This is a genomic window from Haladaptatus sp. W1 (assembly GCF_001723155.1).
Classification (GTDB): Archaea; Halobacteriota; Halobacteria; order Halobacteriales; family Haladaptataceae; genus Haladaptatus; species Haladaptatus paucihalophilus.
Window position 1 is genome coordinate 1 of sequence record NZ_MEIH01000369.1, and the last position, 42,173, is coordinate 42,173.

Sequence of the window (42,173 nt, forward strand, 5' to 3'; positions counted from 1 at the left end):
GCGAACGCCGAGTAGACGGTGCGGTCGGAGAGCGACACGTTGAACGTCTTCAGCACCTCGCCGGAATCGTTCGCCGTCGCGGGGCGAACTTCGAGCGTGTAGTCGCCCGCCGGGACCTGCTTGTACGCGGTCGCGTTGCGGAACGAGACGTTATCGAACAGCGTGGTGTTGGTCTCCGCGACCGTCACGTCCACCGGTCCCGCGTCGGGCGAGACGTGAACGAGGCGCACCGAGGCGTTGCCCTGGTCGGGCGCGGTGAAGTTGTCCTCGTAGACGACCGGTTCGAAGGCGGTGTCGCCGCTTCCGGAAATCAGGCCGGTCGCCGCGACGGTGTAGTTCGTGTCGGCGTCGAACGTCACGTTGTCCGAGAAGACGACCGTGCTCGGGTCGTCAGCGGCCGTAATCGTGACGTTGTGTTCCCCTGCCGACAGGTTGGTATAGTCGGTGACGTTCCCGTAGGACAGGTTGGAGACTACCGTCTCGTTGTCTACGAGGACGTCAACCGGCGGCGCATCGGGCGACATGTGCGCGATGCGGACCTGTGCGTCACCGCTCTGATTTCCTTCGGCCATCGCCCCCATGCCGGCGAAGCCGACGCTGAGTGTGACCAACAGTGCGACCAATCCGACTCCGAGTGTGCGTGTTGTTTCCCTCATTCCAGTGGCATCGTCGGCTACCACGAGGATAAAGCGCCCACACCGTCCATCCGCATAATGGCGGTTTTCGAGGCCGGTAACTCCCGTTTCTGGCGAATCCGTCGTGTCGAAATCCTCGCCTAACGCGGCGGTGGCGGCGTCCGGCCCTCGACGGTCGAAGGAACGCTTATCCGACATCCCGTTCTATCCGGGGCTATGGGACTCGACGTGCCAACCCCGGACCTGCCGACGCTTCGTCCGGAGGCGGATGTGCAGGAGTACGACGACGTGTCGGTGGCGGCGGAGAACGACTACCACCGCGACGAACTGGAAGCGTTCCTCCACGAGGGCGCGTGGGAGGAGTCGTTCGACCGGTGGGCCGAGGACACGGAGTTGGACGAACGCGAGTTCGAAACCGCGGTCGATCTGGACCTGTTCGCCGAGTTCGACTTCTTCTGGGACGACTTCGCGGACCGCGTGGGCTACCACGCGCCGGGCATCCCCGAGGACTGGAAGGTCAGGGATATCCACCCGGACATCGACTCGTGGAACGCCGTCTCGTCCATCAACGCCTCCCTAACCGAACTCGGACAGGTGGTCTGTGACGTACTCGAAGCGGACTACGTGGACTGGGAAGCGGAGTTCGACGCGCCCGACGACCTGCCCGATTTCTAATCGTCGGCCGACTCCCGAAATATCACACCGTCGATATCACCGGCGAGGACGACCGCATCCGACTCGTTCGTACAGGAAAACGAGACCACCATCTCGTGACGCTCGGGGCGCGTGGTGACGCTCTCGACCGTGGTTTCACACGTTATCTCCTCGCCGACGTACACCGGGCGGCGGAATTCGAAGCTCATCGTCCGGGCTACGAAATCCATGTCGCCGCCGATTTTCGTGGGGAGTGTCGCCGTCAACAGGCCGTGTACCATCGGTTCTTCCTCCTCGACGTGGTGGCTCCCGCGGTCGCCCGAGAGGTCGGCGAACGAAGCGACGTCCGCGGCCGTGAACGTCCGCGAGAAGGTCCTCGTCTCGCCTTCCGTCGGCGTGGCTGTCATGCCTATTCGTTCACACGAATCCACCTAACGTTTTCTCCGGGTCTTCGACGCGAGGGTCGGTAAATCGAGACGTGTTCGTTTTATGGTATCGGGGTCACACACTCCGGGTATGGTGTCGCCGCTCGACGGGTGGCCGATGCAACTCGGTATGTCGCTCGGCCTGTTGGTATCCGCGCTCATCGTCTGGGGATTGGACCGTCCGCGTGGACGGTGGGGAACGGTCCTCCGGAGGCGGTTGTTGTTCGGCGTCCCGTGGGGAACGCTCGTCTGCGTCACCGGCGTCGTCGGAGTCTACCTGTTCGTACAGGACGGCTGGAACCACTGGTACAACCCCGTAACGGTGGCGTTCGCGTCGTGGTCGTACCTTTACCCGCTCGGCATGCTCGCCGGGCCGTTCTCGCACGTCGGCCCCAGCCACCTCCTCGGCAACATGACCAGCACGCTCGCCGTCGCGCCGTTGGCGGAGTACTACTTCGGACACTACCCCCTGGAGCGGGGCGAAACCTCGTTTTCCTCGTGGCGAACGAACCCGTGGGTGAGGGCGTTCGTGTTGTTTCCCCTCGGCGTCGTCGTCATCGCGCTCTGTACGGGCCTGTTTTCGTGGGGACCGGTCATCGGGTTTTCCGGCGTCTTCTTCGCCTTCGCCGGGTTCGCCCTCGTCCGCTATCCGCTCGGGACAGTCGTCGCTCTCTCCGCTCAAGACGTGATTCAGACGCTGTACGTGGCGTTTCGGAGTCCCCAAACCATCGGCGAAGCGACGACGCACTTCTCGCGCCCGTGGTGGTTCGGCATCGCCGTGCAGGGCCACACGTTGGGCTTTTTCCTCGGCGCGGTCGCGGGCGTCTACCTCCTCCGAACGCGTGACGTCCAACCGAGCGCGTTCAGGACGTGGGCGGGCGGCGTCATCGTCCTCGTCTCGTCGTCGCTGTGGGCGTTGTGGTGGTACCGCGGGATGGAGACGTTCGTCCTCTTTCGCGGCCTCGGCGTCATCTTCGTGCTCGCGCTGGCGACGCTGGTCGCGCTCGCCGTCCGCACGACCGACCGAAACGCGTTCTCCCCGAAGGCTCGACAGGTAGGGGCGGTTCTGCTGTTGATTCCGCTCATCGCCATGGCGGGTGTCGCCGTGCCCATCAACCTCACGTCGGTTCAACACGGCGGACAGAACGCGCTCTCCGGCGTGTCGGTGCGGGGATACACGGTGACGTACGCGGAGGACGTGCCGAACCGCAAGGTGTCCGTCGTGGACGTGTCGGTCGGCGGCGAGACGACGCAAGTGAACACGAGCGGCGTCATCGTCGTCAACCCGGACCGGGAGATATGGTCGCGGGAGGTGTCGAAGGGACAACTCGCGTACTCCGGCGGAGCGACGGTTAGGGTCGGCGGCGTCGGCTGGTCGAAGGCGGTGCGGATAAAGCGCACCGGCTGGAGCGCCACCGGCGGCGGGACGGCGTATCAGGTGTGGCTTCGCCCACCGGACGGTCAGTGGAACCGCGCCTTCTCGTCGGGACCGGCGAGCGCGAGTCCCGTCCTCGCCGGGAACAACGTCTCCATCGTCGCGCAAAAGGGACGGTTCGCACTTCGACTCTCGCGGAACAACACCACCGTCGGCACCGCGCCGATGCCGACGCGGAACGCGACGGTCACGGTGGACGGCATCCGGTTCACCCGCGAGAAACGCCGCATCATGGCGTCCATCAACGACACGCGGGTTCAAGTCGCCGCGAAGGAACAGTACCGAAACTAGCGTCACCGATACGGAAACTATCGCCACTCGATTCTGAAGACCTCGGCGTCGAGAACCGTCCGCTCGTTTCGTTGAAACTCGAACTGCCGCGAGAGCGGTAGCTCGGCGCGGAAGGCGTGCGTCACCGCGGCGTCCGCGTCGGCAGCGAACGACTCGACGAACGCCATGCTCCCCTCGTTGTGAATCGAGTAGGACACGTCGGCGACGGCGGCGGTCGTTTCGAGAAACTCCCTGTCCGCGTGTTCGTTGCCCCGTTGTGCCCCGAACGGCGGGTTCATCAGGACGGTCACGGGGTCGTCGGGACACAGCGGTGCGTCAGTCGCGTCGCCGAGCATCCAGTCGATGGAACGGGCAGGTTCCACCCGACGTTCGTTCTCCGTCGCTTGGCGCAACGCCGCCGGGTCGCGGTCGAGTCCGACGACGCGGACGGGCGAGCGCGTCGCCGCGCCGATGGCGAGCATGCCGGTGCCCGTTCCGAGGTCGACGACGGTTTCGCCCGCGATGTCGCCGTGCACGTCGGCGAGGTGGACGAGGTGGGCCGCGAGGTCCGCCGGTGTCGGGTACTGTTCCAACTCGACCCGCGGGTCCTCGAACTCGGTGACGGCGGAGAGGCGTCGTTCCAGCGCGCGTTTCCCCATGGTCGGGCGAACGCGGCGGGGTGACGTAAGAAGCAGGATTCGGAATTCGAGGGTCGAGTTACAGTGCCAGCGGGCCGTCCAGTTCGAGCGTGACGCCCTCGCGGCGGGCGCGCTCCTTCAGCGCGGCAAGGGACGGACGGACCTTCGATTCGTCTGCTACGGTGTCGAACTCGACGGTGACGGTTCCCGCGCCGAGGAACGAAGCGGTTCGAATGTACTCGCGGATGCGGTCCGCTTCGTCCTGCGTGGCGAACGAACAGTCGGCGTCGAAGCAGGCATCCACCGTCACTTCGGCGGGAACGAACTCCTTCGCGGCGAGTTCGGCTTGGAGGTCGCGCAGGTCGTTGCGTCCGGACGGAAGCGCGGCCGCGTCGAGCGTTACGGGGGTCTTGTCCGCGGGTCGGCATCGTTCGATGGCGGTTTCGATGGTCGAGGGACGAGTGGCGCTCATGGCTACCACACAATACCTACTGGGAATACAAAAAGGTTTGTGTATGTCTGGTAGTAATCGAGGATGGGTCAAACGACCGTTTCAGTCACCTGAAAGTACTTACTGAGAGGGGGGAGATGTGATGCCATGAACCGACGACGTGCCCTCGCGTGCGTCGGGTCCGTCCTCCTCGCCGGATGTCTCTCCGAATCGACACCCGGCGGGTCGGACCCCGGCGCGTCGAACGCGACGAACGGAACGACGACCGAGCGGCCGAACACCCTCACTGGAACGCCCGCGTTGCCGACTCTCGAAATCCCGGCCGAAAACCACTGTCCGTCGTTCGGCGATTCCCGGGTCGTCTGCTCCGTGGACGCCGACGACGGGACGACGTTGCAGATGGTACCGTCGAAAACGAGCGCGACCCTGCCGAAAGCGACGGTTTCGTTCACCCTCCGAAACGAGACGGGTGCGACGTTCACGACGAACTACTACGGGTGGTCAGTATGGAAGCGCGTGGACGGCGAGTGGTTCCACATCGCGCCCCAAATCGTCCCCGAACCCGCGATGATGCTCGAATCGGGCGATTCGCACACGTGGACTCTCACCATCGACAACTCCGACCTCGATGCCGCGAGCGCCCGTTCACAGGGAACCGACGACATCGCGCTCGTGGGACTCGGCGGCGGCACCTACGCCTTCGGTATCGACGGGTGGTTCCAAAAGGGAGGCTACGAGAACGCAATCGGCGTCGCCGCCCGGCTCGAACTGAACGGCGACGACCTCGAACTCGCGCCGACCGCCGACCTCGAAGTGGTCGGGCGGAACGGCGACGAGAAACGCGTCCGGCAGGGAGACGGCGGGGAAACGTTCGTCGCCACGCGCATCGACGAGTCGGATGCGGAGAACCCGCGGCGCGTGCTGCCCGAGGAGGCCGTCCGTCTCCCCGCGCTTCGCAACCTCCTCGCGTCGTTCGAATCGGGCGTCGAAAGGGTTCGTCTCGACACTGAACAGACCGGCCCGTTCTCCACCGACACGGGGGTCATCGAGTACGAGGGCGAGACATACAGAATCACACCAGTAGACGGGTGAGAACGCGAAGCCGAGAAAGTGAGCTCCTCTCCTCGATAAAATATAATAATATTTACGATAGAATTAAATTCGCCGATTAGGTATGTGTATTCATGCCACGCGACACGAACGATACAAACGATCGGACCGGAATGAGCCGTCGAACGATGCTGAAAGGGACCGCCACCGCGGCGGTCGGGTTGGCCGGGTTCACTGGAAGCGTCGCCGGGTTCGAGGGCGACGACGGAGACATCACCGGCCCGGCGGACTTCCCCCGTGCGACGACGCGCGGTCACTTCAACATCAACTGGCTGTACGAGGAGGAGTTAACGGACGGGCACACGAAGTGGGATTACGACACCGTAGGAGACATCCCCGGCCACGGAAGCGCGACTCCCGACGAGGTGGTCATCTCGGTCCACGGATGGTTGGTCGCATCGGACGAGGCTCCGGACCACTTCGAGACGGTCAAGACATCGCTTCGGAACAATGGTTACACCCACCCCATTATCGGGTTCAGCTACGACTCGGACACCCGCCTCGACCAGTGGTGGCCCGCGACGGACATCGCGGAGCGAAACGGCGCGAAACTGGCCAACTTCATCACCGACTACCGCGCCCGAACCGGTGCCGACGTGCGCCTCATCGGCCACTCGCTCGGCGGGCGGGTCGTTCCGGCGACCATCAAAGCGTTGGACTCGCTCGGCTACCGCGATTACGTCGCGTCGGCTACCCTGCTCGGCGGTGCCGCCGACAACGATGCCGTGGCGGTCGATGGCGAATACGGTCCCGCCATCGCCAACGTCGTCGAACAGTTCGACAATTTCTGGAAATCGGACGACAACGTGCTCAACTGGGCGTACTCGACCGGCGAATTCGACGCCGCCGTCGGCGAGGAGGGCTGTGAGGGGACGCCGCCCGCGAACTACGAGGACCACAACGTCGATTACGTCCCCGACCACTTCTCGTACCACGAACCCGGCGATGGGTGTATGGCTGACGTTGTTGGGGAGTTCTCGTGAGTGGAACGAACTGGAGCACGTCGGAACTCGTTCCGACGGAGTTTTCGTGAGTGAAACGAGCGAATGCCAGAAAAAGCGGAGCTTTTTCGCGGTTCTCGTGAGTGACGGAGGAACGAACGAGAGCCAGCCAACGTAAGCGTTGACTGGCTCTCGTGAATTTACCGCCGAATGAGCCGTTCGGCGGTGTTCGCAGCGTGCTTCGAATACGCCCACCCGAGCAGATACCGGCCGTAGGCTTCGGCGTGGGGGAAATCCTCGTCATCGACCGTGCTGTCGCCCGAATCGATGAGACCGTGTGCTGTATCGAGAAGGATGCGAGCGAACGACCCGTCGTCGGTTTTCGATAGCGCGGTGCGGAGTTCGGACACCGCCAGTTTCTTCGCTCGGAAGACGCGTTTCGAACCGATTTCGTCCGCATTTTTTGAAATATCGACACGTCGTTTCGCGTCCCGCCACGCGAGAAAGTGCTGGAGTGCGTCGGCGGTCGTCGTGGCCGAAAGCACTTCGTATCCGCCTTCCCGGTACCGCTTTGCGTCCCAGAGGGTACTTCGGCCGTAGAACCATCCGTGCGTGTAAATGCGACCCCGCAGTCGCCGATACGGGCTTTTCGGCAGGTCGTCGTCCGCATTGTCGTCCCCCTTCGAGCGAAGTTCCTCCGCCTGCTGTTCGAGATGCGTTTGATTCCGTGCGAGTGTGTCTCCGAACGGGTTCGGATCCTTCAGACCGCCACGATACCGCTCGTAGAGGCGTCTGCCGTCGTCAAAATCCCGTCGTGCCGATTCGATATCACTGAGCGATTTTCCCGCCTCCATAGCGTCTTCGGGCGGCGAAGCGAGGTCGAGGAAGGACGCGGCCTGCTGTGTGTGTCGTTCGACCCGTCCGACGTGAACGAGGAAGTCGTTCGGGTCGTCACATTCGTACTCGATGTTCGTTCGAAACGAGTCGATTTCGCGTTCGAGTTTCGTCTGTGACTGTTTCGGATTTTCCTCCGTATACTCGTCGTTCAGATACTGTGCCGTTCCGAGCGTTTTGGCCGCGGTGCTCGCCGCCCATTGGCACCGTTCGAGGGTTTGTGGCGTTCCGGAACCATCCTGAATGTCGTCTATCGTGGCTCGTGATTGGTCCGGTAAATCGTTCAGATAGTCCCGGTCGAACTCCTTCAACGCGGATTTGTCGGCCCGTTTCCACTCCTTTTTCGCCTCGTCGGTTATCCGCTGTGCGTGTGCCTTTGCGACTCGGACGTGACTCGCGGGAATCTCGATTCGCGGCGGGACGGACGGGATTCCGACGTGTTTCGTCCGCGCGTCCACGACCGGCGCGGGCATGGTATTGGCGACGAATGAAGCCGAACCGAGACCGAGGACCGACCCTCCGGCGAGGAGAACTCGTCTGCGGGAGAGAGGGCTATCCGAGCGAGGGACATGATAGAGAAAGGAAACGATAGCTACAAAAATTTTCCTACCACGTGCCGTGGAAGGTGTCGAATTCGAGGGAGTCGAGCGGCTCGTTGCCGACGGCGATTTCGTACTCGCCGGGCGTGAGCATGGGTTTGTGGAACCGCGGGCCGTCGTCGGTGGTGATGCGCGGACAGCCGGTGTTGACGAAGGCGTCCATGTCGAAGTTTCGCAGTCGGTCGGGCGTCACCTCGTCCATCGTGATGAGGTAGGCGTTTTCGTTTTCGTCGAGGATGTCCTGTGCGACGTCCCAGCGGCCCTGCCCGATTTTGGTGCAGAAGATGACGCCCCATTTCTCGGCGTCCATCGCGCGGTGGACCGCGCCGTAGCGCTGTTTGAGGAACTTTTCGGTGTCCGCCACGGTGACGACGTTGTTCACGGGGTCGGCGATGACGACGGTCTTGTCGGGGTGTTCCATCGCCAAGCCGAGCGGGTGGAACTTCCCGCCGCCGACGTAGAGCACTTGGTCGGCGTCGATGTCCGCCGAAGCGTAGTTACATCCCAAGACCTGCCCCTCGTGAGTCAGTCGGTCGTCGCCGCGTCGGGTGTGAACGTCGAACCCGCGCTCTTCCAACCACTCGCGCATCTTCTCGAAGTGGTTCATGTGCTGGGCGGTCGTCACGAGGCCGACGTCGCCGACTTCGAGTTCCTCCAAGGACTGCTCCATGATGGGAAACACATCGACGTTGGAGAACAGGGGGACGTAGATGACCTTGTCCGTGTTCTTCATCGGCGAGTGGCCGAAGTGGACGAACACGTCGGTTCGCTTCTATTGCTCTTACTCGGATTTTTGGTCTCTAACGAGTTAGTAGGCGATAATATCAAGTTCTTGATATTATCGCGTATGGTCAGTGTTTTTCACGAGAATCTCATCTGTACATATTTCATCACCAAGAAATATCACATCTCCTAATAACAAATAGAGTATGCGCTATCGGGTTCGCTGGCTGCCAACAGTTGTTATCGCTGTCGTCATCCTCTTAGTGTCTGTCGCCCCACGCGGGCCGGGGGAAGCCATGCTTGGTCCTTTTGGGCCCATCGGGAGACAAATACGCACAGACATTCGCGTATTGCTGTCTCGCCGGAGCAGTCACCTTCGCTCTCGTTCCACAAGACCGGTGGGTCACAGCGGTCGTCCTTAGCATCGTTGCTGCTTCCCTCTATGGTGGTGGGGTTGAGATTATCCAAGGATTTGTCGGCCGCGACCTCTCGATCTTTGACTGGGCGGCGGATATCCTGGGTGCGGCCGTCGGTGCGCTTCTCGCTACCAGGCTCGACCCGTGGCTCACACGATTTCGATCCACGGCATGACGAGTTTCCAAACCGTCTTTTCTACAAACTCGGAAAACTGAGTGTTAGGACTGAAGATGGTCACTAACCAATTTTCCTGTAAATGGTTCTCACGACAAGCAATAGAGGCGAGAAAGATCCTCATGAGCAGTTCTTTTCTACTTGAACCGTTAGCATCGCTTTTGTTTTGGAGTAGAGATGCTCTGGTTAGTAGCTCATTCTAACCACAACTGGTCCTCAAAACGCCGCCTCCATGCAGTCCAAAACCCATGGGAGAAGCCAGGAGAGTTGGTACTTCAAAAAGACGCACTTTCCCATCGATGAGCCAACGATCTCGCTCATTGTGACTCTATTTCGGACAGAAGTAACGGGAGGAACGGAGTGGAGCGAGGGATGGATCAAGGTGATGGCGCCAGATCCGGTGATGTCAAAGCATCCTCGCTACATGCTACCATCCTTCACGGGTAGCTAAATGCTTTGTGGTGATCTAAAAATAAAGAGAGAACACAGCTTCCAAGAATACTTAGGCACCAAGAGTACCGTATGAATCTCGGAGTCTCATAGCAGGTCGTCTCACACGACCAATGCGTGGATCTCGCCTCTCACTGTCGTTGCGTACAACACGTTCTTTGTCACCGCAAGATCCACGATTGCACCACCGCCATCTTCTGACGAGAGATCGAACCGCCATTTTACAGCATTCGATTTCCCGGCTGATTCGACATCCAGTGCAACAATATTCCCGTGCGAACTCCCACAGAAGATCGTCTCCCCACCGCCGATACACGTCGTGAACGTTCCTGAAGAGGCGTCACCGGGGAGAACGTCACGATTCCATGCGAGATACCCTGTGTCCTTCTCAAACGCCCAGAGCGTCTTCTCAACAGGAACATAGAACAATGAGTCATCAACCGCAAGCTGCGTGCTTGTGACGGTAGTCTCCCAGAGACGAGACTGTCGAGCGATGTCAAAGCCAACAATGCCGTGTGCAGCTCCAACATATGCTCGTCGGTCAGTAACCGTCGGAATGAACTGCGTTTCCTCATCAACAAATGCGTCCCATTGACGAGTACCAGTCGCTGCGTCGAGCGCGAGCAGTCGATTTCCATCAATGGCATAGACGGGTTCGTCGAGGACTGCAGGTGCTGATGGGCGCGGAGAAGTCACGTCATGTTTCCAAACGAGGGTTCCGTCCGTGGCATCAAGCGCATACAATGGTGTCTGGGCTGTTCCTCCGGCGTAGACGAGCCCAGTCACGATGACAGGCGATGTCGCAATCGGAGAATCGGTTTTGAGATCGAATTTCCACTGGCGTTTTCCCGTTACTGCATCAAATGCTTGAAGCGATGTGGACACAACATACACTGTTCCGTTCGCAACTGTTGGTGGACTCTTCATCGGCCCCTCATCCGATTGCCACTGGCGTTTCCCTGTCACAGCATGAAGAGCGAGAAGGCCACTAGGAGTACCAACGAAAATCCGGTTGTTAGCCACAACCGGAGCGGTAACCGTGTTCGAACAGAGTTTGTATTGCCATGCATGAAGCGGCTGTTGTCGTGAGGGCTGACTATCGGCGTTCCATGCGGTGTTGCCTGCATCATATCGGTATCGTGGCCAAGCGGCTGTGATCCGGTCGGTTTGAATCGAGTGATCAGTATGGAGTGTTCCATTTTTGTAGCCAGATACCCGAGGGACTTCGATAGATACCCTGCGAAGACTGCTCCAATACCAGCGGCACTGGTAGCGAGGAACTGTCTCCGAGAGGATTTCATGTGGAAAAATACGCGATAAGAGGTTAAATACCAACCTGTCTCATGGATCGACTCAACGTTGGGGTGGTGGATAGAGAGTAGAGCAGATATCCGGCAAACACAGCACTATCCTTCGGGAATTGCTCAGAGATTCACTTACGTCGTTTCTACATAGCAGAGACGATCGTAGGGAATATATCCAACAAGATCCTTTTCCTCGTTACGAAGTTGTAAACCATTGTCTCCTTCTCTTATTTCGTGACATTCTATCTCCTTGTTATCAGTCGTTATGGCTACTAACTTTCCCATGGATTAAGAGGTGGCTTCGGAACTAATGAAGGTTTCCAGCATGTAGTACTTGGCTACATGACGATTCATGTTTAGTTTCAATATCAGCTAGTGACGGACGTATCTCATAAAGGAGACGATGAATCCAAATACACCGAATAATAGGAGTGGGACACCAGCCGTAGATGATCCAGCACCCATCTGTGGAGAGAGTATGAAGTAGACGCCCAGAAGGGTGAACATGGCTGCAAGCGCCAGATTCCACCGTTGGTTCGGGAATATCGTCGTTTCCTCGGATGTGGAATCTGGCGTAGACATACTACTTCTACTGTCTTGAATACGGAAAGCTATTTCTGTAAAATAGATTCTAACCTTCGATATTGCCTAATTCTATCGAAACTTCTACTGGGATACTCTCACTGATGATACGTTGACTTCGATTGCTACTCGTGAAAGTGCATAAGTTGATGAGTAGTCGAAACGTACATTAGAATAATGAGCGAAACAATTGTTTCGACGTCTGAACACACTCCCAGCGACAAGTGGTGGATATTGATCGCTGTACTTGCAGTATTGGTCCCCATTATTGCTCTCCTCGGTGCTGCTTTTCCACCAGATGTCTACACCTCATTGACTGTCGCTCCATTTGGACTGTTGGCCTGGATCTTGGCATTCCTCTCACCACTCATTGTGTATTTCGATAAGCAGTATGTGACGGCCGTCTCGGACTGGACTCCGTCTGGTTGGTATTATCTGATGATTGCTCCCCCACTTACACTCGTGCTCCCATTCGTTTATCTCTATGAACGGCACAAATACGTGGGAACTCCCTGATAGTGGCCATCTGCAAACCGCGAGTGTCATAGGAATCTTGTCCTCCCTGGATGTGAGTCCTTTCTAATAGTGACGTGAATAGGACACGATCAAATCTTGAGTCCAAATATTCGAGCGTTCGTGATTTATGCAACCAATTTAAAATCGGCGACCCTACTGAGGAACCATCCCGTTGCCCCGATAAACGCGAGTGGTTGGAACCACCGCGTTTCTTTGATAGCCTCGATACACGGGCACGGGGTACTCATGGTTCGTCCTCAGTCGTATTTGGACACACAATTTCGCGGAGCCCCTCAAGCAGGTCAGTGTTATGTTTTTCAAGGATGTCGACATTTGTAGCAATATAGGTGCTGTATCGCTTTCCAGAGATAAATCCATTACCAGTAGAGAGAAACGACTTTAGTAGTATCCCGTGATAGCGTTGTTTCTCTTCTTGGGTATCTCCTCTTGGGTTTGCATGATTGACTCTTCAGTCGTGCTTCTTTTTGCGAATCACACCAACGTCTGCAGGCCTATTCACAACCTCATGCACCGTCTAATATAACCCCGAGTTCCTCCGCGATTTCACTCGGCATAGAGGATGTCAGTATCGAAAAACCGTGAGGAGCTATTGGGCGCACAGGAACGCTTCTCACGGTTGTCGGGAGGGAGCTAACCATTTCAATCACACCCATGGAGTGAAGCCCGACAATTTGTTCTATTCCTCCCGCTTGAATCAGTTTTTTGGCTATCTAATTGTGTAATTAAAATTGGGTTTAGATACCCATATCACGCTTGTTTACTCGGTATAGAAGTTTGGTCGTCCAGTTACTCCTCTGGTCGTCGTACAGAAAAGAATTGGATCGTATTTGGACCGATGAAGTCCAACTCTTTGGTGAACCACGTGATTGCGTGGAGGGAAACAAACAATGACACACAACGACATCTTCACTAGCCTGGTCTTACAAGTCGGTGGACTTCCGGGATGGCTTCGAGACCCTATCTCGGGCTTTATTCCATTGCTTCCGCGTCTCGTCGGTGCGCTCATCATCCTACTCATTGGTTGGATTATTGGTCGTGCCGTGGCGGCGGTCGTCCGCAGAATCGCGGATCGAATCGAACTCGATCGAATGGTGCTTGATACGCCGCTCAGGCGGATGTTTGGTGGAACGGAACGTGCAGTATCGGGCGCGTTCGGCAAACTCGCCGCATGGTTCGTCTACGCGCTGGCGATCCTCGCCGCAGCAAACGTGCTCGCGATTGCGACGCTTTCGACGTGGGTTGCCACCGCAGTATCGTACCTTCCGGCACTGATTGCCGGCCTGCTGGTCATCATCTTGGGATTCGTCGTGGCTGACTTCATCGGCGACGCAATTATGCGAACTCGGGCGGCGACACACCCCGCGTACACCAATTGGTCCGCCACGGGGACTCGATTGTTCCTGTACTTCACCGCCATCGTCATCGGTCTCGATACGATGGGAATTGATGTGAGTATCCTCTACCTGTTCGCACGTGCCCTCTCGTGGGGTCTCGCCGCGGCTGTCGCTATTGGCATCGGCGTTGCCTTCGGTTGGGGTGGACGGGATTACGTCGCCGAACACATTGATAGCTGGATGAGTAGCGCGAGTCAGGGAACCCCGAGTCCGCAACCGAGTGACGACGACTGAAGGGTACTTTGTGAGCGACTTTTCCATAGAACTCATTTATCTGAGCTTCTTCCTGGAGTCGTGTCAGCGGGAATCATCGTCAATCGTCATTCTGCTACTCGTCAGGACACTCCCCACTAGCATTGAGCATGACTTTCGATTGAGTATATCCCTCTTCACGCAGGAAAGATCGAACTGGAGACGAAGTAAGTAACTAGGAGATCTCAAAGCATGCTTAGCGACAGATTGGCGGTACAAATGGTTTCACAGCGTTCGCCACGTGATAAGATCTGATTTGAGGGGACCAAGTCATAGCACTGGAGCATTAGCTCATCGAATTCCGTCCCGATTCGGCTCAGAGGTGGCTGAGACGGATGTTTTCCAAGCTGGGACTGCGACCTGGGAAAGATAGGTAATACTTAAATCAGGCCGATTCAATTGAACCACCGTGTCGAATTACGAGCGTATGGAATCTATGATGAGAAGAGGAAATCGGTATTAACAGAGCATGTTGGACGAGCAACGCAACGTTATCACGGGGATGCCTGTGGACAGAGAATACGATTTCGAGGAGTACTACCAGACGGACGTTCCGAGGTACATCCAGAACGACGACGAACTCGACCGCATGCAGGCGGACATCCGCATGCGGAAGATAACCGGGAAACTTCCCCGGTTCTTACTCGGTGGACCGACGGGATGCGGTAAGACACACTGCGCACGCTACTTGGCCTCGCGCTTGGACGCCCCACTCATTACTATTCAGGGAAAGTACAGCCTTCATGAGGGCGATTTGCTCGGTTCACCAGCTCTTGTCAATGATCAAACGGTGTGGAACGACGGCCCGCTCACCAGGGCGTTGCTCGCGAGTCGGGAGGGGCCGGTTGTTCTCCTGCTCGACGAAGTGAATCGGGTCCGACCCGAAGCCAAAGGTGTTCTGTTCAGCGCCCTCGATGACCGGGGATGCGTGGAACTCGACAGTCGAGGCGGTGAAACCGTTCAGGGAGACCCGCAGAACCTAATCGTGATCGCGACGGTCAACGAAGGACCGGAATACGTTACAGAGCGTCTCGACAGGGCCGAGCGACGGCGGTTTGGTAACAAGTTTTCGATCACTTATCTCGGGCTGATCGATGTCGAGAAAGAGGCACATTTGGTTTCTGACCAAACCCCTATATCGCGGCTGCTAGCCATCGAGATCGTGAAGACAGCGAACGATATTCGCATGCAAGCCCGCGACGAGAACAGTTTGGCGATAAACGCCGGCGTTCCCACCGCGATGGTTCTCTCTTGGGCGCGTTCCGCCTTCGCGTATCACGACGCGGGTCTTGACGATCCGGCGGTCGAAGCAGCACGTGACGCCGTTCTCCGCCCGTTTTACGACGATAATCGCGCCGCACAGGAACAGGCCATGCAAATAGTGAAGGACCGACTCTCCGGGATTCCCGTCGAAAAAGATGCAGTCGAATCCTGGCTCGCCGACGAGCGAAGAATAGTGAAGGGGAACGGGTACGCATAACTCCTGTTTAGACACGAACTCGAGGCAATTACAATGGTGTTACGGGAAAACGACATGCTCCGAAATCTCCTCCAAACGCTCTCAAGCGTCCACACTGATGGCAAACGCCTTGACGTGGTGTTCGCCGACCGCTCGTTCGTCGTCGATGAGGACACGGTTGCCGTTTCGACCGAAATCGACGCTGACGTGGAACTAAGCGAGGCTGACGAACTCCTGTTTGTCGTCGACGCGCTCAGTCACCAGGCCTGGCGCATACGTCTCGGAGCACGCTCCGAGTTCGAGAAATTCGTGTGCGACTATCCGACCGCTCCCCACGTAGCCGGCGTCGTGCGGAGTCTAGTTGAAAAGGTGTACGTTGATGAGCAGCGGACGAATGAGTTCAAGGGACTGCGACAAACTGTCGCGTTCAAAGCCGACACCATCATGGCCGACGACGACCGACGTCCGCCGCTAGATACGCTTCCCCGAGAAGCGGCGCTGGTTGAGGGTGTCTATCAACTCGCATTGGCTGGGCACGTAAAAGGAATCGCAGGGATAAACAACGACGATCGTGCGTTCCTCGGTCAAACCCGCCGCCACCTCGTAGAAGCTAGATGCGAACACGACGCGACGCGACGACAGAAGCGAGCGCGTCGCGTGACCGATGAACTTCTGTCACGGGTCGCCGTCTCGAAGTTTGCCGACAAGTACGCGAAGGAGGCGAGGTTTCCCGCCGACTTCACTTCCGGCGTTCGTAGTGTCCCCCGTGGCGAAGTCGACCCGATAACTGCGCGTGTAGTTTTGGGTGACGCGCTGAGAGACATTTCCTCAACTCTTGTCGCCGTCAGCGTCCTGTTCACCAGCAGCGTTCTTGGCGCGATACGTCGGCTACTTGAGAAGCTCCAAATAGTTGCTCTCCTGAGGTGGGCAGCCAAAAAGTCCGGAATACTCGGAGCGTGGCGCTGGCTACTCCGCACGTTCACTCCTGGACTCATTAATCGTCCCAGCGAGGAGGAACAATACAAGGCGACTGCAGCCGCGCTGTACCGTCGACTCACCGCGGCGGGACACTCTGCGGAGGGTTTCTTGACTGCTAACGGAACCTTACCGCCGGACATTGCCCCGAAACAGTTCAACCGAAACGTATTGAGGTCGACGCACTCCGCACGGTTTCGCCAGAGGCCCTCGGGACGCTGAACCATTCCGACCTCTCTGAAGTAGACTTCTCTTCTCCAGATGGAAACAAACTCGAGGCGGGCGACGGCGTAGAGCAGGAGACCGCGGCGATGATAAACGCGATGACGAGCATGGCGAACGAAGGCACGGCTGCTGAATGGTACCGGTGTAGTCACCATTCAGACGGACAGTCAGACGTGAACACCACAGGTTGGGGGCGGGACATCCAGCGGACTGAACGACTCGCAGAGAACGACATCACAGTGCGGAGAGCCACTCGTGACGCGCGGGCATCGACGCAGAGCAACGCATCAGACGTCAGGACTGAACTCGACAGACGGGGACTCACCCGAGAGATTGAGGAGGCGTTCTCTGCGTTTGGAACACACACCGTCGAGCGGAGAGGGTGGTGTGGCGAGCGTCTCGACGTCCGAGCGGCCGTACGCCAGCGTGCTGGTACACCGTACCAACAGGATGTGTTTCGTCAGCGGCAGCAATCCAATGCCAGTGATCGAACAGTCGGTGTCGCGATCGACCTGAGCAGGAGTATGGATATTTTCGAGGCGAAGGTCGCCCTGGGCGCACTCTTCAGAGCCACCTCCGTAATCGGCGATAATATGGTTGCCAGCGGATTCGGAACCGATAGAGAGAACGGGAACCGGATTGAAACACCGCTTGTAACGGCCCCCAACGAAGAGCTCCAGTGGCATCACTTGAATGCTATTAGCGAGATGGACGATACACCGACTGCCTCGGGAATTGAGGACGTCCGTGATCTTCTCCAGAACAAGAACAGCCGGGAGCGGATACTCATTGTGATCACAGACGGGAAACCGAACATTCCGCTCAATGGGACGACGCCGAATCGCGAAGACGCGGTGACGGACGCGAAAGAACAGGTTCGAGAGGCCCGTCGCCATCACGACGTCGCTGTCATCGGCATTGGAATTGGCGACGAAATAGATGAAGGAACCCTGCGGAAAATGTTCGGACAGCGGGGATACGCGCTGGCTGACCGATCGAACCTCTCCAAGCGACTCGTTGACGTGTATCGCGGTCAAATCGAGACCACTCGCCACAGTGGTGATATCTGATATCTTCGAACATTGATCTCGACAATAATTGAATAGAATTAAAACGAGTGGAGGTTCGGCAGAGATTTTGGGGGGACTATGTGTTTGTACGAGTTTGTTCTAAAGAATCATCTCGGTCCCAACTGATCGCGGTTTCTGTCGTGAGATTTTGCTTTAAACCGCTTAGTCGAGTTACGCCTGTCCGAAATTTCCACTGTGTTATCGGGACGCAGGATTAAGGAAGTCACAGCACGTGCGATAACGAGCTGGCAACCGTGTGAACTACCCCGCGCCCTGCTCGGCCTGACGGCCTCGCTGCGGACGAGGCTTCCTGTTTCGACGACGCGCTGTGCAGACACAACGGTGTCCGTAGGGAGCGCAGTCTCCGCAGACATTGAATCGGAGTAAAACGTGGAGCTCTGAAGACTCGAATTACTCGCCAATCCTGAAACTGACGAGACGGCACAGCAACGCGCACAGGCCGACCAATTCGCCTTCGACGTCGATGCCCCCGGACTCGTTGACGTCAGCAACGAGAGCCACGACAAGCCCGCAGCCCACCAGTACACTGTTGCCATCGATGACGTCACGAAAGAACTGATGGCCTGCATGTGCCCGCACCACGTCCATCGGAACACCTTCTGCAAGCACATGGCTGCCGTCGAAACCGCAACCGACGACAGAACGGTCGAGGTCTTCCCTTCGGAGGACGACAATGATACCGAACCCGAAGACTGTGACTGCGACTGTGACGGTCTCGGTGGCTTCCCGTGCTGGCCGTGCGTACGAACGGGACGAAAAGAACTGCCGAACTAATCCGACTCAGACATCCGTTTCGTTGGTAGTGACTCTCGACGAGGATAGTGAAAACACCATGGGAGTCAAAATGATTAAATTGATTCCCACCGTAAGTGGGAGCATGAGCAAAGTAGACTCAAAGGGACGAATTGTTCTCCCACAAAACGTCCGCCGACGTCTCGGAATTACACCTGGTACCGAAGTCGAAATCCACGAAGAAGACGGCAAGGCAGTCATCGAACCAGAGGACAATCCCGATCAAATCATCACTGATCTCGAAACTATCATCGAAGATGCCGCAGCAGACAGAGATCAATCCGAATATGATGAGCTAGATGTCGAAGCGAAGCGCCACGTCGACATTATTCGACGGCAAGCAGATAGCGAAGAGACGAGCGATGAGTGATGAACCATACCTATTCGATGTTGGAGTAACTGCACTCGCACATGCAGGGACACCAGTTAGCGATGTAGCGCTCACCTACGTTCGACAAGCAATTGCTGGAGAGATTCAGGCAATCGTCCCGTATGCATCTCTTATTGGTGCTCATCACATCCTCTCATCTGTTTATGGTTTCTCGAACGACAAGGCGTCTGCGCTCATGCAACGATTCATGGACGCAAAGCGGATTTATTGGTGCGAGGAACTCGCTGAAGACACTATTCGGGCTGGCTTCGAGTGTGCCGGTGAAATGAATATCAATGGCTGGGATGGATACTATGCTCAAGTTGCTATTGAGGAAGGAGCCGAAACAATACTCACATTAGACGACGATTTTGATCGGATTGATGAGCTGACCGCCGAAGTCATCCTCTCTCCCGATGAATTTAGTACACTCAACGAATTCCTCGGATATTAATTTCTGATAGTTCTACGTATCAATGTTGAAGTCGGCCAGATAAAAGCTACCAACGAGAGCCACGAGAATCCCGCAGCCCACCAGTCGACAGTCTCTATCGACGACGTGACGCACAAACTGAAGGCGTGCACGTGCCCACATCACGTTCACCGCACCGCCTACTGCAAACACATGGCCGCCGTCGAGAACGCAACCGACGACGGGACGCTCGACGCATTCCCGTTCGAGGACGACGACGATGCCGAACTAGACAACTGCGACTGTGACGGTCTCGGTGGTTTCCCGTGCTGGCCGTGCGTACGAACGGGACGGACAGAACTACCGAACGAACCACCGCTTCAGCTGTTTTTATCCATGGCACGCCAATTGACGTTCTCGGAGATCACCGACTAGCGAACGCTTGCGGAAAGCGCGGAAGCTGCAACCGACGATACACCGGAGACCCCGACAGCCCTCCTCGACCGAGCACGACAGCACGCAGCCGACGTTGCCACCGAGCATTTCCCTGACCTACCTGTCGAAACGATCGGCTGGGAGGTCTCACATCGGGCACAACGACAGGGAGGCGTCACGAAGTACGACCCTGCAACAGAGGCAATCACAATCGCGCTGACCTGGACGGCTTACGAACACCACGGCTGGGAGCAATTCAGCGAAACCGTTCAGCGTGAACTCATTCACGCGTGGCAGTACCACGAGTTCGGCAAGGCGGATCACGGCCCAACGTTCACCCGCTGGACGGACGCCCTCGATACTTTGCAACACTGCAAACGCTTCACTGCACGCAAGTGGTGGCTCATCTGCGAGGATTGCGGCGGTCGGATTGCCAACTATCGATGTTCAAAGACGGTCCGTAACTCCAAGCATTATAGTTGTGGTGGGTGTGTTGGGCCATTTCGCATCGAAGAGGGTGATAGTCACTGACCGATTCTCGTTTACGTGGTTCTCGCGATAATGAATAGTTACGAGGAAGATCCTTCTCGAGTTGCAGTGTTCTGTAGCGTCTGTTCTCTCACTCTTGCTTCAGATTTTGACCTGTAGTAAGTTAGCAGATCATACTAACCTCTGTATTTTCAGTTCTATCTGGTTGGTGACTATCTTATTGCGAGCGATGTGACTACGCCATTCTACTCCTCCGTTGTCGTTTTTTCCACGCAAAGTCGTTCCCATTTTCCAATTCAACCCAATAGACCTGCCCATCGTATGTGGTGAGATAATCCCCAGTCACACACTCCTTCCTATCAGCGACCGCCTCATGCTGCTGGAAGATTTTGATAAGGGACCAGAACGCATCAGACGGCGATCAACCGCGGTCGAAGTTATATCCGCATTTCCCGATAGCTTTCTTTACGAGGTTGCGCTCAGCATCAGAGAGCCCCGAGAGTTTGAATGTGTATCGGGTGTAGAGATGCTGACCATACGCTTCGACGGTCGCCGCAAGTTGATGAGCCGTATACTGGTACGATTTGAGCGTCGCATCTTTCGAGTTCGAGCCGGTGATTAAAAATCGTGCATGTGAGACAGAGCTTCCCACCAACTTATACTTTCAACTCTGAAAAGAATTCTACAAATCACGCCCCTCTATCGACCGGTACCGTTCGAATCCCATCGTTCGAAATCAAGGGAAATTTGGCTGCCAAATCCGGAAGCCAGACTAACCGAATAGAGGAACGAACTCGAATAACAGATACGCAGAGACTGTTGAAAATCCTGGAACAATATTCTGCATGGCGATAACACGGGCAGTAGTCCACGGTTTATATAGTGAATTAATATCTGGATGTTGACTGCTTTCCTGTTCACTAGTCGATGAGTGGTGGATCTCTTCAGATTCGGTTTTATCAATTGTTGGTGTGTCTGTTGAATCTACAGCAAGTGCGCCACCAGAGACCCCCAGTGGACCCTCCTCGATCATTGTAGAGCGGCGAACAGACTCTTTCACGCGTGTGGCACGGCCCCACCCAAGACCGACAATACTCATCGTGGAAACAATGACGATGCTAGCCGGAATCCCGAGTGCTGAAAGGACAGTGATGAGGGTGGAACTCACGAGTGCGACGATCAATGCTGCAAGCAGAGGCATATCAGTCAGTTCATTTCCCATCGTATCGAGAGTTCGTCGAGCAATGGTAAATGCCCCGACTGCAATAGCACTCCCCGCAATCAAAATACCAGAGTTCATTTCAATGACACCGCTGCCGACGAGTGGAGCAATTGCGTTCGCCATATTCGATGCACCTGCCGAGAATGCTGTATAACAGCCGACGATGATAACCAAGAGAGTACCAATGAATTCTCGCATGGTTGTATTCGGGCCGAGTGTCGGTCGGACAATCCATCCCGAGCGATCAATCTGAAGCAATGTACCTTTGCTTTGCGTGATTGCAAACCAATCAAGAAGGATTGGGTACCAGTATCGACCAATAATGGCACTCACCCAAAAGGCAATCACCGGGGAGACGAGCCACCACGAAACAATTCGCCACATCACTCCTACGTTCAGTGCATCAGTTGCAAGGCCGAGTCCAGCAATCGTGCCAACACCAGTCATCGAAGTCGAGGCAGGGACACCGACGATATTTGAGAGGAACAACGCCAATCCAATAAAAAAGAGAATTGCAATACTCGCTTCCAGAGTGAAAAATCGACTCGGAACAATTTCACCACCCATTGTATTGATGACATTGCGACCAACTGTCCACCCGCCAATAAGAGCACAGATGCTCATGAGAGATGCAGCCCCGACCTTTGAGATCGTATAGCTTCCAACTGCGGGACCGAAAGCAACTCCCGTATTCGAACCACCAACATTGAAGCCCACGAAAATTGCGACAGTAAGTCCAATGAGAAAGAGTATCTCTACCATATCTGAATCAAGTGGTATCGTTTGTTAAGTCCTTTGTCAATGTTCAGTAGGAATCAACATCACTAGCTCGAGGTCGCTCTGTCAGAGAAACCAACGGCTTTTCACCTACGACATGTTACCTTCTCAATACTATATAATTTAACTAAAAAATAAAATATACCGACATAGAACAATTTGAGACGGCATAGACCGAACACTTCTTCTCCAATGTCGATGCCCCTGGACTTATCGGCATCACTAATGAAAGTCACGAGAACCCCGCAGCCCAATAGTACACCATCTCCATCGACGACGTGACCGAAGACGCGATAACGTGCACTCGCCTGCACCACGTCCACCGAAACGCTGTCTGCAGACACATGGCCGCCGTCGAACAAGCAACTGATGACGGCTCGCTTGAGGCTTTCCCGTTGGAGGACGACAATGATACCGAACCCGAAGACTGCGACGGCCTCGGTGGTTTTCCCTGTTGATCGTGTGTTCGGGAGGGTCGCAAAGAACTGCCGAACTAACCTCCGTTCACCTGTTGTTCTCGTTAATATCACACCTTCTTCACAATGCTTTCTGTACCTGATCCAAGAACTGGCTTGAGAAGGCGAGATCCACCAGGGATACGAGCTAGTTTGAGACCGAGATTACGGACTGTAATATACCACTGACTTGAGGGAAAAAGCCACTTTGCGGTTCTTCGCCCGTCGGCTTGCTTTTTCTGGACTTCTGGCATCATATATTCTTCATACTGAGAGAGACAATCTTCAATTGGATCCTCTTCACAAAGTTTCTGAGCTAATACATAGGCACCCGCCATTGCTAAAGACGCACCCTGTCCAGCCAATAAGGAAGGGGCTCCGCACGCATCTCCCACTAATGCCACACGTCCTCGACTCCAATGAGGGATCTCAATCTGAGCAACCTGATCGTAATAGATGCTGTCCACTTCATCACAATGCTTGAGAATCCCGGAAACAATCCAATCGAGGTCCCCGTATTGTCGTTTCAATGTATCACAAGGCGACGCAGGTCGTTCTTCATCCGATGTTTGATGCACCAAAAACGTAGCAAGCTTCCCATTTTGTAGCGGGTACACCCCGACTGTACGGCGTGGTACGGTCAGCATTTGACACTGTCCCCCCAGTTTCTTGCGGACCTCCTCGTCCTCAAAGATAAATGATGCCGTCTGATATCCCATATAGCGTAGATATCGACTCTCCTCACCGAAGACTAAGTCGCGTACACGAGAATGAATACCGTCAGCCCCCACAAGTAGGTCTGCTCTCTCACGTGTTCCGTCCGAAAGTATAATCTCCAACCCTTGATCATCTTGTTCCACTTCATCGATGGTAAGATCGTAGCGAATCTCGACTTCGTCAGAGAGCGCATCGTATAGTTTTTGCTCCAAGTCCCCGTGCATCAGTGACAACAGACGCCCATTCTCGACTTCCCGGAACAACTCATAGTCCATCTCTGACACTCGATCACCATCTTCATTCACGTTAACAACTTCCGGAATTGGCTGTTCCGCCTTCTTGATCTGATGTAACAGATCCATCCGTTCTGCAACATCATATCCAGCGCCCATGAAATCGATCAAATACCCTCCGGTACGCAATTCTGGCGCGATTTCAATAACAAGAACATCCCACCCGTTTCGTTCCATCCACCATGCTAACGTGAGACCAGCGATTCCTGCTCCGCAGATGATTATATTCCCTTCCTTTTGCTGTGTCTTCTCTGCCGTATTGTTTGTAAAATCCACCATATAGTGAATGTCGTATCGATAGTATATTTCTGTATCGCAACATAGCTTGTTCCAATGATAGAAGACGCGTACGAAGAAGCGAAGACAGAAGTTCCAGATGCGATGGCGTGAACAGGCGAAATATACGGATTCAATCGGATTTACGGCCGATTGTACGGAATATTACATTTTTCAGGCGAAATTCGATCACTCGACGATTTGGCCGAAGACTCGGGATATGCGAAGTCCACCGTGAGCAACGCTATGCAAACGCTCGAACAACATCATCTAGTTCATCGCCGTTCGCTTCCAGGCGAGGGCCGAAGGGTGTACTATGAGCCAGAGACGGACTTCTGGACGATCATACGCGAATTTCTCGAACAGCAAGGTCGTTGGGAGATCCGCACTTTGCAACGGGGGGTTGGAAAACGCCGAAGTAGCCTTGAAAGACGCTCCTGAAACAGAACAGACAGACCGATCCAAAGAACGTGTTCGCCATCTTCAGCGGCTCTACGAGCAGTCTGAACGAACAATCGACTATCTCACGGGTGTTCCGAGCGACCAACTCATCTCAGATATTCCAGATATTCAAAACAAGACAGTCGACAGTCCAACCGCTGAGCTGATGGCCTGCACGTGTCCGCATCACGTCCACCGCACCGCCTACTGCAAACACATGGCCGTCGAGAACGCGACCGACGACGGGACACTCAACGCATTCCCGTCGGAGGACGAACGATACCGAGACAGACGACTGTTTCGGACTCGGTGGCTTCCCGCGCAACAGAATCCCGAACAGCGAGAGTGGCTCGAAGCGTTGTACGCGGGAGACGCGACGATGTGCGAGTGCCGGTTGTTTGACCGAGACGGCGGTTGGTACTTCCACATCGTCGCCACGCGAGGTGTAGAGGAACAAAACGAATCCAGTTCGGCGGAGGCGCGGATTGGGGTAGACATCGGGGAAGCCTCTTTAGTAACGGTGTGTCACCGTGACGAGCGCGGCACCCCGACTACACCCAACCTTTGGAACGATAAAGGCAAACGAATCCGACAACTCCATGAGACGTACTTCACAGCAACGAGACGCTCATGAATCGCCGTCTTCATGGATGGGGATTTGCGAAGATGCACGCTCAGATTCGCTACAAGGCGGCTGAGAAAGGGATTCATGTGGAGACGGTGAATCCCGCGTACACTTCGAAGACGTGCCACTGTTGCGGAGAACGGGGGTATCGCCCTGATTAAGTGACGTTCACGTGTTCCAACTCGGAGTGTTGGGTTTCGGAGTACCAAGCGGATGTCAACGCCGCGCTCACTATCGCAGACCGCTACCTCAGCGGAGAGAGCCATTCAAGAGAACACATGGATGGCGACAACTCGGCTGAGGATGGGGGACGTTTGACTGTCCCGCAAGACATCCACGCCGATGCTGATACCCAGCAGGAGACGCTTGGGACGTATGCGTCTTGAAATCTTAGGGTCGTCTCGGACGGCCTGAAATCCCATGGTGGGATCCCGCGTTGACGAGACGCGTTGCGTCTCGTTCACACACCAGAACGCTTCGCGTTCTAGGGACGACTTTAGGCGCGGGAAGAGGTCAATGTCAACCCTCCTGTGAGTACCAGGTCGCGGATGGCGGCAAAACACGAAGTACAAACATCGAACGGGTACGAGTTAAATTTGACCACAATCAATATTGTGAGTGCGTAAGCACCGGAAGAACGTCGACGTGACTATTGTGAATGTGAGACGATTTCACGCTCGGAGAGTATCTTCCACACGAATGTGTTCTTACATACGTAACGGTTGATTGTTCAAGCACTTTCAAATTAACAAATAAATTTTAGGTCTGAATTCTGCCATACCATATAGTTCTCCCGGCCGTTCGAAAACCATTGTGTTGTCTACGATTAAATAGCAAATAGATAATATTATTATTAATTATGTCCTATATCTCTACTGCGGTGCAGAAAAATGAGCGACAAAAAAATAATTGCAGAAGCGGAAAAAATCGGAGTCGGTAACCCGTACGCACTGGCTGAACTCATCAAAGACGAGAAAATAGAGTGGAGTGAAATCGACGATGTCGAACAATTCCTCGAAGAAAACCTTGGAACGCCCTACGAGGAACTATTCGACCCGAAATTCGACTCACCACTATATCCCAACATCACCGTCACCGAAGACGGTACCATCGAACGAAGGGCATCTGAAACTGATGACGAGGAAGACGAGCTCTCCCCGGACGTCGAAGTTTCGACAGATCGGGATGACTCGGTGTCGGGATCTATCGCCACTCTCCCATCAGAGGTTCGAACACTCATCGTCGGATCAGGAAAGAAAGACAAAGACGACTCAGTTGCCATGGATGGTGGTGTTGAAGTGAAAGGCACCGCGGATTTCGCAGAGTCAAGTGGGGTAGACGACAAACACGATGGTAACATGACCGACATGGACGTCGACATTACCGACCTGACGTCCGGAACGACCGCCCCAACTCTCCTGGAATCAGACGCTCCGGAGCCGACTGATCTTGAACGGCCGCTCGATGTTGGCTGGGAACCAGCAGGTATCGACTGGATAGACGCCGGTGAAATATTCAAACAGGGTGCCGAACAATTCGACCCGGTTCAAGGAGCAGTGGGTGACTGTTATTTCATCGCGGCGCTTTCGGCGGTGGCGTGGACGAAACCGTCGCTGCTCCGTCACACGGTGTACGCCGACACTAGCGACCACAGATCGCTCTTCAGGTTCTTCGACGGAAACTCGTCGAAGTATGCGGTGGCGAGTGAACGAATCCCCCTCCGTGAAGGATCGAACAACTTCATCTACGCTCGTTCCGCGGAACATCACCAGAAAGACGGTGAGGTTTGGCCAGCAGTCTACGAGAAAGCATACGCGATATGGAAGACCGGCGCAACCGACGACAAACCCGAAATCCCAGCGATCGCTGGCGGAGATCCTGTCCGAGCTTGTGCGGAACTAGCCGGGTCGGGACGGAAGTACTATGGAACGAAGACGCGCAGCGGCGACCAACTCTGGGACATCGTCCGTGGCAACTCCCGTGGTGGCAAGACATTCAATCCGATGGTCGCGTGGACGTATCCATCTGCCAGCGCCGCGCCGGATAGAATCGACTACGGCTCTGCGAAAATCGTTGCTAACCATGCCTACACTGTCCTCGGATGGATGTATCGGAGCGGCACACGTTACATGGTGCTTCGGAACCCGTGGGGGCAACACGAAGCGACTGTTGGCGTCATTGGTGGAAGGTATCAATACTTAGAAGACGGTGCTTGGAAGTCCATTGACCTGTCCAACTCGGATGGTGTGTTCGCCATCGAAGCCGACACATTCAAGCGGTACTTCGCTGGGCTCGGAGTCAACGCGTAGTCGTGCCATCAAACATCATTTTTGGTCTTCTACAAACTAAAAATGATAGACACAACAATACACATATTATTTTATATTTGGTTGGATTTTCCCTAAATCACGAGTCACTAGTAAGACCATAGGCCGCTACCGAAGACCGCGACGGTGTCACCCGCCCTAATACTTGATCAACGAGACGGCACAGCAATACGCACAGTGGGAATTCGTCCGTTGACTAGAGGATTGTTAAACGCACCTAGTGATACCGACACACCTCGATAATCCGGACAGATTGGAGGGCTTATTTGCAGGCGTAGCTACTTAGTAGTATCTTCACACCAAGGTAATTGATGGAGGAGCGCTTAGCCTAAGCAGAGATGTCTACTGATATCGCTCAGTGTCCTGAATGTGGATGGACTGGAAATGCAACGAATTGTGTGATTGATGGGGATGATCGGCAATGTCCCGTCTGCCAACATTCGATTCGACATAGTTGAGTTCCCGTCGTTCTCATAACACCCGGTAACGTCTCGCCAGAACGAACCGAGACAGCACAGAACCGCGCACAGGCCGACCAATTCTCTTTCGACGTCGTGATGCCCCTAGACTCATCGAGGTCACCAACGAGAGCCACGAGAACCTCGCAGACCACCAGTACACAGTCTCCACCGACGAGTTCGATCGTTCGGAACGAACTCATTCACGCGTGGCAGTACCACGAGTTCGGCGACGCGGATCACGGGCAAACGTTCACCCACTGGACGGACCGCCTCGACACCTCACGGCACTGCGAACGCTTCACTACGCCCAAGTGGTGGCTTGTATCGAAGCTCCGTTTCTCATAGCCAAGAACCGCATCCGTTTGTTAGTATATCATACTAACTCTTGCACATTCCCAACCCTGACGGTCTGTTCGGTTGAATATGCGCATATTCACAAATTCGAATAGTCGAATATTCGGATAGGCGTCTGACGCACCTATTTATCAATTCCGTACAGACGCCTATTCATGACGTATAGTGTCAGCGTATCAAACCAGAAGGGTGGCACCGGCAAAACGACTGTTGCTGTCAATTTAGCGGGCGCACTTGCCAATCGAGGCAACAAGGTGCTCCTCGTCGACCTCGATCCGCAGGGCTATGCAACCGAATCAGTCGGTATCCCTGACGCGTACGACGCTGATGGACTCACACTCCATGACGTGCTTCTCGACCTCGACAAAATTTCTCGGACTGACGAACTAGTTCGAGAAGCCCCCGAGTTTGACGTCATTCCCAGTAATGTGGCTCTCACATCGAAGAACACCGAAACGAATCTGCAGAATGCACAAGGTGGAGAACGACGGGTAGGGATGGCCCTCGACAATCTTTCCACTGACTATGACTTCATCGTCATCGATTGTCCCCTGGACTGGGTGCACTTACTGACAACGCTCTTCTTGCTACCGGGCGTGTGCTGATTCCGGCGGAAACCAAGGGAACGAGTAAACGAGCTGTCGAACTCCTACGCGATCAAATCGACTCGCTCGAAATGCTGTTTCCCGAAGCTAGTATTCAGCCCGTTGGGGTCGTCGCTAATGACGTCCGCCAAGATGGGGTTAGTAATGAGATGATCGAGTGGTTTGATACGGTGTTTGGGGAACTCGTTCCTGTCTACGAACTCCGGAAGCGAGTGGTCCTCCAACGTGCCCAGATGGCCGGTCGAACGATTTTCGAACACGATGAAGAGTGTGATATGGAGGGTGTGTTCGATGACATTGCTGCGGATCTCGAAGGGAGGGCTGCTGAATGACTGATAATCGTGCCGAGGAGTTGTCTGGCCGGTGGGGAAACTCAGACGATGAGACTAATGAACAGGCGGATAGTCAGATAGACGAACAGGCGTCTGGAACGAATGGGCAGACAGATAATGAAGACGCACAGGCGAATAGTCAAATAGGCGGTGATGATGAACAGGCGTCTACAACGAATAGGCGTATAGGCGATAAAGACGCACAGGCGAATAAGCGTCGGAAACTGACGACGAGAGAGTCAAATGGTCTATCTTCGACCCGACCAGTATGAACAACTCCATGGCACGTGGTTAGACTTGGAGTATCGGTTCGGCCGAAAGCGTGGGATCGACCTGGAGAAGAGTCGTGATTTCCTCGTGCCACTGCTTGAACTAGGTATGGCTCAGCTGGGTGATGTAGAATCTCGAGATTTAGATGAGTTGGCGGATCTGCTCAGCATTGAAGACGAGTAACAGGTATTTCGAGTAGTTCGCCGATTTTCTTTGTCTTCCAGTGATCTCGTATCGATGTCTGCTCTAGGAGAAAGGCTTACCTATGAATAATGAGTAAATCAGAACAACTAAGCGACTCTGAAAAGGAGGTCGTCGCCGTGACAAAACACGGACAGGCTACGATCCCCAAACGGTTCCGCGACAAGCTCGGAATCGATGCCCCGGGAAAGGTTCTGTTCCGGGAGACCGACGATGGCACTGTCATCGTTGAACACGTCCGCTCACCCAGTGAAATGCGGGGCTTCGCTACGCGAAGTGATGCAAGGACCGACACTCCGGCAACAGAACTTCTTCGTAAGAAACGCGAACAAGACCGAGACGAGCGCGAAGCCCAGTTTTCATCTGAGAACGAGTGATGATACCTGACCGCGTTGTTTTCGATGCCGAGCCGTTGATCGCCCATGCTGACGATGAACCGGGAAGCAAAACTGTAGAAGAGTATCTCAATGCTGTTGCTGCCGAGAATACTGCTGGATACGCCAGTTGTGTGAATCTCACCGAAGTTCGGTATACACTCGCTCGGAAGTACGACCGACCGACTGCTGACGAATATATAGAGTGGCTCGACGACCTTGGCATCGAACCAGTCAATGTCGATCAGGTATGGATGGATGCTTCCGACTATATTCTCGAGTACAATCCCGCTCTTGGCGATTCGTTCGCACTTGCGACCGCAACTCATCTCGACGCAACGCTCCTTGTTGGTGGGGGGACGATTATGATGAGGTCTCCTCAGTGCCGATTGAGCGCTTTCGCGACGGGTCTGCGTAGCTATCCTTTCGAGTGGCGGTCGAAACTTCGTATTTGCGGGATGGACTGTTTACACCTGCTCTTTTCGAATCGTCGCGATATCCGCTGCCACTCGTTTGGATCCCTCTGTTGCAATCACGAGCAGATTTGGCGCTGATGTGCAGGGCGCTCGATCACCGACGTTGAATCCTGCATCTGCAGCACCCGGCAGTTGGACTTGATAGCCATTCCCTGCGATATGGAGTGAAGCGTTTGTAACGCGGTGGATCGAGACGGTGTCGAGCGCGGCTGATGTCGCGAGTTCGACCATGTTCTCGTCGGTGATGCGGTCGATGTCGACGACGAGAAGGAGACCGTCGAAAGCGAACACGCGAATGTTCGCAAGACGAGTGGGTTCGTCATCAGTCTCTTCAACGAGCCCAGCGGCTCGAGCAGGCTTTGTGACCTGGAGAGCCAAGCCATCGCCGGACCGTTTGATTTTATTAGGCATTGGTGGTTAGTATATCATACTAACCCAAGAAGATTCGCCCTAGCGGATGTACCTACGACTCAGCGTTATTGGTGAGAAGCGTTGGTGCCGCAAATCCCCTCCGGTGTTTTCAGTTTCACTTTCGCTCTGGTTGGCTGAAGACTTTATCCGTCGGGTACCAAGCGTTGCATGCAGTCAGCGTAACCCAGCAGGCGATGTGGTTCTCGTACTCACCCCAACCCATATACCCACATCGGCTGCTTATTCCCCTTCTACACCACACTACGTAGTGGCACGAATAGACTCTGACCGAGGGTTTACCTGTACGGTAGGTGAATTGGAGCGTACGAATGGTTCCAAATGGGAAGTCGCCACTCTCCCCAATCGCCCAAGACGCGCTTGATGCGCTCGCGAGAAATCTCCCAGAAGAGCGCGAGCTCACCTATGAGCACGCCTATTCGATTTTGGACGATGAAGAGGATCTTGGACGACTAGCTGCCGAGGATATCATCGAACGACTCTACATGAAAAGGCCATCTCTACGAGGTTGAGGGGAAGCTCCGGCTCACTGATTACGGGTCTGAATAGCGACGTCAGTCTCGGGAGAAGAAAGCGTCGTACTACATCGCCAAGTATGGAACGTTTTTCTTGATCAGCTAGTCGGGCATGGGTTTTTACCAGTATCGCGTTGTGTCCCGATCGGTTTGTAGATGAGGATGGTGTAGTCGCTCCGAACCGTGACGAGATAGTCCTCGATCGTGAATCGCACCTCAATGTCACTCTTTTTCGACGCACTTGCTTCGATGATGTCTTCGAGCGCATCTGGATTCACGTATTCGTACAGCGAGAGCGTGGTCTGGCCGACTGTCGGTTCAATCACGTCCATGAGCACGTCGACAACGCCGGTAACAATCTCCGGACGCGATGCTTCGGGGTCGATCGTCTCGGATGCGACTAATGCGTATTGGGATGATAGCCTCGGGCCAGAAGCATCTACGGCAGAGCCAAACCAGGTGGTCGTTTCTAGGGTCATTGTGGTACTCTAGGTATGTTCGATACTGTCTACAGTTCATTAAGTACTCCCCGTCGTTTATTTCGTTTAATCTCAATTTGGATTGTTTGAGTTAATTTTGGGCCGTCTTGCTGTCGTTGTTCGACTCGTTTCGCTTCTCGATATCTTGTTTGACACTACTACCAGCCACTCTCTGCTCGCTTCTCGCGGAAGTCGAGCTCGGTATTCTGTTCCGAACGCTGAATCGTCTCGAACGTTACATCAGCTCACAGACTTACGGACGTCGACGTGCTACGGGTTCCATAGGCGACTCCAACCTCGAATCGACGCGTTCTACGGCGTCGGGCCGGTGACGGTGAACATCTTCCTCCGCGAACTGCGCCCGGTGTAGGAGAAGAGCGACCCCGACCCGCTCGACACCGTCGAAGAAGCCGCGGCGAACCACGACGTCGACCTCGACCGATACGACAGGGACAGCGAGCAGTTCGTCCGCGTCGAAGCGGGGCTCATCCGGCGGCGTCACGAAGGGTGAGCGAGCGTCGAACGTAGTGACCGACCCGTGGGTAGACGAGGCAGTCCGAGACGGAAAACCGTCGTGGCTCACACTTAAGGAAACGTGCGTCGTCCATGCTTTGCTATGTCACAATCGACACCGACCAGCGTACTGGTTGTCGGCGCGACGGGAACGCAGGGCGGTGCCGTCGTCGATCACCTGCTCGCGAGCGACAAGGAGTTCGACGTGCATGGGTTGACGCGAAATCCAGGGAGCGATGCCGCCCAGCAGTTGGCCGACCGCGGAGTCACGGTAGAGGAAGGAAACTTAGGGGAAAAGGACACGTTACGACCACTCGTGGAGGATGTTGATGCCGTCTTTGGCGTGACCAACTTCTGGGAGCATGGCTACGACAACGAAGTACAGGAGGGGACGAACATCGCGGAGGTCGCCGCCGACGTCGGCGTCGAACACTTCGTCTTCAGTTCCGTCGGCGGGGCCGAGCGCGAGACCGGTATCTCGCACTTCGACTCTAAGTACGAGATCGAAGAGCGGATCCGGGAACTCGACCTCCCGGCGACCATCGTCCGCCCGGTATTCTTCATGCAGAACTTCGAGGGGATGCGCGATTCCATCGAGGACGGAACGTTGGCGATGGCGTTGGACGAAGGCGTTTCGCTCCAGATGATCGACGCCGAGAACATCGGCGCGTTCGTCACACGGGCGTTCGAGCAGCCCGACCGATACCGGGGCGAAGCGTTCGAACTCGCGGGCGACGAACACACGCTGGAGAACGCTGCGATAGTCTTCTCGGCGGTGCTCGGTCGCGAAGTCGAAGTCCAACACGTTCCAATCGACGACCTCCGCGAGCAGATGGGCGACGAGTACGCCGTCATGTTCGAGTGGTTCAACGAACACGGCTACGAGGCCGACATCGAGGGACTCCGCGAGAACCACGACGTGGAGTTCACGGAGCTGGAAGGGTATCTCCGCGAGCAGGGTTGGGTCTAACGGCGATAACCGACGGGGTGTGACGAGTTCGACGGAGTCGCTCGAAAGCTGAACACGAAATAGGGAATTGAAACAAAAGATGAGGTCTATGAACCAAAAGAGGACCTCTTAGCGACAACATAGTTCGAACGACTTGAGATATTGCAGGCTGTACATAGAATTTCTCGAGTGAAACACGCGAATGTCGCTATGGAACTTACCCCCGCGATAGGTTTCGACACACTGTACGATTGGATGTTTTGGTGAGTCGGAGAAGGCCCTTTGAGATCGAGAGGGGTGAACTCATTCATCCTTTTCTTCTGGGAGAACCCGATTTCGGGTGGATACCCACGAGCGTTACACTGTCGTAACGCATACCGAGCGTCCAGTGTAACACAGAATGAGCTCTTATTTTATCCTCGCATTCGAGAGGGACTAAACCAAGCGACAAAAAACGCCATTGAGGAAGAAGGGATTGATATCCTGCGGTATATATTTGGCGGCGGTGGGGACGATCTACTCGGGTTTGAAGTGCGCCGGTTCACGTTTCTGGAACTCATACAGGATAGGCTCATCCCGATTGACCTTCACTTCCGAGGTGACGATGCTCATTATCAAATCACAGGTACAATTCGGACCGGATGATGACCTAAATCCGACATAACAGACGTTCCAAACTCCAAGGATGCGTGCGCACCCGGGAAACATGAACTCGTGTGGGAAGCACCAGGAATCTATGTGTGCAAACAATGTGGACTCGATTCAGAGACGATCTCGAATTATCTCGGCCACGGATAACACTCTTACAGAGATTGAGATGGCACCCCGGGGGGTCGTTCACTTCCGCTTAGAGATAGTAGTTCTCATTGTGGCTTACGGGTTCGTTTGGTACACACCAAATGGACGAGCGAGAATCAGCGTTTCTGTTCTCATTAAGGGAGTTGAGTAAAAGGCATATTCTTTACGTAGAATCCGGCGAGATGGGCTTCTGCTCGGCGGAGACGATACGAAAGGGTTGAACCCGGAATGCCGAGCAGCAGCGCGTCGGTCTCTGCGGACTGACCGTCCATGATCTCGCCCATCTTTCCATCCCAGTAGTTGATCGACCACCCGCCATGGTCGAAGCCACCGTCACGGTCCTCGTCCGGACCTCCTGGTGCCTGCATCACTCCATCGAGTGTCAAGAATGTTCCCACGACAAGTTTCCCCGTCGCCTCGTTCGAGTTTGTCTCGTTCGTGATAAGCACTTAAATCGTTGAGTCTAATAAAGACCGTTCTGGCTCATCAAGTCGATGTCTGTCCGGTGAATCAATTCTCCTTATCTGGCACACCCGTCCTAACAGATGACGGGGGACGGTATCCAGATGCTGACTCGTCGGCTCGGAACTGTCAGTCGCACTGTCACGACACTCATGACGCTGGCTCTTCCCGGTGAGTAGCCGGTGGGGGACTCGAACTGCTACTTGTTTGGAAACCGTCTGGGTGGTCGATACACTCGGCCGAGCGGCTGTATTCGGTAGATTGCATGGCGAACCGACGCAACCTCATTCTCAGCGAGGGATGCGATGAGATCGCGTCGTTTTGGTGTCAGGATTTCAGCCGCGCTTTCGTGGCTCAGGACATGGACGCCTTCCATTCCACCGCGAGCAAGCGCTCGTGCTATCTGTTTTCGGCGGTCACTGGGCATCATCTGTCGTAGGATTGATCGCTGGAAGCTCCTTTGATTGTGCAACATCAACGAGCTTCTTGTCCGCACAAACGAACGTGAGATCTTTTACTTGGTCGCTAGCGCACGTGCAGCTGAGAGTTGAAGACTGTCGAATGTTCGAAGATTGTCTTCCAGAATGAGTCCAAACGCATAGTCGAACAGCTGTTCGTCCAGGGGAACGATCTGGAAATCTGCGAGGGCTTCGTCGAAAAACGCTGCAAGGAGTGAATCGACCTCCTTGCGAGAGATTGAGTCTCTATTCTGCTTTCGACGAAACGCAGAGACCGTTTCGATGACTGCGAGTGAGGTGATGAGAATGTTATTCTCGGCAGGTTCGACTATCGTGTCGACCACGTCTGTCCCCTGTTCGTCGTAGTAACGCTTCACGAGGGCAGAGGTATCGAAAAAGTAAGACGGCATTTGTGGTTAGAATCGTTCGTCGCGGTCTTCAGAAACAAGGTCAGAGACGGGTTTTCCTGCTGCTACTCGCTCTCGCGCTTCCTTTAGATCATCAGGTGCCTGATGCTCGGCGAGGAATGCTTTCATCCGGGCTTCGAGCGGCGTGTGCTGCGACTGCTTGAGCAGTTCTCGGCCCATATTTTCTAGATTCTTTTTCGCAGCGTCACTCATACCCACTAGTCGTTTCTCAATCGGTATACCGTTTACGTCTATTGCTCGGGAAGAGTACGGAAGCTCTCTCCGGGTTACTCCTATGTACGTTTTCTCTGGTGTGTTCTCGAGGACCGTTATGTGGATTAATCGGTGGTGTGGTTAGTATAATATACTAACCCATGAGTGTTCGCCTTGGAAGATGCGCTCGGTTCGGAGTTGACCGTGAGAAGTGGGGTATCCATCCTACCAGGTGGTATCCCGTGTACTTACCTGTACAGCTCTCAAATCCAGAGATAGCAATGGGTCCGAATGGGACGTCGCCACTCACCCCACTCGCGCAGGATGCGCTCGACGCGCTCGCAACCGCACTTCCGGATGCGGGAGAGCTCACGTACGAGCAAGCGTATGCGATTCTCAACGACAAGGAGGATCTTGAGCGCCCTGCTGCCGAGGATATCATCGAACGGCTCTACATGAAGGGCCACCTCTATGAGGTCGAAGGGAAGCTTCGACTCACCGATTATTGACTACAAAATTGAGCAAGTATCGGAGCAGGCTGACTGATATGTCGGTTTCGTCTGTGGGTATCTACAATCAGCATTTGTGTTACCGGTACGCGTTTTATGCCTCCGTCCGATGCTCTAACTGCGCTCTCACAACTGGTCAAGGCAATTTCCCGACGCCATCATGCGACGCTCAAGGTTTGGCTAATTGTGAGAGCCCTGCCAACGGCTTTCCTTACCTTTCTCCAAGTGAGCGTTGGTGGCAACTGTGTTTTCGGAAAATCCAATCGGAAACGATTCAACTGGGCCACTGACGACCGGTACTCCGGGATCTGTTCGAGACTCATCTCAGAGAGAACGTTCTGGAGAGAGACGTACTGATTCCCTCCAAACTGACGGTAGCAGAACCTTGAGTCTTACTTCATAGTTGGTGGCCAGCACGACCAGTACTCACACTGATTTCCATCGACATTTCATCTATTGGAATATTCGGAAGCGACCCTGGCTTGCCTAAGAGTATCTCGGTTGTCGTGTTTACCTGTAATGAGCCAAACCAGCCAAATCACGACGGGATGGGACGAGTATCGCCGAGCGCTTCGACCAACTGATCAAGCAGTCTTTGATCGACTCTTCGAGTATGCTCAGTTGCATACCGATCCCAGCACGGTCCACAAGCTATTGTTCGCCGAGACGCCCATTTTGATCTCGATGTTACTTGAACAGCAACTGCAGATCGATGATTTAGAAGACCGACTCGATCACGTCGATGACGATTTGAACGGGCAGGGATGAGGTCATGGTGTACAAAATCGACTCCGTCGACGGCGACGTGCTCAGGTGGTCGGTAACTGAGTCGGGGGTGGAGTGGGAAGTCGATGAATCGTATACACCGACAATCTATGTGTCGGTGCATGGTGATGGCGATTTTTCCACAGCGCGTGCTGCACTTCGTGATCATCCTTCTGTTGTGGAGGTTGCCGTGGTTGATGAACGCGTGAGTTTTCGGCACGACCCCGAGCAAATACTCCGAGTGGATGTGGTCGATCTCAAGGCGGTCAACTCGGTGGCGCGAATGGTGAGTAGGTGGGGCTCTCCCGGTGAGTATCGCTGCTACAACGTTGATTTCTCGCGGGAGTTTCGCTATTGTCTTGAAGAGGAGATTGATCAATTGCCGAAACACGAACTCTCTCAGATGGAGATTGCCGTCTCGGAGACAGAACTCGCGAGTGAGCAAGTTACTGAACTCACAATCAACGATGAGACGGTGACTGGGAGTGGTGCAGATGTGTTAGCAACACTGTCGGCTCGCGTTGAGTCGGTTGATCCGGATGTACTCTTCCTGAATACGAGCGACCTCATTCCCGTCCTCTTTCAGCAGGCCGATCGACTCGACGTAGAGCTCCAGCTTGGACGACGTCCAGGTTGGCAGCAGTTGGCGGGTGAATCAACCTACGAAAGCTATGGCCAAGTCGGACACTCACCAGCACGGTACAATCTTCCTGGACGAGTGATCATCGATGGCTCGAATACGTTCATGTGGAATCAGACCAACCTTGATGGCTGTCTGTATCTCGTTGAGCAGTCGGGTAAACCACTGCAGGAGTTAGCGTGGTCGTCGATCGGGAATATTCTCACCGGGATTCAGATTCAGGAGGCACGGGATCGGGACGTGCTTGTTCCGTGGCGTTCCTGGCGGCACGAGAAATTCAAAACGATGCGCCAGCTGCACGACGCCGATCGAGGTGGATTCACCTTTGCACCGGACGTCGGCCTGCACGAGGACGTCCACGAACTCGATTTCTCCTCGCTGTATCCGAATATCATCGTCACGCGGAATGTGAGTCCGGAAAAGATTCGCTGTGAGTGCCATGCCGGTCGGGAAGACGTGCCGGGTATCGGGTATTCGATTTGCGACGAGCGTGGCTATCTGCCGGATGTACTTGAGCCGTTGATCGAGGATCGAGATGCGATCAAAGCCGAGATACGGGAGACAAAGGATGAGGATCGTCGTGAGGAATTGGAGGGCCAATCGAGTGCCATCAAGTGGATATTGGTCTCATGTTTCGGCTATCAGGGTTTTTCGAACGCGAAGTTCGGACGGATCGAGTGCCACGAAGCGATCAATGCGTACGCTCGCGAGATTCTGTTGGAAACGAAAGCGGTGCTCGAGGAGAACGGGTGGCGGATTGTGCATGGCATCGTCGATAGCGTGTGGGTGACGCCGATCGAAGGCGAAGAACAGACATCGCTTTCAGAGCTTGTCTCGGAGATTTCCGAGGAGGTGGCAATTCGGCTTGAGTATGAAGCTCACTACGACTGGATCGCGTTCGTGCCGTTGCGTGATTCGGATGCTGGTGCCTTGACGAAGTACTTCGGGAAGGTCGCTGGCAAAGATGAGTACAAATATCGGGGCATCGAGTGTCGCCAACGGAGTACGCCGTCGTATATTGACGATGCGCAGAAAGCGTTGATTCGAGCGGTGGATGCGTATCGTGATCCGGAGGCGGTTTGTGAGGAATTGCGGTCGTGGGTTGATCGACTTGAGCGTGGGGCGGTTGATCCAAGTGAGTTGGTGATCACGAATCGGGTTTCGAAGAAGCGGGAGGACTACACACAATCGACGCGGAGTGTGGCAGCACTAGAGCGGGCGGCTGAACTGGGGTTGGCGCGTGCGCCCGGGCAGAGTGTGTCGTATATAGTGGTGGACGATGCGAAGCAGTCGCGAGAGCGGGTGCTGTTGGCGAGTGAGGAGTTAGACGCGTATGATGTTGGGTTTTATCGGGAGTTGTTGGTTCGTGCAGCAGCGAGTGTGTTGTCGCCGTTGGGGTGGCGTGAATCGGATATTGAGGACGAGTTAGGACGGTATACCGAGTCCAGCTTGGCGTCGTTCGGTTGATTCGACAAATATTCCCTCTGACGACTCTCCTATATATCGAGAGCACAGAAGAGGTCGATTCCGACATCCGATGGCTTTCGCGGAAGGATAGTAACGTTGCGAATCTCGATGAGATAGTTACACACATCGCCGAAGAAGGTGATGAAGCATACCTGCTGAATAGATACGCCTTTCACTCGTCCATACTCACCTTCCCAAGCTCGCTGATTACGGAGTTGTCGAATACGATCGACGGAACGAGGACGTTCGCTGCCGTGCTAGTACGATACTCGAAGATTTTCTTGAGGTTATTCCTTCGAGTGCTTCGTCATCATGGGTGCCTAGGACTGACAGCGTGGGCCACTCGCTGCTGCAGTACGGCGTGGGTCGCTGACGATGAAAGCCTGATTTACGAGGATCGATATTGAGGAACGACGCTGGCAGTCACCGAATAGACGTGTTCTACCTATGAACCAGCCGAAATCATTGAGCTTGGCGGTTCATGACTTCCCAGCTACGTACGTGGATTACTTATCACGAGTTTTCAACCACTGATCGAGAAGATCACGTATCGCCGCATCACGGTTCTCTCGATGGTGAGCAAATGCGATGTCATCGATTTGCTCGAGCTCCTCGGCTGTGAATTCGATGCTGACCGAATTCATATCGAGAAAATCCTGATTCATTGAGAGATCTCTCGGCTGCCGGCCATAAATAAATTCGTCAGACACTCGTCTGGCTAAAAAGAGTGGCCCCCTACATGGGCTCATAGAAGGTGATGACATTCGAGATGCTACAAGCACCACCGACTTGCCTGTCGCTCTAATCCATGATTTATTTCTATCTTCAACTTTAGAATAACCGCTGTTTTTGTGATCGCTTCTAACCGTCGGTAGCGTGGAGTTCTGGTGGAGTTTCTGGGATTGTACTCTGCGTGTACCAATAGTGAATCGCCGCCACCATCCCGTATGCAGCCATGACGCCAAGTATGACTACGTACCAGGATAGCATGGCCACTGGATAGAATCGGATCCAGATACTCACGAATAGAAGTCCGCTCCCCAGTGCGAGCCCTAGATAATAACGGTCCCAGGGAAGCGTCGGTTTGGTGAATACGTTTAGATAGTCATCGAATACTCGTATACGGTTCGTCGGCCGAATTTTCCCGGTCTCTGGGTTGTAGTCAATGATCCCAGCATCGGCAAGTGCCGGAATGTGGGTCTGGTACAGCGAAATGTAGACCCGTTTTCGTTGTTTACTGAGGAGATCTGTTGGCGACGTATTGTATTCCCAGGCAGCAACGTGGTCGGTCACATCGGAAAAATCGACAGCGCGATTTTCTCGTCGCAGATAGTGAACTGCATATCGTCGTCGCATGTTCTTCAATAACTCGAACACCTGATCCTGGGATAGTTCAGTTCGGTTCATTGAATCGTTCAGTTGTTCAGTGAATACCTTCATGCCACTCTCCTCGGCGAGCGACGGTTGAGTCCAACGATACAGAGAACACCATTTGACAGCCTAGTCACTCTTCTTCGGCATTGTTATCTCGCTGCTGTTTCCGGGTAGCAGCTCTCTACGGCCAATGTTATCAGAGTAGAATTATCCCCTTTTGTTGAGAGAGCGTTTGAACAGTGGTTTTACTCAAAGCAACACCAGTTGGTGAGGGCTTTCACCAACTGAAGGTACTCGGTACCGCTTCGAAGGAATTTCCTGTTTGATATAATGGACCGACTACTTCCATTCGGGTATACGAATTGGTGTCGTTTTGACTTTCATCCGACTATCTCTTCTGATTTTGGTGCTATCATTAGCATCCGCGTTTGTAGACTCGCTCTATAGGATCTGCGGTGAAGTTACGAAGCACTAGATGCTGATTACACCGTTGTAATAGAGGGGGATCGCGAACGCGACCCCCTCCATTTCGCAGAAATAGACGCAGAAATAGACGCACTCCACCGTAACCAACCGATTACTACCACCATGTGTCACCGGCAGTGCGGTGTGAATCTCTTGTGGTGGTGTGGTTCGAGAGGGGGTTCTTCGAATCCCCGTGATTACAACGCTATAACCTGCTCTTCGTGGTTAGTTCCCTCCGTGTTCGCTTCGTGGGCGCGCATCCACCCAGCGAGGTCGGGATGGGCAAACGTGATCTCGATGTGGTGACCACCGACGCCCATTGCATCGTCCACACATAGCGTTCGGGATTCCTTGTAGGTCACACCAGGAACGCGCTCAGCCATTTCCTCCATGACACGGTAGCCATCGTTCTTGTACGCACACCCGTAGTGGGTCGCGACCTCTCGATATCCTAACCGTGCGACCATCACGTCGTTCGTCTTGGCGACGTTCTTCGCGTGCTTGAGAACATCGAGATACTTGTCTTCGACCTGTTGGCTCTCGGCGCGCTTCTCGCGGAAGTTCACGAGCTCTGTATTCTGTTCCGAACGCTGAATTGTCTCGAAGAGCTGGCGACCTGCATTGGTTGCTTCCGCGGCGAGGTTCGGCGAGTCGTCGTCAACACTCTCTTCGGTCTCGTAATCGCGCACGAGATTGATTATACGCGAGACTGACGCCCGGACCCGACTATTCTTCTCCTCTGCTTTGGTGAGATCGTCAATGTCTGATTCCATGGTCTCGGTCGTCTCTTCGAGACCACCGAGTTTCTGTCGATCCTAGGCACGCTCTTTCACCGCCTCGGTGTGGTAGTCTTCGAGTTCATTGACTCACTCGTTGCAGGACTGCGTCTTGCAAGTAATCGTCTCTCGATGGGCTTGTGCCGTGGCTGCAGACGTTTCTAGTTTTTCGATGCGTTGTGAAGCTCCTCGATTATGTGATCTCTTCGATCAAATCGAATCCGTTTTTGAATTCAATTTGTCCTTCAAATCCTTGAGCTTCAATTGCTCTCACCACACCTTTGCCCGCATCGGTGTCTGTCGTGACAACGGTGACAGACGCCGCGTTACTGCTATCGAGGAGCTGCATTGCAACGCCTGCAAGTGCTGTGTCTGCCTTCTCGATCTGGTCCTCGCTTCGATTCGACGCCTGTGCAATGAACCGCCGAACGCTGTCCATCACGCTGCGACAGCACCGTTTGTATAATCGAGTTCGTCAGCGACCGTCCCACCCCGGCGTCGATCGCACTGTTGATCGGTGTCTGACCTGGTGTACTTCGAGTAGGTGCTCCCCCGAGTTCAGCGTATACTCGTTGGGGAATCACAAACGAAATTCCGTTGCGGTGTGCAAACCGC

Annotated in this window: 44 protein-coding genes and 5 pseudogenes; 27 read left to right on the forward strand and 22 right to left on the reverse strand. The window is 54.7% G+C overall.

The features are described from left to right. A partial coding sequence (locus tag BG842_RS21850; protein ID WP_254663384.1) for a DUF4397 domain-containing protein occupies positions 1-833 on the reverse strand: 833 nt, incomplete at its 3' end. 18 nt (positions 834-851) lie between these two features. On the opposite strand from BG842_RS21850, the gene BG842_RS21855 reads away from it, so the two are divergent. Next, the gene (locus BG842_RS21855; RefSeq protein WP_069452438.1) at positions 852-1,310 is read left to right on the forward strand and encodes a hypothetical protein; all 459 of its coding nucleotides are present in this window, start codon (positions 852-854) and stop codon (positions 1,308-1,310) included. Here the strand turns inward: BG842_RS21855 and BG842_RS21860 are convergent. Beyond that, positions 1,307-1,696 (reverse strand): MaoC/PaaZ C-terminal domain-containing protein, encoded by a 390-nt coding sequence (locus BG842_RS21860; protein WP_069452439.1) that lies wholly within the window; start codon positions 1,694-1,696, stop codon positions 1,307-1,309. The two genes, BG842_RS21855 and BG842_RS21860, sit on opposite strands and share 4 nt — an antisense overlap. A 109-nt stretch (positions 1,697-1,805) precedes the next feature. Between BG842_RS21860 and BG842_RS21865 the strand changes: the two genes are divergently transcribed. Beyond that, the gene (locus BG842_RS21865; RefSeq protein WP_069452440.1) at positions 1,806-3,440 is read left to right on the forward strand and encodes a rhomboid family intramembrane serine protease; all 1,635 of its coding nucleotides are present in this window, start codon (positions 1,806-1,808) and stop codon (positions 3,438-3,440) included. Positions 3,441-3,457: 17 nt separating this feature from the next. Here BG842_RS21865 and BG842_RS21870 read toward each other — a convergent pair whose 3' ends face one another. Both BG842_RS21870 and BG842_RS21875 read right to left on the reverse strand, forming a co-directional pair. Beyond that, positions 3,458-4,078 (reverse strand): METTL5 family protein, encoded by a 621-nt coding sequence (locus BG842_RS21870; RefSeq protein WP_069452441.1) that lies wholly within the window; start codon positions 4,076-4,078, stop codon positions 3,458-3,460. Between the two features lie 58 nt (positions 4,079-4,136). Beyond that, complete coding sequence (locus BG842_RS21875; RefSeq protein WP_069452442.1) at positions 4,137-4,529, reverse strand: hypothetical protein; 393 nt, start codon at positions 4,527-4,529, stop codon at positions 4,137-4,139. 126 nt (positions 4,530-4,655) lie between these two features. On the opposite strand from BG842_RS21875, the gene BG842_RS21880 reads away from it, so the two are divergent. Together BG842_RS21880 and BG842_RS21885 are read left to right on the forward strand one after the other, a co-directional pair. Continuing rightward, entirely contained in the window at positions 4,656-5,600 is a 945-nt protein-coding gene (locus BG842_RS21880; protein ID WP_069452443.1) for a hypothetical protein, read from the forward strand. Positions 5,601-5,692: 92 nt separating this feature from the next. After that, positions 5,693-6,601: a triacylglycerol lipase gene (locus BG842_RS21885; protein WP_069452444.1), complete on the forward strand. Its 909-nt coding sequence runs from the start codon at positions 5,693-5,695 to the stop codon at positions 6,599-6,601. 158 nt (positions 6,602-6,759) lie between these two features. Here BG842_RS21885 and BG842_RS21890 read toward each other — a convergent pair whose 3' ends face one another. Then, positions 6,760-7,926, reverse strand: a complete 1,167-nt coding sequence (locus BG842_RS21890) for a hypothetical protein (protein ID WP_069452445.1) — start codon at positions 7,924-7,926, stop codon at positions 6,760-6,762. A gap of 133 nt (positions 7,927-8,059) precedes the next feature. Further along, positions 8,060-8,824: pseudogene (gene dph2 / locus BG842_RS21895) on the reverse strand (diphthamide biosynthesis enzyme Dph2); the annotation flags it as partial. A 260-nt stretch (positions 8,825-9,084) separates the two neighbouring features. Between dph2 and BG842_RS28175 the strand changes: the two are divergent. Next, positions 9,085-9,366, forward strand: coding sequence for a VanZ family protein (locus tag BG842_RS28175; protein WP_254663390.1), 282 nt, complete (start codon positions 9,085-9,087; stop codon positions 9,364-9,366). Positions 9,367-9,918: 552 nt separating this feature from the next. Here the strand turns inward: BG842_RS28175 and BG842_RS21900 are convergent. The 3 genes and pseudogenes from BG842_RS21900 to BG842_RS29245 form a co-directional block, all read right to left on the reverse strand. Beyond that, positions 9,919-11,046, reverse strand: a complete 1,128-nt coding sequence (locus BG842_RS21900) for a PQQ-binding-like beta-propeller repeat protein (RefSeq protein ID WP_394327494.1) — start codon at positions 11,044-11,046, stop codon at positions 9,919-9,921. A gap of 5 nt (positions 11,047-11,051) precedes the next feature. Continuing rightward, positions 11,052-11,117, reverse strand: a pseudogene (locus tag BG842_RS33305) (twin-arginine translocation signal domain-containing protein); the annotation flags it as partial. A gap of 375 nt (positions 11,118-11,492) precedes the next feature. Continuing rightward, complete coding sequence (locus BG842_RS29245; protein WP_139136230.1) at positions 11,493-11,702, reverse strand: hypothetical protein; 210 nt, start codon at positions 11,700-11,702, stop codon at positions 11,493-11,495. A gap of 177 nt (positions 11,703-11,879) precedes the next feature. On the opposite strand from BG842_RS29245, the gene BG842_RS21905 reads away from it, so the two are divergent. The 5 genes from BG842_RS21905 (at position 11,880) to BG842_RS21925 (ending at position 17,614) form a co-directional block, all read left to right on the forward strand. After that, positions 11,880-12,218: a hypothetical protein gene (locus BG842_RS21905; protein WP_069452447.1), complete on the forward strand. Its 339-nt coding sequence runs from the start codon at positions 11,880-11,882 to the stop codon at positions 12,216-12,218. Positions 12,219-13,126: 908 nt separating this feature from the next. Continuing rightward, complete coding sequence (locus BG842_RS21910; protein ID WP_069452448.1) at positions 13,127-13,867, forward strand: hypothetical protein; 741 nt, start codon at positions 13,127-13,129, stop codon at positions 13,865-13,867. A gap of 487 nt (positions 13,868-14,354) precedes the next feature. Beyond that, positions 14,355-15,365, forward strand: a complete 1,011-nt coding sequence (locus BG842_RS21915; RefSeq protein WP_069452449.1) for an AAA family ATPase — start codon at positions 14,355-14,357, stop codon at positions 15,363-15,365. A 33-nt stretch (positions 15,366-15,398) separates the two neighbouring features. Continuing rightward, the gene (locus BG842_RS21920) at positions 15,399-16,541 is read left to right on the forward strand and encodes a hypothetical protein (protein WP_069452450.1); all 1,143 of its coding nucleotides are present in this window, start codon (positions 15,399-15,401) and stop codon (positions 16,539-16,541) included. A gap of 89 nt (positions 16,542-16,630) precedes the next feature. Further along, complete coding sequence (locus BG842_RS21925; protein WP_069452451.1) at positions 16,631-17,614, forward strand: VWA domain-containing protein; 984 nt, start codon at positions 16,631-16,633, stop codon at positions 17,612-17,614. A gap of 411 nt (positions 17,615-18,025) precedes the next feature. Here BG842_RS21925 and BG842_RS21930 read toward each other — a convergent pair whose 3' ends face one another. Then, complete coding sequence (locus BG842_RS21930; RefSeq protein WP_069452452.1) at positions 18,026-18,244, reverse strand: hypothetical protein; 219 nt, start codon at positions 18,242-18,244, stop codon at positions 18,026-18,028. Between BG842_RS21930 and BG842_RS30280 the strand changes: the two genes are divergently transcribed. From BG842_RS30280 to BG842_RS28180, 5 genes and pseudogenes are all read left to right on the forward strand, one after another. Then, complete coding sequence (locus BG842_RS30280) at positions 18,245-18,409, forward strand: hypothetical protein (protein WP_175424246.1); 165 nt, start codon at positions 18,245-18,247, stop codon at positions 18,407-18,409. It begins immediately after the preceding gene. 103 nt (positions 18,410-18,512) lie between these two features. Continuing rightward, positions 18,513-18,797, forward strand: coding sequence for an AbrB/MazE/SpoVT family DNA-binding domain-containing protein (locus BG842_RS21935; RefSeq protein ID WP_069452477.1), 285 nt, complete (start codon positions 18,513-18,515; stop codon positions 18,795-18,797). Continuing rightward, entirely contained in the window at positions 18,790-19,251 is a 462-nt protein-coding gene (locus tag BG842_RS30285; protein WP_175424247.1) for a type II toxin-antitoxin system VapC family toxin, read from the forward strand. Before BG842_RS21935 ends, BG842_RS30285 begins: the two co-directional genes overlap by 8 nt. 105 nt (positions 19,252-19,356) lie before the next feature. Then, entirely contained in the window at positions 19,357-19,644 is a 288-nt protein-coding gene (locus tag BG842_RS32140; RefSeq protein ID WP_139136232.1) for an SWIM zinc finger family protein, read from the forward strand. 102 nt (positions 19,645-19,746) lie between these two features. Beyond that, positions 19,747-20,175 (forward strand): annotated as a pseudogene (locus tag BG842_RS28180) (SprT-like domain-containing protein); the annotation flags it as partial. A 730-nt stretch (positions 20,176-20,905) separates the two neighbouring features. On the opposite strand, the gene BG842_RS21950 reads toward BG842_RS28180, so the two are convergent. Next, a complete protein-coding gene (locus BG842_RS21950; protein WP_069452454.1) occupies positions 20,906-22,117 on the reverse strand; it encodes an inorganic phosphate transporter in 1,212 nt (403 codons plus the stop codon). A 541-nt stretch (positions 22,118-22,658) separates the two neighbouring features. Next, positions 22,659-23,876, reverse strand: a complete 1,218-nt coding sequence (locus BG842_RS21960; RefSeq protein ID WP_069452456.1) for an FAD-dependent monooxygenase — start codon at positions 23,874-23,876, stop codon at positions 22,659-22,661. Between the two features lie 231 nt (positions 23,877-24,107). Between BG842_RS21960 and BG842_RS33310 the strand changes: the two genes are divergently transcribed. The 7 genes and pseudogenes from BG842_RS33310 (at position 24,108) to BG842_RS28200 (ending at position 30,417) form a co-directional block, all read left to right on the forward strand. After that, on the forward strand, positions 24,108-24,314 hold the full coding sequence (locus BG842_RS33310; RefSeq protein ID WP_394327495.1) for a hypothetical protein: 207 nt from the start codon (positions 24,108-24,110) through the stop codon (positions 24,312-24,314). A gap of 310 nt (positions 24,315-24,624) precedes the next feature. Next, positions 24,625-25,325, forward strand: a pseudogene (locus tag BG842_RS28190) (zinc ribbon domain-containing protein); the annotation flags it as partial. Between the two features lie 504 nt (positions 25,326-25,829). After that, entirely contained in the window at positions 25,830-27,248 is a 1,419-nt protein-coding gene (locus BG842_RS21975; protein WP_069452459.1) for a C2 family cysteine protease, read from the forward strand. Positions 27,249-28,236: 988 nt separating this feature from the next. After that, entirely contained in the window at positions 28,237-28,686 is a 450-nt protein-coding gene (locus BG842_RS32835) for an AAA family ATPase (protein ID WP_342764823.1), read from the forward strand. Continuing rightward, positions 28,680-29,018, forward strand: coding sequence for a hypothetical protein (locus BG842_RS32840; RefSeq protein WP_342764824.1), 339 nt, complete (start codon positions 28,680-28,682; stop codon positions 29,016-29,018). Before BG842_RS32835 ends, BG842_RS32840 begins: the two co-directional genes overlap by 7 nt. A gap of 542 nt (positions 29,019-29,560) precedes the next feature. Continuing rightward, complete coding sequence (locus tag BG842_RS21990) at positions 29,561-29,866, forward strand: AbrB/MazE/SpoVT family DNA-binding domain-containing protein (RefSeq protein ID WP_069452461.1); 306 nt, start codon at positions 29,561-29,563, stop codon at positions 29,864-29,866. Continuing rightward, on the forward strand, positions 29,866-30,417 hold the full coding sequence (locus BG842_RS28200) for a PIN domain-containing protein (RefSeq protein ID WP_254663385.1): 552 nt from the start codon (positions 29,866-29,868) through the stop codon (positions 30,415-30,417). Before BG842_RS21990 ends, BG842_RS28200 begins: the two co-directional genes overlap by 1 nt. Here the strand turns inward: BG842_RS28200 and BG842_RS21995 are convergent. After that, positions 30,331-30,750 carry a hypothetical protein gene (locus BG842_RS21995; protein ID WP_069452462.1) on the reverse strand — a complete coding sequence of 140 codons (420 nt, stop codon included), beginning with the start codon at positions 30,748-30,750 and terminating at the stop codon, positions 30,331-30,333. The two genes, BG842_RS28200 and BG842_RS21995, sit on opposite strands and share 87 nt — an antisense overlap. 329 nt (positions 30,751-31,079) lie before the next feature. Here BG842_RS21995 and BG842_RS22000 point away from each other — a divergent pair, with 329 nt between their 5' ends. Beyond that, positions 31,080-31,280 (forward strand): hypothetical protein, encoded by a 201-nt coding sequence (locus BG842_RS22000; protein WP_254663386.1) that lies wholly within the window; start codon positions 31,080-31,082, stop codon positions 31,278-31,280. A gap of 101 nt (positions 31,281-31,381) precedes the next feature. On the opposite strand, the gene BG842_RS22005 is transcribed toward BG842_RS22000, so the two are convergent. The 3 genes from BG842_RS22005 to BG842_RS32620 form a co-directional block, all read right to left on the reverse strand. Then, positions 31,382-31,762, reverse strand: coding sequence for a HalOD1 output domain-containing protein (locus BG842_RS22005; RefSeq protein ID WP_069452463.1), 381 nt, complete (start codon positions 31,760-31,762; stop codon positions 31,382-31,384). A 312-nt stretch (positions 31,763-32,074) separates the two neighbouring features. Next, entirely contained in the window at positions 32,075-32,251 is a 177-nt protein-coding gene (locus BG842_RS30290) for a hypothetical protein (RefSeq protein WP_175424248.1), read from the reverse strand. After that, positions 32,248-32,370, reverse strand: a complete 123-nt coding sequence (locus BG842_RS32620; protein ID WP_256388565.1) for a hypothetical protein — start codon at positions 32,368-32,370, stop codon at positions 32,248-32,250. Before BG842_RS32620 ends, BG842_RS30290 begins: the two co-directional genes overlap by 4 nt. Positions 32,371-32,378: 8 nt before the next feature. Between BG842_RS32620 and BG842_RS22015 the strand changes: the two genes are divergently transcribed. Then, a complete protein-coding gene (locus BG842_RS22015) occupies positions 32,379-33,245 on the forward strand; it encodes an NmrA/HSCARG family protein (protein ID WP_069452465.1) in 867 nt (288 codons plus the stop codon). A 911-nt stretch (positions 33,246-34,156) separates the two neighbouring features. Here BG842_RS22015 and BG842_RS32145 read toward each other — a convergent pair. From BG842_RS32145 to BG842_RS22035, 3 genes are all read right to left on the reverse strand, one after another. After that, a complete protein-coding gene (locus BG842_RS32145) occupies positions 34,157-34,471 on the reverse strand; it encodes a hypothetical protein (protein WP_069452467.1) in 315 nt (104 codons plus the stop codon). A 527-nt stretch (positions 34,472-34,998) separates the two neighbouring features. Then, complete coding sequence (locus BG842_RS32150; protein ID WP_254663387.1) at positions 34,999-35,286, reverse strand: type II toxin-antitoxin system VapC family toxin; 288 nt, start codon at positions 35,284-35,286, stop codon at positions 34,999-35,001. Positions 35,287-35,358: 72 nt separating this feature from the next. Beyond that, positions 35,359-35,562 carry a hypothetical protein gene (locus BG842_RS22035; protein ID WP_069452469.1) on the reverse strand — a complete coding sequence of 68 codons (204 nt, stop codon included), beginning with the start codon at positions 35,560-35,562 and terminating at the stop codon, positions 35,359-35,361. A 281-nt stretch (positions 35,563-35,843) separates the two neighbouring features. Between BG842_RS22035 and BG842_RS22040 the strand changes: the two genes are divergently transcribed. From BG842_RS22040 to BG842_RS22050, 3 genes are all read left to right on the forward strand, one after another. Then, complete coding sequence (locus BG842_RS22040; RefSeq protein WP_069452470.1) at positions 35,844-36,071, forward strand: hypothetical protein; 228 nt, start codon at positions 35,844-35,846, stop codon at positions 36,069-36,071. Positions 36,072-36,590: 519 nt separating this feature from the next. Further along, positions 36,591-36,839 (forward strand): hypothetical protein, encoded by a 249-nt coding sequence (locus tag BG842_RS30300; RefSeq protein WP_069452471.1) that lies wholly within the window; start codon positions 36,591-36,593, stop codon positions 36,837-36,839. 4 nt (positions 36,840-36,843) lie between these two features. After that, positions 36,844-38,943: a type B DNA-directed DNA polymerase gene (locus tag BG842_RS22050; protein ID WP_069452472.1), complete on the forward strand. Its 2,100-nt coding sequence runs from the start codon at positions 36,844-36,846 to the stop codon at positions 38,941-38,943. 861 nt (positions 38,944-39,804) lie between these two features. Here BG842_RS22050 and BG842_RS22065 read toward each other — a convergent pair. The 3 genes and pseudogenes from BG842_RS22065 to BG842_RS33315 form a co-directional block, all read right to left on the reverse strand. Next, on the reverse strand, positions 39,805-40,383 hold the full coding sequence (locus BG842_RS22065) for a hypothetical protein (protein WP_254663388.1): 579 nt from the start codon (positions 40,381-40,383) through the stop codon (positions 39,805-39,807). A gap of 596 nt (positions 40,384-40,979) precedes the next feature. Further along, positions 40,980-41,555: a hypothetical protein gene (locus BG842_RS22070; RefSeq protein WP_254663389.1), complete on the reverse strand. Its 576-nt coding sequence runs from the start codon at positions 41,553-41,555 to the stop codon at positions 40,980-40,982. Between the two features lie 196 nt (positions 41,556-41,751). After that, positions 41,752-42,173, reverse strand: a pseudogene (locus BG842_RS33315) (hypothetical protein); the annotation flags it as partial.

Bases quoted from the DNA above. Each gene is read 5' to 3' on its own strand.
- BG842_RS32835 (WP_342764823.1), top strand. From the start codon at position 28,237: ATGACGTATAGTGTCAGCGTATCAAACCAGAAGGGTGGCACCGGCAAA.
- BG842_RS30285 (WP_175424247.1), top strand. From the start codon at position 18,790: ATGAGTGATGAACCATACCTATTCGATGTTGGAGTAACTGCACTCGCA.
- BG842_RS21880 (WP_069452443.1), top strand. From the start codon at position 4,656: ATGAACCGACGACGTGCCCTCGCGTGCGTCGGGTCCGTCCTCCTCGCC.
- BG842_RS22040 (WP_069452470.1), top strand. From the start codon at position 35,844: ATGGGTCCGAATGGGACGTCGCCACTCACCCCACTCGCGCAGGATGCG.
- BG842_RS22050 (WP_069452472.1), top strand. From the start codon at position 36,844: ATGGTGTACAAAATCGACTCCGTCGACGGCGACGTGCTCAGGTGGTCG.
- BG842_RS21855 (WP_069452438.1), top strand. From the start codon at position 852: ATGGGACTCGACGTGCCAACCCCGGACCTGCCGACGCTTCGTCCGGAG.
- BG842_RS22000 (WP_254663386.1), top strand. From the start codon at position 31,080: ATGGTTCCAAATGGGAAGTCGCCACTCTCCCCAATCGCCCAAGACGCG.
- BG842_RS21920 (WP_069452450.1), top strand. From the start codon at position 15,399: ATGGTGTTACGGGAAAACGACATGCTCCGAAATCTCCTCCAAACGCTC.
- BG842_RS22005 (WP_069452463.1), bottom strand. From the start codon at position 31,762: ATGACCCTAGAAACGACCACCTGGTTTGGCTCTGCCGTAGATGCTTCT.
- BG842_RS22015 (WP_069452465.1), top strand. From the start codon at position 32,379: ATGTCACAATCGACACCGACCAGCGTACTGGTTGTCGGCGCGACGGGA.
- BG842_RS30300 (WP_069452471.1), top strand. From the start codon at position 36,591: ATGAGCCAAACCAGCCAAATCACGACGGGATGGGACGAGTATCGCCGA.
- BG842_RS21890 (WP_069452445.1), bottom strand. From the start codon at position 7,926: ATGCCCGCGCCGGTCGTGGACGCGCGGACGAAACACGTCGGAATCCCG.
- BG842_RS21910 (WP_069452448.1), top strand. From the start codon at position 13,127: ATGACACACAACGACATCTTCACTAGCCTGGTCTTACAAGTCGGTGGA.
- BG842_RS21960 (WP_069452456.1), bottom strand. From the start codon at position 23,876: ATGGTGGATTTTACAAACAATACGGCAGAGAAGACACAGCAAAAGGAA.
- BG842_RS22065 (WP_254663388.1), bottom strand. From the start codon at position 40,383: ATGAAGGTATTCACTGAACAACTGAACGATTCAATGAACCGAACTGAA.
- BG842_RS21935 (WP_069452477.1), top strand. From the start codon at position 18,513: ATGAGCAAAGTAGACTCAAAGGGACGAATTGTTCTCCCACAAAACGTC.
- BG842_RS21885 (WP_069452444.1), top strand. From the start codon at position 5,693: ATGCCACGCGACACGAACGATACAAACGATCGGACCGGAATGAGCCGT.
- BG842_RS21905 (WP_069452447.1), top strand. From the start codon at position 11,880: ATGAGCGAAACAATTGTTTCGACGTCTGAACACACTCCCAGCGACAAG.
- BG842_RS29245 (WP_139136230.1), bottom strand. From the start codon at position 11,702: ATGTCTACGCCAGATTCCACATCCGAGGAAACGACGATATTCCCGAAC.
- BG842_RS32620 (WP_256388565.1), bottom strand. From the start codon at position 32,370: ATGGACGACGCACGTTTCCTTAAGTGTGAGCCACGACGGTTTTCCGTC.
- BG842_RS21995 (WP_069452462.1), bottom strand. From the start codon at position 30,750: ATGCCTAATAAAATCAAACGGTCCGGCGATGGCTTGGCTCTCCAGGTC.
- BG842_RS22035 (WP_069452469.1), bottom strand. From the start codon at position 35,562: ATGAGTGACGCTGCGAAAAAGAATCTAGAAAATATGGGCCGAGAACTG.
- BG842_RS21875 (WP_069452442.1), bottom strand. From the start codon at position 4,529: ATGAGCGCCACTCGTCCCTCGACCATCGAAACCGCCATCGAACGATGC.
- BG842_RS21870 (WP_069452441.1), bottom strand. From the start codon at position 4,078: ATGGGGAAACGCGCGCTGGAACGACGCCTCTCCGCCGTCACCGAGTTC.
- BG842_RS28200 (WP_254663385.1), top strand. From the start codon at position 29,866: ATGATACCTGACCGCGTTGTTTTCGATGCCGAGCCGTTGATCGCCCAT.
- BG842_RS21950 (WP_069452454.1), bottom strand. From the start codon at position 22,117: ATGGTAGAGATACTCTTTCTCATTGGACTTACTGTCGCAATTTTCGTG.
- BG842_RS21925 (WP_069452451.1), top strand. From the start codon at position 16,631: ATGATAAACGCGATGACGAGCATGGCGAACGAAGGCACGGCTGCTGAA.
- BG842_RS21865 (WP_069452440.1), top strand. From the start codon at position 1,806: ATGGTGTCGCCGCTCGACGGGTGGCCGATGCAACTCGGTATGTCGCTC.
- BG842_RS21915 (WP_069452449.1), top strand. From the start codon at position 14,355: ATGTTGGACGAGCAACGCAACGTTATCACGGGGATGCCTGTGGACAGA.
- BG842_RS30280 (WP_175424246.1), top strand. From the start codon at position 18,245: ATGGCTGCCGTCGAAACCGCAACCGACGACAGAACGGTCGAGGTCTTC.
- BG842_RS21990 (WP_069452461.1), top strand. From the start codon at position 29,561: ATGAGTAAATCAGAACAACTAAGCGACTCTGAAAAGGAGGTCGTCGCC.
- BG842_RS30290 (WP_175424248.1), bottom strand. From the start codon at position 32,251: ATGAGCCCCGCTTCGACGCGGACGAACTGCTCGCTGTCCCTGTCGTAT.
- BG842_RS22070 (WP_254663389.1), bottom strand. From the start codon at position 41,555: ATGGAATCAGACATTGACGATCTCACCAAAGCAGAGGAGAAGAATAGT.
- BG842_RS21860 (WP_069452439.1), bottom strand. From the start codon at position 1,696: ATGACAGCCACGCCGACGGAAGGCGAGACGAGGACCTTCTCGCGGACG.
- BG842_RS21975 (WP_069452459.1), top strand. From the start codon at position 25,830: ATGAGCGACAAAAAAATAATTGCAGAAGCGGAAAAAATCGGAGTCGGT.